Below are 57,671 nucleotides of genomic sequence, written 5' to 3'. Positions count from 1 at the left end.
CACCGCCTGCGGGCTCGGCCCGCGCCCGGTGCCGCCACCGGCGGGATCGAACAGGCGGATCTGGGACCGGTCGTCTCTACGGTCGCTCATCGGCGTCGGCGATCGGTGACTCGTCGGTGGACTCGCTGTGCACAGGGAAGATCTTCGCATTCTCGCGCTCCACCGCGGGGCGGCGGACCAGGGTGAGGTCGGGCTCGGCGCCGTGGTCGAAACGCCCCGCCATGTCGGGCTCGGCGGTCGGGAGGCCCTGAGTGACCCACGGCAGGGCGGTCAGCAGGGGGATCTGCTCGACGTGGGTCCAGTGGATCCTGCCCATGTCGTCCAGCAGCTCCGCCTCTCCCCAGTAGAGCTTCAGCAGGCTCGCCTGCGCGTTGGCGGCGTAGGCGACCGGGATGAGGCGGGTGTCGGCGGGAAGCTGCGCGAGCAGCGGGCGCGCCGCGGCCAGCTCGGCGAGCTGGGTCTCCTCGTCGTCGCTGGCCAGGGCCAGGTCCAGCACTTCCTGGTGGTAGGTGGTGGCGGGGGCGAAGCGGGTGAACAGCTCGCGGACGAGCGCGGAGACCCGGCCGTCGCTGACCCGCGCCTCGCTGATCGGCGTCGTGTCGTCCTCGGCGTACCGGAAGGGCAGGATGAGGTTGCCGTCGAGCACGACCAGGTGGTGGGGCGAGCCGTACGGCCGCACGACCTGGAACCCGGGGTCGTTCTTGAAGCCGTCGACCAGAGCCTCGTAGCGGCGCGCCATCAGCGTGGAGCCGTAGGCGTACCGCTTGTCGCTCCTGGACGATTTCTGGGCGTCCTGGGCGTTGCCGGCCGCCTCCAGGAGCGAGGCGGCGAGCTGGCCGCGCACCGAGGCGGCGCGCTCCCCGAAACGCTCGGTGGCCCAGCGCGAGATCCCCGGCTCCTCGACCATGGTGTGACCTCCCGTACTCGGCGGTGTGGTGCCCCGCGGCCGACGCCGCCACTTCAGTTCACCGCACGATACTCCCGCGTGCGCTCCATTTCCCGGCGTGACGCGCCGGGCACGGGAGTTCAGGCGAGGGCGGGACGCGGGGCCGGGAGTTCAGGCGGGGGCGGGGCGCAGGGCGGGGACGGGCTCGGGGAGGGGCAGGCCGCGCTGCGCCCACAGCTCGCGCATCCGGCCGGGGTAGTCGGTGACGATCCCGCCGACCCCGAGGTCGATCATCCGCGACGCCTCGGCGGTCTCGTTGACCGTCCACGCGACGACCGGCAGCCCGGCCCGCGCGGCGCGGCCCATGAGCGTCTCGTCGACCAGGGTGCGGTGGCACGACAGGGTGGTGGCCCCGATGGAGGCCGCCGCCGCGGCGATGTCGCCGCCGAAGTCCTCGTCGTGGCGCAGGCCGAGCCAGGCGGGCGTGAGCGTGTCCCGCTCGACCAGCGCGAACCGCCTGGACACCAGCCCTTCGGCGGCGCGCAGGACGCTCCAGTCGAAGCTGAGGATCGCCGAGCGGTCGAGCCGGTCGTGCTGGTCGAGCTCGGCGACCACCATTTCGGTGAGCATGCGGGGGTCGGGGGAGATGCCCGGCCGGGTCGGGTCGGTCTTCAGCTCGACGTCCAGCCGCACGCCGTCGGCCCCGTACGCGCCGACCAGGCCGAGGACGGCGCCGAGGGTGGGCATCCGGGTGCCGGGGATCGGGACCTGGGTGCGGGTGAAGCGGTCGGACCCCCCTGGCGGCCGGCGCACGCCGACGTCGAGGGTGCGCAACTGGGCCAGCGACAGGGAGCCGATGGGCTTGCCGACGTAGGGGAACGCCGGGTCGCCCGGCGTCGCGGGGACGGTGTCGGTGCTGGTCACCGATGAGACCGTCAGATCGTGGGTCAGCACGAGCTTGCGGTCGGCGGTCAGCGTGACGTCGAGCTCGATCGCGTGTACGCCGAGCTCCAGCGTGTAGGCCATGCCGGGGAGGGTGTTCTCCGGGCGCAGGCCCCGCGCCCCCCGGTGGCCGTGTATCTCCACCTGCACAATGGCGCACCCTATCGGTCAGGCGCCATGACCACGTTCAGGTGGGGCCGTTTCGCCCTGCCGGATCAGGCCACGTGCCCTTCGCCGGCCGGGGTCGCCGCCGGCGAAGGACACGGGCCCGCGCTCAGATGAGGGGCCGCAGGGACAGGGTCTGGGTGCGGCCGGGGCCGACGCCGATGGCGGAGATCGGGGCGCCGCTCAGCTCCTCCAGCGTCCGCACGTAGTTCTGGGCGTTCTTCGGCAGGTCGTCGAAGGTCTTGGCCTCGGTGATGTCCTCCTGCCAGCCGGGCAGCTCCTCGTAGATCGGCTTGGCGTGGTGGAAGTCGGTCTGGGTCATCGGGATCTCGTCGTACCGCGCCCCGTCCACCTCGTACGCGACGCACACCGGGATCCGCTCCAGGCCGGACAGCACGTCCAGCTTGGTGAGGAAGAAGTCGGTCACACCGTTGATCCGGGTGGCGTACCTGGCGATGATCGCGTCGAACCAGCCGCAGCGGCGGTCGCGGCCGGTCGTGACCCCGTACTCGCCGCCGGTCGTGCGCAGCCACTCGCCCATCTCGTCGGTGAGCTCGGTCGGGAACGGGCCCGAGCCGACGCGCGTGGTGTACGCCTTGAGGATACCGATCACCCGGGTGAGCCGCGTCGGCGGGATGCCCGAGCCGACGCACGCCCCGCCCGAGGTCGGGGAGGAGGAGGTCACGAAGGGGTAGGTGCCGTGGTCGATGTCGAGCAGGTTGCCCTGGCCGCCCTCCAGGAGCACGACCTTGTCCTGGTCGAGCGCCCGGTTGAGTATCAGGGACGTGTCGGCGATGTGCGGCTTGAGCCGCTCGGCGTAACCGAGGTACTCGTCCAGGACCTTGGCCGGGTCGATGCCCCTGCGGTTGTAGACCTTGGTCAGCACCTGGTTCTTCTCGTGCAGCGCGATCTCGATCTTCTTGCCCAGGATGCCGGGGTCGAGCAGGTCCTGCACCCGGATGCCCATCCGCGCGATCTTGTCGCCGTACGCGGGGCCGATGCCGCGTCCGGTGGTGCCGATGCGCGCCTTGCCGAGGTAGCGCTCGGTGACCTTGTCCAGCGCCTTGTGGTGGGGCATGATCAAATGCGCGCTGGCCGAGATCAGCAGCCGGTCGGAGGAGATGCCGCGCTCCTGCAACCCGTCGATCTCCGACAGGAGCACTCCGGGGTCGATGACCACACCGTTTCCGATCACCGGGACCACGTCCGGCGACAGCACGCCGGTGGGCAGCAGGTGCAGAGCGTACTTCTGGTCGCCGATGACCACGGTGTGGCCGGCGTTGTTGCCGCCCTGGTAGCGGACGACGTAGTCCACCTCGCCGCCGAGCAGGTCGGTGGCCTTACCCTTGCCCTCATCGCCCCACTGGGCGCCCACGAGAACGACAGCCGGCATGGTTTACTCCCGCACACAAAAACGAAACCCCTGGCGCAAGCGCGACAGGGGCTCTTGCGTTGAGAGACTACCCGAGCAGGCTGATGCCTCCCAAGCGCGGCTTACGGGGAGTTGAGGGCTTTTACCGCCACCGGACTGCTATCGCGGAGGAACTGGGCGCACCTCTCGGCCTCGTCCTTCTCGCCGATCGCCTGGGCGGCGCGGCTGAGGGCGTTGAGGCAGCGGAGGAACCCCCGGTTGGGCTCGTGCTCCCAGGGGATCGGCCCATGGCCCTTCCAGCCGGCCCGGCGAAGCTGGTCGAGCCCCCGATGGTATCCGGTGCGGGCGAAGGCGTAGGAGGTCACCGCGTGCCCGGCGGCGAAGTATTCGTCGGCGAGTGCCGCCCAGGCCGCGGGGAAGGCCGGGAAGCGCGCGGCGACGTCACTGGCCTTGGCTCCGGATTCCAGGGCCTCCCTGGCCTCCGGGTTGTCCGGAAGCTGGGTGGGCTGTGGCCCGGCGAGAAGGTTATCGTGCGTTTCCATGAGCACAGTCTTACCTGTGTTCCGGCCGTCTGGTCATACTCCCTTCTGCGATATGTGATGAAAGCCGAAAATTGTCCGATACGGTGACCCGGTTGCCCGTGCAAAGGACTCGCGAAGGGGCCGAGACCGTGACCCTCTCCGTCTCCCGGTACGCCGTGGTGACCCTGATGGCACTGCTCGCGCTCACGGCGTGCGGTGGCCAGGACGCGCAGCGTGACGGGAACGCTCCCGGCGTCGCGAACGACAGCCCGCCCGCCTTCCGGGGCGGGAACGCGCCGGGCATCACCAGGACCATCGTCGCCCTGACCTTCGACGACGCCTGGGCGACCCAGGTCATCGCGGGCGAGCTCCTGCGCGCGCACCACCTGGTTGGCACGTTCTACATCAACAGCGGCTTCCTCGGCCGGCCCAAACGGCTGACGAGGGCGCAGGTCGACACGCTGGCCGCCGCCGGCAACGAGATCGGCGGCCACACGCTGACCCACTCCCGCCTGCCCACGCTCTCCCTCGCCGCCAAGCGCAGGCAGATCTGCGGCGACCGGCGCGCCCTGATGGCCATGGGCTACCGGCCGAGATCCTTCGCCTACCCGTACGGCATGTTCGACGCCGCGACCGTGGCCGTCGTGCGCAGATGCGGCTACGACAGCGCCCGCAGGTCCGGCGGCCTCGCGCCGCCGAGCGACCCCTGCCCGCTCTGCGGCCGGTCCGAGGACCTCCGGGTCACCGACGCCTACCACCTGCGCACCATGCCGGCCGTCCGCCGGTCGGTCACGCTCGCCACCCTCAAGGACTACGTGCTGGAGGCCGAAAAGCGCGGCGGCGGCCTGGTGACCTACCAGTTCCACAACGTGTGCGACACCTGCGACGAGTTCGGCGTGCGGCCCAAGGTGCTGGACGCCTTCCTGGGCTGGGTCGCGGGAAGCGGCGCGCGCGTACGCCTCTTCGGCGACATCGTCGGTGGCGCCCTCCACCCCGTACCGAAAAGGCCCTAGACCCCGTACCGAAAGCCGGACGGCGTACGGCTCGGGCCGTACGCCGTCCGGCGTACGGCTGGGCCGGGCGGTCAGCGCAGGCGTCTGAGCAGGGCCTTCGGGCCTCCCGGGCGCGGTGACCGCGTCGCCGCGCCGTTCTCACGGCCGCCGCCGGCGGGCCGCTCCGGTGCCTCCGCCTCCAGGGCCGCGAGCCGGGCGGTCAGGCGGGCGTTCTCCTCGCGCAGCCGGGCCACCTCCCGCGCCATCGCCGGGTCCTCGCTCTTGCCGCGCTTCGGCGGCTCGGCGTCGGCCGCCGGGAGGAACCCCAGCGTCCTGCCGTCCAGCCAGTGCGTGCCGTGCACGTCGTGGACGGCGGCGTCCAGAGACTCGTCCGGCCCGCGCACCAGGGCGGCCCTGGCGAACGCCCCGGTGTGCTCCAGCCGGGCGGTGACCACGTCGTCGGCCTCGTCGAGCGCCACGCTGACCAGCCCGTGCCCGTCCTTGGCCGCGCGCTCCACCAGCCGCCGCAGCGTCTCGGGCCCGGGGACCCACCCGGCCGGGCAGCGCAGGCGGTACGGCGAGGGCGCCGCGGTGGCGGGGACGCTCCGCGCGAACCTGACCCGGGGCTCGGCGCGGTACAGCCCGCGTGCCAGCAGCAGGTCGAGCCGCGGGCTGTCCAGCGGGTTGCGCCGGTCCTCGGTGACGGTGTCCCACGGTCCCACGAGGGTGACCTGGATGTCGTTCAGCGAACTGGCGAGGACGCCGTCCACCGTCGCCCGTATGTCCTCGTAGGACGCGTCCCCGGCGTCGACCACGACCTCGACGTACGGCACGAGCCACTGACGGCGCGGGTGGGTGCGCAGCCACCGCATGTGCGGGATGTGGTCGGGCACGAACGCCCGGTTGTAGCGCAGGACCTGCTCCCCGTCGCGCATCATCATCGAGGTGCCGAGGTGGCGGCTGCGCGCCTCGGGGGCCAGCACGAACGCGGCGCCCTCCTGGGCGAGCCGGTAGCCCAGCTCGGTGTCCTCGCCGAGGACCAGGCCGGTGTCCAGCGGGCCGGCCGCGCGCAGCAGCCGGGTGTTCACCGACGCGGCGTTGGTCACGTGGACGCGGTACGCCGAGTCGCCGGCCGTGCGGAGCCCGTCGGTGCGCTCGGCCAGGTCGACGATCCAGGTGTGCGGCTCGCTGGCCTCCTCGTCGAACAGCTTCTCGGTCGCGCCGGCCGACACCGCGGCGTACACCTCCGCCGGGGTGGGCGAGCCCGGCCGGTGGTCGACGTAGCGCACATACCCCATGACCACCAGGTAGCCGGCCAGGTGGTGCCAGCGCATGTGCGCCTCCACCTCGTCGTGGAAGGTGACCATGTCGGCGTCCAGCCAGTGGACGACGTCGCCGCCGGCCACGGCGAGCCCGGCGTTGCGCGCGTCGGACCGGCCCCGCGCCCCCGGCTCGGTGGCGATCAGCCGGGTGTTGCCGGGCACGATCTCGGGGAGGCGCAGCGCGGGAACGGTCCCGTCGTCGACGACCACCACCTCCGTGAGGTGCGAGGGGTAGGTCTGGGCCGCGAGGGCGGCGAGCGTCAGGTCGAGCTTGTCCTGGTGCCCGTAGGCCGCGATCACCACGCTCACCGACAGGCTCGGGCGCCAGGTCCCGACGGCGGGCGGGTCCAGCGGGCCGTAGTCGTTGTGCCGGATCCTCGGCCCGGCCGGCCGCTCGCGCCCCTCCGGGACGTCCCGCTCCGGGTTCCCCTGCTGCGTCACTGTTCCCACTCCATCAGTCGGCTCGGCCGGAATCCCCGCCACTGTTCCTTGGCCCTGGCCAGGAAGTACCCGACCGGCTCCTGCCAGGTGTGCACGCCTCTAGCCGCCCTGCGCGCGACGAAACCCAGCCCGTGCGTCCGGTAGATCGCCCCGCCCGCCCTGAGCAGGTCCTGGAAGAACTGGACGTCCACCGAACGCGCCACCGGGCGGAAGCCGCCCAGCGCCTCGAAGGCGGACCGCGACACCACGAAGGTGCCGCCCGCCACGTGGTCGGACATCGTCTCGCTGGTCCAGTCGCGGCGGATGGTGACGTCGATCTGCTGCAGGTAGAAGAACTCCGAGGCGGCGCCCACCAGCTCGGCCCCCGAGTACGCCTGGGCGAGCATCATGTCGGCGAGGTGGTCGGGGCCGTACCAGTCGTCGTCGTCCCATTTGCTGAGGTAGGACCCGGTCGCCTGGGCGGCGGCCTGGTTGAGCACGCTGCCGAACGGCAGGCGGGAGTCGGCCTCCACGATCGTGATCGGGCGGCCGAAGGCCGCGACCGCCCCGGCCACCTCGGGGACGGCGGCGGACACCCCGTGCAGGGTGAGGAGGACCTCCAGGTCCACCCCGCGCTGCCGGGCGATCTGGCCGAGGGCGAAGGGCACCAGGTCCGCGCGGCGGGTGCACAGGACGACCGACAGGCTCGGCTCGGCCGGGGTGGCGACCCCGGCGAGCGCCGCGAGCGAGCGCCAGCGCGCCATGGTGCCGTGCCCGGCCAGCGCCAGCCGGCGCAACAGCACGCTGTGCTCCTCGCGTCGCAGCTCGTCGGCCAGTTCGTGCTCGGTCGCGGCGGACACCCGCGCGGACAGCTCGGGGCCGAGCGCCGACGCGGCCCACGCCGGGGGCGGGTCGGAGAGCAGCGGGATCCCGGCGGCGGCGAGCCCCGCGACGGCGTGGACGGCGGCGACCGGGCCGGTGTGGGCGGGGCTCCAGGCGACGCGGAGCCCGCGCAGGCGCCGCAAGCGGCCGATGTCGGCGTCGGTCACCCCGCCGGACGCGGCCAGGCGCACGAGCGTCCGGTCCTCGGCGCGGACCTCCCATCGCCCGTCGTGCTGGGTGAGGTCGGCGACCGGCTCGGACGGCGTCTTGAGGAAGCCGCGCGGGTTGACCGACCGTTCGTCGACCGGCGGCACCGAGCCGGGCTCGAGCGCCGAGGCGCGCAGCTCCCCGTACCCGCCGGGGGAGCCGAGACGCTCCCAGGTGACCTCCGCGGGCCGGTCGGCGGCCGGGACCCTCGGGTCGGCCCAGCCCTCGCCAGGCGGTACCGGGACGGCGCGCACGGCCAGGTCGGCGGTGGGCACGTCCGAGCGGTCGGGCGCGGGGCCACGCTCGTCGGCGAAGGTGACGTTGGGGTCGCCGGGCCGCCACACGGCGAGCCCGGGACCGGCCAGCCCGGCCATGGGGAGCGCGTACCCACTGAGGTGGTGCCCGCCGAAGCTCCTGGCCACCGCCGCCACGACCTCGCCGGCGGGACGGGGCTGCGAGAAGCGGACCTTGACCCGCCAGCCGCTCTTGTCGTACCGCGAAACGCTGACGTCGCGCAGGAACCGCCGGCCGAGGCCGGGCGACAGCGGGACGCCGGGGGCGTCGCACCACTGCGGCGTCTCCAGGACGACGACGCCGACCATGGTCGTGGCCGGGAACGATCCACTGACGGTCACCGCGCGGCGCAGGTCGGTGGAGGTCCTCGCGACCACGACGACGGCGGCGGGCTCTGCGGTGGCCCAGGGCGCGGTGCCCATGAGGTCCACGTCCGCGGCCTCGAAGGCCACACCGGGCAGCAGCGCGTCGAGTCCCGCGACCTCCACCCCGGCCACGGCGACGGCGATCTTCCCGCTCATCCTGGCCAGCTCGGAGGCCATGCCGACCGGGGCGAGCCGGGCGGCCATCACCCGTCTCCGCCGGTCATCGGGGGTTCCGCCGGAGCAGCATCGCGCCCTTCTCCGCCGAGAACGCCGAGCCGGTCAGCTCGGGGTACTCCCGCAGCCAGCGGTCGGCGACCTCGCGCTCGGCGGCCCTGTCGGTGTCGTCCATGACGAACCACGCGTCGTCCGCGCACCGCGGCAGCAGCACCGGCAGCGCCGGGTACCGCACGAGCGGGGCGGTGGCGCCGGGCGGCCCGTCCACGAAGACCAGGCCGATGCCGGTCAGGTCGTCCACCACCCGCGTGTCGTACCAGGGGATGGTCTCCTCACCGCGGGCCCAGGGGGTGAGCGGCGCGTGCCTGACCTCGACGACGTCCTGCAGCCCGTGGGCCAGCACGAGGTCGGCCGAGGCCTCGGCGAACCGCTCGTCGTGCTCCAGGGCGATGACCCGGCCGCCACCGAAACGTTCCAGCGCGTAACCGAGCCACACGCTGGAGGCGCCGCTGCCGCACTCGACGACGGTGCCGGCGCCGTCCACCGCGATCCGCTCGATGAGCAGGCGCAGGATGTCGGGGGAGGCCGCCCAGCCGCGTAGCCGGGGCAGCGGGGCGCGCGGGTGCAGCAGGGCCCGGATGTCGATGAGGGCCTCTAGCTGCGCGTAGGTCTGGCGCACGGTCCTCGCCAGGCCGGCTTGGCCGTCGCGCACGGTGCCGCTCAGGGTGTCCAGCCGCTCGGAGATCTCGCGCACGGCCTGGACGGCTGTGCCGGTGAGGCCGGTGAGCTGCTCGTGGTCGTGGCGGAGTTTACGCAGGTCGTCGAGGTCGGCGGCGCTCTGGCGCACGGTGGTGTCGATCCGGGCCACGGCGGAGGCGAGCTGGGAGATCCGGTCCGCCTGGGCGGTCAGTTCCATCCGGTCCTCGCCGAGCGCCGACAGGACGACGCGCGACTGGTGGCGGCCGGCCTCCTCCATGCGGCCGGCCAGCCCGTCGAGCGTGGCGGCGAGCGTGGCGACGCTCTGCTCGGTCCTTCCTAGGGCGGCCTCGTGGCGCTTGGTGCGCGCGTCGATCCGCTGGGCCTTGCCGTCGGTACGGCGCACGCTCGCCACGATCGCGGCCGCAAGGGCCAGGACCAGGATGGAGAGGCCGATCTGGACGGCCAGGGCGGGGGCCACGACTCCCGCGGCGGACAGGGGCACCAGTGTGATCACCGCGAGACCCGCGAGGGCCGCGCCGGCGATCAACAGGAGGCGTGGGGGTAATGTCCGCATTATTACCCTTTCTGACGTTTTGGGTGGTCGGGCGGTTCCAGGTTATTCCTCGTCAGGTCAAGGGTTCCCATGCCAGGCGAGAGCGGTATCGGGCCTGCCAGCGGGCCAGCATGCTCGCCCACTGCAGGACGTAGAGCGGCCCGGTCCACCGTGCCTGCCGCGCCCGTAGTTCCGGGTCGCCGAGCGCGGCCAGCAGGCGGGGGCCGAGCAGGGCCCGCACCTCCTCCGATCCGGCGATGTCCCCGGCGAGCGAGGCCAGCGCGGCCGGAGAGGTCGTCCGCCGAGGGCCCGCCTCGGGCTTGGCGCCGGGGTCGTTGGTCGAGGGCAGGGCGGCCACCTCGCCCGCGCCGTGCGCGAGCATCGCCAGGTAGTACGCGTGGTCCTTGCGCTCGGCCAGCGGTACGCGCAGGGAGCCCGCGATCACGTCCGGGTGGACGAACGGCAGCCAGACCTCCGCCTCGGGCCCGAGCAGCCACGCCGCCGAGGCGAAGACGCCCCGGTGGGAGACGAGCCTGGCCAGCACGGGCATGGCGTGGTGCCCCTCGACCGGCCGCATGACCTGGTGGAAGGCCGAAAGGCTCAGGTCGGCGAGCACGTCCACCACGCCCGGCGCCCAGATCTGCTCATGGCGCGGGGCGTGCCCGGTCATGACGTCCCAGGAGATCTTCCGTGCCTGCTCGTGGCTCGCCGCGAGCGGGACCTCCGCGTGGTCGCCCCGGCTGCGCAGCAGCGCGTCGCCGAGGCAGCCGTCGATCAGCGGCCCCCGCAGGCCGTGGACCGCCCGCGCGTACGGCATCGCCCAGCCGTGGTGCAGCGTCTGGTACTGGGTGCGGAGCCGCACCTCGCCGTGCTCCTCCAGCCACGACTCCGGCCCGGGCGTCACCAGGTGGTGGGGCAGGCCGAGCGTCTCGGCGACGGCACTCGCGCAGGTGATGTCGAGGTCCAGGCCGTCGTCGGTGCTGGTCGTCCACGCCGTGAGACGGCTCTCGGGGCGGCGGGACACCAACGAGGCCAGCAGCCGGGAGTCCCAGCCTCCGCTCAGCCCGATGGCGACCGGCCCCGCGCGGCGCGGGATCGCCGCCGCGACCAGCTCGACCATCTCCTCGGGGGACGGCGGGCGGTCCGGCTCGGCGGCGAGCCACGAGGGCTCGAAGCCCAGCCGCTCCAGCCGTCCGCCGGCGGCGCGCCAGGCGGTGGCCGGCTCCAGGTGCTTGATCTCGGAGAAGAGCGTCTGGTCGCCGATCGGCGTGGTCATCATGAGCAGGCTCGCCCAGGCCGGCCAGTCGACGTGGAGGGGGGAGCCGTCCAGTTCCACAAGCGGGTCCTGCCGGACCGAGAAGTACAGCGCGTCGCCGACGCGGCGGACGTCGAGCTCGTTCAGGCCGAGTGCGTCGGTGTGCAGCACGACGCCGTCGGGGTCGAGGACCAGTCCCGCCGCCAGGCGCCGCTCGGAGGACTCCTGCCACGAACGGGGCTGCGGCAGGCCGCCGGCGGCGGGCCACCACAGGTAGCCGGACCGCGATCCGTCCGACCAGCTCTCCGGCTCGCCCGACGACCACAGGACGGCGGAGGGGGAGCGGTGCACCTCGTCGAGGTCGCGCGGGGAGGCGGCCAGCAGCCGCTCCACCACGCGCGCATCCCACTTTCCGATGGCACCGCAGACATATGGCCGTGCTCGGTAGGAGATGGACATTTAGCTCATGCTAACGACGTATTTGTTACAACAGCCTCGCAATCATCTCTTTTCGCGATTTTTCTCAGGAAATTCACATGAAACGGGCGGTCTTCACAGACCACCCGTTCCACTACAAGTCAGAACATGTCGTGACTCATACATCTACCTGGTGATCCACCTGATGGCGGAGAAGATCAGGACATCCTCGTGCCGGTGGACAGCAGGTCCTGGCAGGCCTGCGAAACGCGGGCCGTCATCCCGGCCTCGGCCGCCTTGCCCCACGCGCGCGGGTCGTAGTCCTTCTTGTTGCCCACGTCGCCGTCGATCTTGAGAACGCCGTCGTACTTGCGGAACATGTGGTCGGCGACCGGGCGGGTGAAGGCGTACTGCGTGTCGGTGTCGATGTTCATCTTCACCACGCCGTAGGAGATCGCCTCGCGGATCTCCTCGAGCGAGGAGCCGGAGCCGCCGTGGAAGACGAGGTAGAAGGGCTTCTCGGTGCCGTACTTGCCGGCGACGGCGTCCTGGATGTCCTTCAGGACGCTCGGGCGGAGCTTGACGTGGCCCGGCTTGTACACGCCGTGCACGTTGCCGAAGGTGGCGGCCAGCAGGTAGCGGCCGTTGTCCCCCAGGCCGAGCGCCTCGGCGGTGGCCAGGGCGTCCTCGGGCGTGCTGTAGAGCTTCTCGTTCATCTCGCCGACGACGCCGTCCTCCTCGCCGCCCACGACGCCGATCTCGGCCTCCAGGACGACGTGCGCCCGGCTGGCCTTCTCCAGCAGCTCGCGGGCGATCTGGAGGTTCTCGTCGAGCGGGCAGGCGGAACCGTCCCACATGTGCGACTGGAACAGGGGGTCCTTGCCCTCGGCGACCCGGGCGAGCGAGATCTCAAGGAGCGGGCGCACGAAGCCGTCGAGCTTGTCCTTCGGGCAGTGGTCGGTGTGCAGCGCGATGTTCACGGGGTACTTGTCGGCGACGGCGCGCGCGTACTCCGCCAGGGCCACCGCACCGGTGACCATGTCCTTCACCGACGTGCCCGACAGGTACTCGGCGCCGCCGGTCGACACCTGGACGATGCCGTCGCTCTCGGCCTCGGCGAAGCCGCGGAGCGTGGCGTTCAACGTCTGCGAGGACGTCACGTTGATCGCCGGGTATGCGAAACCATTGGCCTTGGCCCGGTCGAGCATCTCGGCATAGACCTCTGGGGTCGCGATAGGCATCGGAGTCATCTCCCTGGTCGGAATGGTGGCGGGTGCGGGGCTCGGTCCTCCCCCGGGCAAGTATTGCGAAGGAGCGGCGGACGAGGAAGCAGGGGGTACCCTCATCCGTGATGGACCTCACAAATCTTCTGGACGCCCAATGGTGGATCGTCACCTTCGGGCTCATCGGCATTCTCGCGATCATTTTCGCCGAGACAGGGCTGCTCGTCGGCTTCTTCCTGCCCGGAGACTCGCTGCTGGTGGTCGCCGGGATGGGGGCGTCGGCGGCGGTCGCGTCCTCGGTCGGCCTGGACGCGCCGTTCCCCCTGGGCGTCCTGCTGGTGTGCGCGCCGATCTGCGCCATCGCCGGGGCCCAGCTCGGCCACCTCATCGGCGCCAAGTCCGGCCCCCGGCTGTTCTCGCGGCCCGACTCCCGGCTGTTCAAGATGGAGTACGTCCAGAAGGCCGAGCACTACTTCGCGAAGTTCGGGCCCTCCAAGGCCGTGGTGCTCGCCAGGTTCATCCCCATCGTCCGCACCTTCCTCAACCCGGTCGCCGGGATGCTCGGGATGCCCGCCGGGAAGTTCCTCGTGTGGAACATCGTCGGCGGCGTCCTGTGGACCGAGTCGATGCTCCTCATCGGCTACTTCGCGGGCAGCGTCATCCCGGACGTGGACCACTACATCATCCCCGGCGCCGTCGTGATCGTGCTGCTGTCGATCATCCCGATCGTGCGTGAGGTGCTGAAGAACCGCCGGGAGCCGAAGGACGGTCCGGCCGAGCCGCGTGGCCGTCATCACAGGGATCCCGCCTCCCCGATGTAGCGGCCAGGGCGCCGGTTTCGGGCCCCGAGCCATAAGAGTCCTGTTCGGAGCGGCCTTGGCGCCGCCACGCAGGCGCTACCCTCCGGTACATGGGACGCCATCGGTCTGACCCCATGGGCATCGCCCGTCTGCTCCTCGTAGGCGTGGCGATCCTCGTGGTGCTGGTGCTGATCGTCGTGGGCGCCCTCTCCCTCATCGGGTCGCTGAAGTCGGATGAGCCGGGGCCCTCCCCGGCCGGCTCGGCCCAGGTGCCGCAGGGCGGGCCCGCGTCGTCCGCGCCCCCGGTCTCGGTCTCCGCGGTGCGCACCGCCGCCGACACCGACATCCCCACCTTGTTCGTCGAGTGCCGGGCCGACCGGTGCCCGCTGTTCGTCCGCGCCAGCGGCGGTGACGTGGTCGAGGACCGCGAGCTCGGCAAGGGCCAGCAGGCGTCCTACTCCGAGGCCGGCCTCGAAGTGGTGCTCGACGACGCCTCCACCGTGTACGTCGAGGTGAACGGCAGGCCGCGCCCCCCAGGGGAGCCCGGGGAGCGCCAGAGCTTCACCGCCAAGCGCGCGACGCCCGGCTGACGCCCGCCCTGGGCACACCGGGCGTACGGCGGCTCAGGGCGGGCCGGGCGTACGGCCGGTGCTCAGCACGAGGCGTACGGCCGGTGCTCAGCACGAGGCGTACGGCCGGTGCTCAGCACGAGGCGTACGGCCGGTGCTCAGCCGAGGCCGAGGTCGGTCAGCGTGTAGGCGGTGCGGTAGGTGAAGCCCGCCTCCTCGATCTTCGCCGCGGCGCCCCGGTCGACGATCGTCGCGACGCCCACGATCTCGGCGCCCGCCTCCCGAAGGGCCTCCACCGCCGTGAGGACCGACCCTCCGGTGGTCGAGGTGTCCTCCACAGCCAGCACACGGCGGCCCGCGACGTCCGGGCCCTCGATGCGGCGCTGCAGCCCGTGCGCCTTGCCCGCTTTGCGCACGACGAACGCGTCGAGCCTGCGCCCGCGTGCCGCCGCCGCGTGGAGCATCGCGACGGCCACCGGGTCGGCGCCCAGGGTCAGCCCGCCCACGGCGTCGTAGCCGAGGTCCTCGGTGAGATCGAGCATCACCCGGCCGACCAGAGGGGCGGCGGCGCCGTCCAGCGTGATGCGCCTCAGATCCACGTACCAGTCGGCCTCGCGGCCGGAGGAGAGCACGACCCGGCCGTGCACCACTCCCTTTTTCTTGATCTCGTCCAGTAGGTTCGCATGGTCGCTCATGGGGCCAGCCTAGAGATGGGGATTCGGCCGGGCCGCTGCGCCACTCGTTTATCACCCCAGGTCAGTTAAAGAGGACAAACTGGTACGGTCTGCGTGGACGTCCCTGGATATGGTCATGCGGGTGCTGAATCGCCGGGATTCACTCTCGCACGATCAGTGGCTTCATTACCCTGGGATAGGGCCGGGCTTCGGCTGCCACCGGGCTTGGGCCAAGTAGGAAAGGGCGGTGTCACGTGGATCGCTGCGCGCTGTTCGTGGACGCGGGCTATCTGCTGGCGGACGGCGCCATGGCCGTTCATGGGACCCGCCATCGCGAGGCCGTCGCCTGGGACTACCCCGGTCTGCTCCAGCTCCTGTCCACCCTGTCCCGCGAACGCACCGACCTGCCGCTCCTGCGCTGCTACTGGTACGAGGCGACCGTCGAGGGCAGGCGCACCCCCGAGCACGACGCGCTGGCCGACATCCCCGGTCTCAAGCTGCGGCTCGCGCGCATCAGGCCCGGCCGCAGGGAGGGCGTCGACGCCCAGGTCCACCGCGACCTGATGACCCTGGCCCGCAACAACGCCATCTGCGACGCGGTGGTGGTCAGCGGCGACGAGGACCTCGCCCAGGTCGTGAGCGACGCCCAGGACCTCGGCATCCGGGTCACCGTCATCCACATCGCGGCCGACGGGAGCTGGGCGGTCTCCCGCACGCTCCAGCAGGAGTGCGACGACCTCATCGAGATCGGCGGCGGCCACCTCCGGCCGTACGTCAACCTGGTGACCGGCAACGTGATCGGCCCGCCCGACAACGGCGCGGGCAACGGCCTGCCGCAGCGGCTCAGCAACGGCCAGTCCCGTGACAACGGCCTGTCCCGCGAGGGCCTCACCCGAGGCAACGGGCTCACCCACACGCGGGACGGCGGCGCGCAGCCCCCCTCGACCGGGTCCATGGCCGCCGCAGGCCCCGGCGGGTCGGCCGTCACCGGGTCCGGGTCCCGCCCGGGCCACGGCTCGCATGCCCCGGGCGGCGCGCTCGGCGGCTCCTATGACTCCGGCACCCTGGGTGGGACGTCCGGCGCCCTCGGGTCCGGCACGCACACCTCTGGCACCTCTGGATCCGACCCGCAAGGCACGGGCTCCGCGGGCTCCGGTTCACACGGCTCCGGATCGCACGGCTCGGGTTCGGGCGGCGCCCTGACCGGCGGCTCCTCCGGCGGCCTCACCAGCGGTCCGACCTCCGGCGGTTCCCACGCGTCCGGTGGATCCGGCACGGGAGGCGTCTCGTCCGGTTCGCACGGCTCGCCGGGTCCGGGACCGGGCTCGCGCGGCTCCGGCTCGCACAGCCCGGGGGCGCTCGGCGCGCTCGGCGGGCTCGGGTCCAGCCCGCACGCGGCGAACGCCGGGTCCGGCTCGTCCGGTCAGGGCTCCTCGGGTCCCGGCTCACCGAACGCCTCGTCCCACGCGCCGGAGACCCTCGGCTCGGGCTCGCACGGCCCGGGTCAGGACCCGGGCGCGTACGGCCAGGGTCCCCGCCCCTCGTCCACCGAGCCGGGCATGTTCGAGTCCGGGCCGCACGGCACGTCCGCCGAGCCCGGCGGCTACGGCTCCTCCGCCGAGCCGGGCGGTTACGGCTCCTCGCCGGAGCCCGGCGGGTACGGGTCGCCGCCTGACGCGGGCGGGTACGGTTCGCCGTCCGCCGAGTCCGGAGGCTACGGATCCTCCGCCGAGCCCGGCGGCTACGGTTCGCCGGCCGCCGACCCCGGCGGCTACGGGTCCGAGCCGGGCGCCTACGGGTCCTCCGCGCCCGCCTCGTCCCCGGGTTCTGGCTCGCACGGGTCCCCCCCGGGCGCAGGCCCCCTCGGTCCCACGTCCTCCGGTTCGTCCTCGGGGTCGGGCGGGTCCGGTCCGGGTTCCTATGGTTCGTCCTCCGGGACCGGCGAATCCGGCTCCTATGACTATTCGCCGGGGACGGGCGGGTCGGGTTCGGGTTCGTACGGTTCGTCCTCGGGGTCGGGTGGGTCGGGTTCGGGTTCGTACGGTTCGTCCTCGGGGTCGGGTGGGTCGGGTTCGGGTTCGTACGGTTCGTCCTCGGGATCGGGCGGGTCAGGTTCGGGCTCCTACGGTTCGTCCTCCGGGACGGGCGGGTCAGGTTCGGGTACGCACGGGTCGTCGCCGGGGCAGAACGCGTTCGGGTCCGGCTCCCACGCCACGCCTGGCGGTAAGCCGCCCGCGTCGAGCCCGCCCGCGTCCGGTCCCCCGCCGTCCGGCGCGATGGGGTCCACGTTCGGCTCGGGGTCCCACGGCTCCTCGGGGGGTGCCGACGCCCCGGACCAGGGCTCGCACGGCTCCTTCGGCTCCGGCGCGCAGGACGCCGGCGGCCACGGCTCCCACGGGTCCGGCTCGCGCGGGCTCGGCACGCCTGGTTCGCCGGGCTCCGGTGCGCAGGGCCAGGGTTCCTACGGCGGGTCGCAGCAGGGGCCGGGCTCACACGGCTCCGGCTCGCGCGGGCTCCCCGCGCAGTCGCCGCCCCCGCCGCGCTCCTCCCAGCCCGCGCTCCCCCCGGCCTACTCCAGCTATTCGGCCGAGGCGCAGCAGGCCACCCACCAGCAGGCACCACCGCAGGCGCCCATGGCGGCGCCGGTCCCGCCGCAGTCCTCCTCGGTGCCGAGCCAGTACAACATGGGCGCGAGCGGCCCGCCGACCTACCCGCAGCTCGGCCCCTACACCGGCCCCCAGCCCGCCCCGGTGCCCTCGCACACCGCGCCCGGCACCACCACCCTGGCCGACGCGGTGAAGGCCGCGCACAAGGAGGGGCACGACTTCGGCGAGTCCGTCGCCAGGGACGCCCCCGCCCTGTGGCTGGAGGCCGTGCTCGCCCGCAAGCCGCGCATGCCGTCCGACCTGGAGGCCCGGTTGCTCCAGGGATCGTCGCTCCCGATCGACTTCCTGCTGCACGACGAGGTACGCCACGCGCTGCGCCGCGGCTTCTGGGACGCCCTGGAACGCGCTCGGCGCTAACGTTGGAGGATGCGGGCGCGCCGCGTCCCATGGCTCCCGGCGGTGGCGAGGGGGAACGATGGGTGACGAGCAGCCCCCGGGCCGTGCCGCCCGGGCTCTGAGAGACGTCACGTCGCGTGCCGAGCGTGCCGCGAACATGGCCGCCCTCGACCCCGTCCTGCGTGCCCACCGGGCCGGCTACCCGAAGTCCAGGCTCGCCCCGGTGCGCAAGGCGTACGAGGCCGCCGAGCTGGCCCACCGCGGTCAGCGCCGCAAGTCGGGCGAGCCGTACATCATCCACCCGATCGAGGTCACGCTGATCCTGGCCGAGCTCGGCCTGGACACCGCGACGCTCCAGGCGGCGCTGCTGCACGACACCATCGAGGACACCTCCTACACACTGGACGAGCTGCGCGCGGACTTCGGGGACGAGGTCGCCGTCCTGGTCGACGGGGTGACCAAGCTCGACGGGTCACGCTGGGGGGAGCGGGCGGAGGCCGAGACGTTCCGCAAGATGGTCCTGGCCGCCGCCGCCGACCTGCGCGTCCTGCTGATCAAGCTCGCCGACCGGCTGCACAACCTCCGCACCCTGGGCTTCCAGCCCGCGCACAAACGGCAGCGCATCGCCCGCCAGTCCCAGGAGCTCCTGATCCCCTTCGCCGAGCGGCTCGGCATGTACGAGCTCAAACGGGAGATGGACGATCTGTGCTTCTCGGTGTTACAGCCGGAGGCGCACGCCGCCATCGACACCGCGCTGGCCGCCAGGGAGGCCGGGGGGCGGCTGCTGCTGGACCCCGCCGTGCGGCGGCTGAGGGCCGCGCTGAAGGACCAGCGCCTGTCGGCGCAGGTCATCCTGCACCGCCGCCACCTGTGGGCGGTACACCTCGACGTGGGCGACCATCTCGACACCCTCCAGCCCGCCGACCTGTTCCGGCTGCTGGTGCTGGTCGACGGCGAGGACCGCGACTGCTACATCGCGCTGGGCGCCGTCCACACCAGCATGAGCCCGGTGCCCGGCCGGCTGAAGGACTTCATCTCGCTGCCGAGGTTCAACCTGTACCGCGCGCTGCACACCCGCGTCATCGCCGACGGCGGCAAGGTGATGGACGTCATCATCCGCACCCGCCAGATGCACCGCATGGCCGAGCGCGGGCTGGCCGCCCACATCCACGACGTCGCCAAGGGGCAGCGGGCGGACGTGGCGGGGCGCATCGACCTCGAATGGCTGCGCCGGCTGCTGGCCTGGCAGAACGACGCGACCTCGGCCGACTTCCTTGAGTCGCTGCGCGGCGACCTGCGGCCCGACCTCATCGCCGCGTTCACGACGGGCGGCGAGGTGATCCCGCTGCCGCCCGGCGCCACCCCGATCGACTTCGCGTACGCCCTCGGCCCGGAGATCGGCAACCACGCCATCGGCGCGCTGGTCAACGGGAAGCTGGCCCCGCTGCACGCGCGGCTCGACAACGGCGCGGTGGTGCACATCCTGACCGCCGACACGGCCCGCCCGTCGGCCGAGGGGCTGAACGCGGCCACGACGCCCACGGCCCGGCTGCTGATCCGGCGGCACCTCGCGGCCCAGCAGGAGGACGACGCGGCCGAGACGGGCCGGCGCATGGTGGCGGACGCCCTCGCCGCCGCCGGCATGGAGTTGCTGGACCTGGAGTGTCGTGGCGTGTCGGGCAGCGTGGCGGGCCGCCTGGGGTACCGCGAGCTGGACGACATGTACGCGGCCGTCGAGGCGGGCGCCGTGGACCTGGCGAGCCTGGTCGCCGAACTCACCACCGACCCTGCCTGACCACTATGAGCGGATGCGGTCGCGGGCGGGCGGCCGTGCGCGGCGGCGGGTCAGGACAGGGCGTCGAAGCCGGCGCGGAGGTGGACCACGCGCTCGGCCAGGTCGCCCAGCGGCCCGGTGATGGGCGCGCCGCCGTTGCCGGCCTTCTCCGCCAGCTCGGTCACCCGCGTCAGCTCGTCCTCCACGGCCGTCAGCCGCCGGGACAGCTCGGGGAGCACCTCGGCGCCCGCGCCGTCCGGCAGCTCGACGCTGAGCCGCTCGCGCAGCAGGGACGCCTGCTCGGTGAGCCGGCGGTTCATGGTGTACAGCTCGACGAAGACCGACACCTTGGCCCGGAGCACCCAGGGGTCGAACGGCTTGGTCAGGTAGTCGACCGCGCCGGCGGCGTACCCACGGAACGCGTAGTCGGGGGCGCTGTCGACCACGGTCAGGAAGATGATCGGGATGTTGCGGGTGCGCTCGCGCCGCTTGATGTGCGCCGCGGTCTCGAAGCCGTCCATGCCGGGCATGCGGACGTCGAGCAGGATGAGGGCGAACTCGATGCCGAGCAGCGCCTTCAGCGCCTCCTCACCGGACCGGGCGCGTACGGCGACCACGTCCAGGGAACTGAGGATGGCCTCGAGGGCGATGAGGTTCTCCTCGCGGTCGTCGACCAGGAGGATCCTCGCTCTGTCCGGCATCAGCCGCGTCCTTCCTTGGCGTCGCCGGAGCCGTTCCGGCCGCGCGTGAGCCAGCCACGCAGGCGTTCGAGCAGGCGGTCCACGTCCACCGGCTTCGGGACGTAGTCCGACGCGCCCGAGGCGATGCTCTTCTCCCGGTCGCCGTGCATCACCTTGGCCGTGAGCGCGATGATCGGCAGGTCGGCGAACTGCGGCATGCGGCGGATGGTGGAGGTGGTCGCCCAGCCGTCCATCTCGGGCATCATGATGTCCATCAGCACCAGGGCGACGTCCTCGTTGCGTTCGAGCTGCTCGATGCCCTCGCGGCCGTTCTCCGCGTAGACCACGGTCGAGCCGTGCCGCTCCAGCACGCTCGTCAGCGCGAACACGTTGCGGATGTCGTCGTCCACGATGAGGATCTTCGCATTGTTCAGCGGGTCGTCGCCCTGCCAGGTGCCGGTCTCGCCGGCCAGCGGGAGCTGCGGCATCTGCAGATCGGCGTACATGTCGGGCAGTTCCGGCAGCGCGTTGGCCACGTCCAGCTCCAGGGCGCGCTCGCGCTGGGCGCCGGAGAGCGAGACCGCCCCGCCGTCGACGCCCGCGAGCGGCCCCGCGTAGTTGATCGGCAGGTGCAGGGTGAACGTGCTGCCGTGGCCGGGCTCGCTCTCGGCGTGGATCTCCCCGCCGAGCAGCCGGGCGATCTCCCGGCAGATCGACAGGCCGAGGCCGGTGCCGCCGTACTTGCGGCTGGTCGTGCCGTCGGCCTGGCGGAACGCCTCGAAGATCACGTCGAGTTTCTCCGCCGCGATGCCGATGCCGGTGTCCACCACCGCGAACGACAGGATGTCGTCGCTGTCCTGGAGGGTCTCGTCGATGTAGGGGATCCCGCCGGCGGCGCGGGTGATGTTCAGCGACACCTCGCCCTTCGGCGTGAACTTGACCGCGTTGGACAGCAGGTTGCGCAGCACCTGCTGGAGGCGCTGCTCGTCGGTGAGCAGTTCCTCCGGCACCGAGGGGTCCACCTCGACGGTGAACGCCAGGCCCTTGTCCTGCGCGAGCGGGGCGAAGGTGGCCTCGACGAAGTCGACCAGCTTGGGCAGCGAGAGCTCCTGCGGATGGATGTCCATGCGACCGGCCTCGACCTTGGACAGATCGAGGATGTCGTTGATGAGCTGCAGCAGCGCCGAGCCGGCCCCGTAGATCGTCCTGGCGAACTCGACCTGCTTGGAGGTCAGGTTGCCGTCGCTGTTCTCGGTGAGGAGCTTGGCCAGCACCAGCAGGCTGTTCAGCGGGGTGCGCAGCTCGTGGGACATGTTGGCGACGAACTCCGACTTGTACCGCGAGGAGACCGCGAGCTGCTCGGCGCGCTCCTCCAGGGTGCGGCGGGCCTGCTCGATCTGGAAGTTCTGGATCTCGATGGCGCGGTTCTGCTTGGCGAGCAGCGCGGCCTTGTCCTCCAGCTCGGCGTTGGACCGGCGCAGCTCCTCCTGCTGGCGCTGCAGCTCGTCGGAACGCTCGCGCAGCTCGGTGGTGAGGCGCTGCGACTCGGTCAGCAGGCCTTCGGTGCGGGAGTTGGCGATGATCGTGTTCATCGTGACGCCGATGGTCTCGACGAGCTGGTTGAGGAAGGCCAGGTGGGTCTCCCCGAACCGGCTGAACGAGGCCAGCTCCAGCACGCCGAGCACCTGGTCCTCGAACAGGACCGGCAGGACCACGATCTGGGCCGGCGTGGACGTGCTCAGCCCCGAGTCGATCATGAGGTAGCCGGAGGGGACGTCGTCGAGCACGATCGGGCGGCCCTCGGCGGCGGCCTGCCCGACGATGCCCTGGCCGAACGCGAAGTCCTGCCGGGGGCTGCGGCCGGGCCGCACGCCGTACCCGGCGATCAGCCGCAGCTCGTTGTCGTGCGTGCTCGGGACCATGTAGAAGGCCCCGTAGCGGGCGGAGACCAGCGGGGTCAGCTCGCTCATGATGAGCTTGGCGACCTCCATGAGGTCGCGGTGGCCCTGCATGAGGCGGGAGACCCTGGCCAGGTTGCTCTTGAGCCAGTCCTGTTCCTGGTTGGCCTTGGTGGTGTCGACCAGGTTGGACACCATCGTGTTGATGTTGTCCTTCAGGTCGGCCAGCTCGCCCTGCGCCTCGACGCTGATCGAGCGGGTCAGGTCGCCGGTCGCGACCGCGCTGGTGACCTCGGCGATGGCGCGGACCTGGGTGGTGAGGTTGCCCGCGAGCTCGTTCACGCTCTCGGTCAGGCGCTTCCAGGTGCCCTCGACTCCCTCGACCCGGGCCTGGCCGCCGAGCCGGCCCTCGGAGGCGACCTCGCGGGCCACGCGGGTGACCTCGGAGGCGAACGAGGAGAGCTGGTCGACCATGCGGTTGATCGTGGTCTTCAGCACCAGGATCTCGCCCTGGGCGTCCACGTCGATCTTCTTCGACAGGTCGCCCTTGGCGACGGCGGTGGTGACCTCGCCGATGTTGCGCACCTGGTAGGTCAGGTTGGTGGCCATCAGGTTGACGTTGTCGGTGAGGTCCTTCCAGACGCCCGAGACGCCGCGTACGCGGGCCTGGCCGCCGAGCTGGCCCATGGTGCCGACCTCGCGTGCCACGCGGGTGACCTCGTCGGCGAACAGCGAGAGCTGGTCGACCATGGTGTTCACCGTGTCCTTGAGCTGCAGGATCTCGCCCTGCGCGTCCACGGTGATCTTCTTGGAGAGGTTGCCCTGGACCACGGCGGTGGAGACGGCCGCGATCTGGCGCACCTGGGAGGTCAGGTTGTTGGCCATGAAGTTGACGTTGTCGGTGAGGTCCTTCCAGACCCCCGACACGCCGCGCACCTGGGCCTGGCCGCCGAGCTGGCCCTCCGAGCCGACCTCGCGGGCGACGCGGCTCACCTCGGAGGCGACCGACGAGAGCTGGTCGACCATGGTGTTGATCGTGGACTTCAGCTCCAGGATCTCGCCCTGGGCGTCCACGTCGATCTTCTTGGACAGGTCGCCGCCGGCCACGGCCTTGGTCACCTGGCCGATGTTGCGCACCTGGTAGGTCAGGTTGGTGGCCATCGAGTTGACGTTGTCGGTGAGGTCCTTCCAGACCCCCGACACGCCCTTGACCTCGGCGCGCCCGCCGAGCTGGCCCTCGGTGCCGACCTCACGTGCCACGCGGGTGACCTCGTCGGCGAACAGCGAGAGCTGGTCGACCATGGTGTTCAGGGTCTCTTTGAGCTGGAGGATCTCGCCACGCGCGTCCGCGGTGATCTTCTTGGAGAGGTCGCCCTGGGCGACTGCGGTGGCCACGGTCGCGATGTTGCGCACCTGGCTCGTGAGGTTGCTCGCCATCACGTTGACGTTGTCGGTGAGGTCCTTCCAGACGCCCGACACGCCGCGCACCCGGGCCTGGCCGCCCAGTTCGCCCTCGGTGCCGACCTCGCGGGCCACGCGGGTGACCTCCTCGGCGAAGGCCGAGAGCTGGTCGACCATGGTGTTGACGGTGTTCTTGAGCTCCAGCATCTCGCCGACCGCGTCGACCGTGACCTTGCGGCTGAGGTCGCCGCGCGCCACGGCGGTGGTGACCACCGCGATGTCGCGGACCTGGGCGGACACCCGGCTGGACATGGTGTTGACGGCCTCGGTGAGGTCACGCCAGCTTCCGGACATGCCGCGCAGGTTGGCCCGGCCGCCGAGCTGGCCCTCCGACCCGACCTCGCGGGCGACCCTGGTCACCTCGGAGCTGAACAGGGAGAGCTGGTCGACCATGCCGTTGATCGCCTTGCCGAGGCGGCGTACCTCGCCCCGGGAGGTACGGTCCATGTCGATGCGGCGGGACAGGTCGCCCTGGGCGACCGCGTCCAGGACGTCGGCCGCGCTGCTCACCGGGCCCACCAGGGCGTCGATGAGGGCGTTCACCGAGTCGACGCTCTCGGCCCACGAGCCCACGCCGGGGCCGGGGGTCAGCCGGACGCCGAAGCGCCCTTCCTTGACCACCTCGCGGCGCACGCGCAGCAGTTCGTTGGCGAGATGCTCGCGGCGGTCGGCGACCTCGTTGACCAGCAGGCGGACCTCGCTGAGTATGCCCGGGGGCGCATGGGGCACCCGACGCCGGAAGTCGCCGTCACGCCAGGTGATGAGCGTCTCCAGGAGGGGCCGGAGCTCGGACTCGGTATAGGACCGCTCCGGAGTGGCCCCCGTGGTGGGGGTACCCTTCATGAAGCCTCCTTCACGCTGTTCGGGCGGGACACGGAGTACTGCCAGTCTGGCATGAAGGACGCTATGCGGTCGCCCGGTCGAATGACCGCACGTAAGACCCGACTGTGGTAAGCACGGTGCAATGACAAGTTCTTCCCGGGGTGTGCTGGCCGCTTCCTTCGCGCCCGGCAGAACGGCCCTACCCGACGCGAAGCGGTTCACTCATGAGGTCATGACCGCGTGGGCCGCTTCGTCGATCGGCATGGACGCCGAGCGGTTGACCGGAGAGCTGGTCTCCGAGATGGACGATGTCCCATTTGAGATTGTATGGGTACATCAGGGAGATTCTCTTCAGATCGAGGTCAGCCAGAAGGACAGCGACCGGGCCGCCGCGATCCCGCCGTCCGGGCCGGTCACGGTCTGGGGGGTGAGCTTCGCGGGCTCGACGCGCACCCGCTGGGCCCGTCTCGGCCTCCCCGGAGGCGGCGGCACCCGCACCGTCGACGACTGGGCCGGCCAGCGCGCCTCGCAGAGCCAGAGCTGGCTGGGCTTCCTCGCCGACGCCAGCGACCTGCTCGCCGGCACCCTGGACCCCGACATGGTGCCCGCGCTGATCGCCCAGATCGTGGTGCCCCGGCTCGCGACCTGGTGCGCGGTCTACACGGCCGACGCCGGCCACGGCCCGCTCGGCCTCGCCTATCTCTGGCACGCCGACGAGTCCCAGATCGACGCCCTGCGCGAGGAACTCGACCACGCCGCCATCCCCCAGGCGGAGAACCTGACCCCGCTGCCGGTCCAGCTCGCCGACTGGCAGTCGCTGGCCTTCCCCCTGCTGGCCCGGGGGCGCAGCCTCGGCATGATGTGCCTCGGGCGCGCGGGCCGCTTCCCCGACGACGTCGCCCAGCTCGCCGAGGATCTCGGGCGGCGGGCGGCGCTGGCCATGGACAACGCCCGGCTGTACGCCCAGCAGGCCGACGCCAACCGCGCCCTCCAGCGCAGCCTGCTGCCGCCCGGCACCCCCGCCGAGACCCCCGGCCTCGACTACTCCGTGGTGTACGAGCCGGCGGGCGAGACCAACGAGGTGGGCGGCGACTTCTACGACCTGTTCGCCACCGGTGAGGACTCCTGGCGGTTCGCGATCGGCGACGTCTGCGGCACCGGCCCGCAGGCCGCCGCGGTCACCGGCCTGGCCCGCCACACGATCCGCCTGCTCGCCCGCGAGGGGTACGACGTGGCCTCGGTCGTCTCGCGGCTCAACCAGGCGATCCTGGAGGAGGGTGAGCGGGCCAGGTTCCTCACCCTGCTGCACGGTGAGATCAGGCGCACCTCCGACGGCCTCGATCTGTCGCTGATCTCCGCCGGGCATCCCGAGGCCCTGCGGCTGCGGCCGACCGGGCAGGTCGAGGCGGTCGTGACGTCGCAGTCGCTGCTCGGGGTCTTCCCCGAGGCCGAGTTCACCGCCGACCACGTCCACCTGGCGCCCGGGGACGTCCTGCTGGGCGTCACCGACGGGGTCACCGAGCGCCGCGCCGGCGAACGCCTCCTCGACGACGACGGCGGGCTGTCCAGGCTCCTGGCGGAGTGCGCCGACCTGTCCGCGCGCGCGGTCGCCGAACGGATCCGGCGCGCCGTCGAGGAGTTCGCCGTCGAGCCGAGCGCCGACGACATGGCGATCCTCGTCCTGCGCGCCGACTAGCCCCGGCCGGAGGGCTGGGCCAGGCCGACGTGCTTGCGGGCGAAGTCGAGCTGGGCCGCCATCTGGCGGATCCGCTCCTCGATGACCAGGGTGCCGTGGCCTGCGGTGTAGCGGTACACCTCGACCTCGTGCTTGCGCTCGGCCAGCTTGTCCAGGTACTTCTCGATCTGGTTGATCGGCGAGCGCGGGTCGTTCTCGCCCGCCAGGACCAGCAGCGGCGCCTGGAGCGAGTCGAGGTAGGAGATCGGCGAGGAGGCCGCGTACAGCTCGGGCACCTCCTGCGGCGAGCCGCCGAACAGCGCGCGGTGGTAGGCGCGCAGCCCCTCGGTCTCGTCGCTGTAGGCCACGGCGTGGTCGGCGATCGGCACGGCGGCGATGCCCGCGACCCAGGCCTTCGGCTGGGTGCCGATGCCGAGCAGGGTGAGGTAGCCGCCCCACGACGCGCCCGCGAGCACCAGGCGCTCGGGGTCGGACATGCCCTGGCCGACGGCCCAGTCGCGGACCGCGGCCACGTCGGCCAGCTCGATGTGGCCCACGTCACCGCGCAGGGCGTCCCGCCAGGCCGAGCCGTATCCAGTGGAGCCCCGGTAGTTGACGCGGATCACGGCGAAGCCGGCGTCGACCCAGGCGGCCAGGTTCGGCAGGAAGGAGTCGTCGTCCTGCGCCGCGGGCCCGCCGTGCAGCAGGAAGACCGTCGGGGCCGGCGACGGGCCGCCCTCGGGCCGGGACACCAGGGCGTGGATCCGCCCGCCGGGGCCTTCGACGAAGATGTCCTCCAGCGGCACCGACGGCGGCGCCGAGGGGCCGGACTGGTTCATGACGACGTGACCCTCGCTGGACCTGACCACCGGCGGGTGCGCGGCGCTCGACCAGGAGTACTCGACCGTGCCGTCGGGGCGCGGCATCGCGTCGTGGATGACGCCGTGCGGGGTCTTGATCGGCGTGAGGCCGCCGCCACCGAGGTCGTACCGGAACAGCTCGGTCCTGGCGCGGTTGTTGTGGCCGATCAGCAGGGCGCGGCCGTCGTGGTACCAGTCGGCGGTGATCTCGCCGGGCACCCTGAGCCAGATCTCGCGCTGCTCGCCGGTCACCGGGTCCCAGACCAGCGGCTCGCGGCGGCCGCGCCGCTCGTGCAGGGCGAGGACGCGCCGGTCGGTCATGGTCGGGGCGAACCGCACCCCGGAGAAGCCCTTGCCCGGACCGTCGTGCAGGTCGCCGACGATCTGGCCGTTGGCCTTGATCACCCGCAGGGCGGGGTGGCGCGAGTCGCCGTGCTCGCTGTGGTTCAGGGCGATCAGCGTGCCGTCGAGCGACATGCCGGCGACCTGGACGAACTCGCGGGACTCGTAGATCACGGTGGGCTTCTCGTCGGAGCCGATCCGCGTGTGGAGCACCTGGAAGCCGTGGCGGCTGCTCCTGCCGACGGCGGCGGTGCCGGTGGCCGCGAGGGCCAGGCCCGTCGGGTGACCGGGGGCGAGGTCGGGATGGGCGGGCATCTCGGGGCCGCCGTTGAACGGCTGGCGCATCCAGATGCCGTACTCGTCGCCGTAGGTGTCGGAGAACCACCAGATCCACTGGCCGGTCGGATCGATGGCGGCGTGGGAGGTGCCTCGCGGACGGCTGGTGACCTGGCGCGTGGTGCCGGTCGACCGGTCCCAGGCGTGGATCTCCCAGATTCCGGAGATGTTGCAGCGGTACACGGCGCGGGCGGGTGCCAGCCGTGCCCAGATGGGCAGCGTCATACGTGCCGCGCGGAACCTGGCCTGCCAGCGTTCCTCGGCCTTCATGGGCGTGCCCCTCCCTCACGCTCTCCCGGAAAGGGATCGGCGGGTTGCCGTTAAGTATGTCGCTTCGAAACGGAGATGGCCTAAAAAGTCGGGGAAATTGGTAAATCTAGCGTGTCTAGGTGATCTTACGGAAGAGAGAGATCCGGCATGACATTTTCACGGCCATCGGGTCCGCAAGGTGTGAGATCTCCTTCCTGAGCGCGGCCGGATCGGTGTGCCAGGCGCTCGGTCCCATTCCGGCCACGGCCTCGACGGCCCGGTGGTCCAGCCGCATCTCCGCCTCCTCGATGAGGTGCCCGGTCCCGGCGAAATGGCCGCCGAGCGCCTCCTCGACCCGCCGGCCCTTGGACTCGTCCACCGACAGCAGGCCGAGCGCGCCGACCAGGGGGGCGAGGTGCGCCGGCGTCGGGGTCACCACGATGAGCGTGCCGCCGGGGCGCAGCACGCGGGCGAACTCCGGCCCGTTGCGCGGGGCGAAGACGTCCAGGAGCACGTCCACGCGGCCGTCCTTGACCGGCAGGGGCCGCCACACGTCCGTCACGACGGCGCCGACCCGGGGATGGGCGCGCGCGGCCCGCCTGAGGGCGTGCTTGGAGATGTCCAGGGCGATCCCCGTGTCGCCGGGGCCGAGGACCGCCGCCAGGTAGTGGCCGGTGCCCGCTCCGGCGTCCAGCACGACCTTGGCGCCCCCCGTGTCGCCGATCCCGGCGACCAGCTCGCGCAGGCGGCCGGAGAGCGGGGCGAAGTGCCCGGCGCCGAGGAACGCGTCCCGCGCGGCGACCATGGCCGGGGTGTCGGCCGTGCCGGGGACACCCGAGCCGGTGAGCAGGCTGAGGTACCCCTGCCTGGCCACGTCGAACGCGTGGCCCTGGGCGCACCGCGCCGCGCCGCCGCCGAGGACCAGGTCGCCGCGGCAGACCGGGCAGGCGAGGTGTTCGATGACGTCGGCCAGCACGCCGTCCATCATCGCCGACCCTGGCAGGCCAGAGAACTCACTGATTGATGAGATCGTGACCCGGGGGCCGCCGGCACGACGCGCGCATCGGAGTACCGTCATATTCACCATCCAGGGAATTCCTCCGCCTCCAGGGCGGAGCGTCGCGAATCGAGGGATGGCGATGCGCAAGCCCGCCGCCGCTGCCGGTAGTGCCGTGTTCTTCCTGGTCGCCCCCGGGACCGTGCTGGTCCTGATCCCGTGGTGGATCACCCACTGGCGGGTGGGCGAGCCCGCCCCCTGGCCGCCGCTTCGGGTGGCAGGGGCGGTCCTGCTCCTCGCCGCGGTGGCCGCGCTGGTGTGGACGTTCTCCCGGTTCGTCACCGAGGGACGCGGCACGCCCGCCCCGGTCGCCGCGCCCGAGCACCTGGTCGTGGGCGGCCTGTACAGATATGTGCGCAACCCCATGTACGTGGCGGTGCTGGCGGGCATCGTCGGCCAGGCCCTGATACTCGGGCGGCCCGTCCTGCTCCTCTACGCCGCCGCCGTATGGGTCGTGCCCGCCGCGTTCGTGCACTGGTACGAGGAACCCGAGCTGGCACGGCGGTTCGGCGCGGAGTACGAGGAGTACCGCCGCGCCGTCCCGGCCTGGCTGCCACGGCTGCGCCCATGGCGGCCGGGCGGGGACGGCGCGGACGCGCCGGGCCTCAGTCGGGAACGGAGGCCACGCCCGGCGCCAGGAAACGACGCCCGGTGACCTTCTCCGACACGCCCGTCCTGTCGAGGTAGGGCGTGATGCCGCCGGTGTGGAACGGCCAGCCGGCCCCGAGGATCATGCACAGGTCGATGTCCTCGGCGGCGGCGACCACGCCCTCGTCGAGCATCAGCCGCACCTCCTCGGCCAGCGCGCCGAGCGCCCGCTGGCGCACCTGCTCCGCGTCAGGCCCGGCGGTCCCGATCGTCTGGGACTCGAAGATCTCCCGCGCCTCGGGGTCGATCGTGAAGTCCGGCGCGTAGACGCCGGGCTTGCCGGCCTTGACGAGGTTCGCCAGGCTGGCCGACACCTTGTACCGGCCGGGGAAGGCCTCGTGCAGCGTCTCGGCGACGTGCAGCCCGACGGCGGGCCCGACGAGCTGGAGCAGCGTGAACGGCGTCATGGGCAGGCCCAGGCCGTCCAGGGCGTGGTCGGCGGTCTCGATCGGGGTGCCCTCGTCGACGGCGCCGATGACCTCGCCCATGAAGCGGGTGAGCAGCCGGTTCACCACGAACGCCGGGGCGTCCTTCACCAGCACGCCCGACTTGCGCAGCGCCTTGCCGACCGCGAACGCGGTGGCCAGCGAGGCGTCGTCGGTGCGCTCGCCCCGGACGACCTCCAGCAGCGGCAGGACGGCGACCGGGTTGAAGAAGTGCAGGCCGACGACCCGCTCGGGGTGCCGCAGCTCCGCCGCCATGGCCGTGACCGAGAGCGAGGAGGTGTTGGTGGCCAGCACGCACTCGGGGCGCACGACCGCCTCGACCTCGGACAGGACCTGCCTTTTGACCTTGAGGTCCTCGAACACCGCCTCGATGACGAGTTCGGCGTCGGCGAACGCGTCCTTGGTCAGCGACCCGGTCACCAGGCCCGTCAGCCGGTTGGCCGTGTCGGCGCCGATGCGTCCCTTGGCCAGCAGCCGGGCGATCTCGGCGTGCACGTAGGCCACGCCTTTGTCGAGGCGGGCCTGGTCGAGGTCGGTGAGGACCACCGGGACCTGGAGGCGGCGGGCGAACAGCAGCGCGAGCTGCGAGGCCATCAGCCCGGCGCCCACCACGCCCACCTTGGTGATCGTGCGGGCCAGCGCACGGTCCGGCGCCCCTGCGGGCCGCTTGGCCCTGCGCTGGACCAGGTCGAAGGAGTACAGCCCGGCCCGCAGCTCGTCGCCCGTCAGCAGGTCGGCCAGGGCCTGGGTCTCGGCCTCGAACCCCTGGTCACGGGGGGCCGTGCGCGCCAATTCCACCAACTCCAGCGCGCGGTACGGGGCCGGGGAGGCGCCGTGCAGCTTCATGTCCACCAGCGCACGCGCGCCCGCGACCGCCGCCTCCCAGGAGCCGGCGTCCTCGGTGAACGGCGGGCGGGGCACGGCCGCCTCGCCGGTCAGCACGCGCGAGGCCCAGCTCAGGGACTCCTCCAGGAAGTCGGCGGGCTCGAAGACCGCGTCGGCGACCCCGAGCTTGAACGCCTCGGTCCCCTTGATCATCTTGTTCTGGGACAGCGGGTTCTCGATGATCAGCTTGAGCGCGTTCGCCGGGCCGATCAGCCGGGGGAGCAGTTGCGTGCCGCCCCAGCCCGGCACCAGGCCGAGGAAGCACTCGGGCAGCGCCACCGCCGGGACGCCTGACGAGATCGTGCGGTACGTGCAGTGCAGGGCGATCTCCAGGCCGCCGCCCATCGCCGCGCCGTTGACGAACGCGAACGACGGCACCTCCAGCTCGCCGAGCCGGCGGAACACCTCGTGGCCCAGCCGGCCGATCTCCTCGGCCTGGGCGCGGGTGCGCACCCGCGCGGCGCCCGTCAGGTCGGCGCCGACGGCGAAGATGAAGGGCTTGCCGGTGACGCCGACCGCCGCGAGGTCCGAGCGTTCGCAGATGGCGTCGAGCGCCTCGTCCAGCTCGGTGAGGCCGCGCGGCCCGAAGGTGTTCGGCTTGGTGTGGTCGAAGCCGTTGTCCAGTGTGATCAGGGCCATGGTGCCCGCCTCGCCGGGGAGCGTGACGTCGCGGACGAGGGCGTGGGTCACGGCCTCGTCGTCATGGATGCCGGTGATTCCGCTCACTTGGCGCCCTCCCAGGCGGGGTTCTCCCAGACGACCGTTCCGCCCATGCCCATGCCGACGCACATCGTGGTGACGCCGTAGCGCACCTCGGGCCGTTCGCCGAACTGCCGGGCGAGCTGGGTCATCAGCCGCACGCCCGAGGAGGCGAGCGGGTGGCCGAACGCGATGGCGCCGCCGTACGGGTTGACCCGGGGGTCCTCGTCGTCGATGCCGAAGTGCGACAGGAACGCCAGGACCTGCACGGCGAAGGCCTCGTTGATCTCGAACAGGCCGATGTCGCCGATGGACAACCCGGCCAGGCGCAGCGCGCGCTCGGTGGAGGGGATGGGCCCGACGCCCATCACCTCGGGGTCGACGCCGGCGAAGGCGTAGGAGACGAGCCGCATCTTGGGCGTCAGCCCCAGCTCGGCCGCGGTGTCCGCGGCGGCGATGAGGCTGCCGGTGGCGCCGTCGTTGATGCCCGCCGAGTTCCCGGCGGTGACGTTGCCGTGCGGGCGGAACGGCGTCTTGAGCGCCGCCAGGCCCTCGGGGGTGGTGCCGGGGCGCGGGGGCTCGTCCTCGGTGGCGAGGCCCCAGCCCTCGGCCGCCTTGCGGGTCGCCATGGGCACCAGGTCGGGCTGGATCTTGCCGTCGGCGTAGGCCTTGGCCACCTTCTCCTGGGAGGCCACGGCGTAGGCGTCGGCGCGCCGCTTGGTGATGCCGGGGTAGCGGTCGTGCAGGTTCTCCGCCGTCATGCCCATGACCAGCGCTGAGCCGTCGACGAGGTTCTCGGACAGGAAACGCGGGTTGGGGTCGACGCCCTCGCCCATCGGATGGCGTCCCATGTGCTCCACGCCGCCGGCGATGGCGACGTCGTAGGCGCCGAAGGCGATGCCGCCGGCCACGGTGGTGACGGCCGTCATCGCGCCCGCGCACATGCGGTCGATGGCGTAGCCGGGCACCGACTTGGGCAGCCCGGCCAGCACCGCGGCGGAGCGGCCGATGGTCAGGCCCTGGTCGCCGATCTGGGTGGTGGCCGCGATGGCGACCTCGTCGACCCGCTCGGGCGGCAGGTGGGGGTTGCGCCGCATCAGTTCGCGGATGACACGGACGATCAGGTCGTCGGCGCGCGTCTCGGCGTACAGGCCCTTGGGGCCGGCCTTGCCGAAAGGCGTGCGTACGCCGTCGACGAACACGACGTCACGGGACGGAGGCACGGTTGGCTCCTCGCTGCTCGGTAGCTTCCGGCTAGTGCTACTCGTGAGTAACATGATGCCATGGCCCGGCGCCGGGAAAGCGCGGGGGTCCGGCCCGGAAACGCGGGGCCTGAGCCTTCGAGAGCGCGGGGGGTGCGGCCCTGTGATGAGCCTCAGCCGCCGGTCTCCCGAGGGGCCTCCCCGGTGAGCGGGTCGCGGGGCGAGGGCCACTTCTCGATCTCGGCCGTGGCCCACTCGGCCCACTCGCGATGCAGGTTGGTGAACCGCAGCCCCCACTCCAGGGCGAGCCTGCCGTAGACCGAGAGGTCGTCCTCCCCCTCGGACACGATGTCCACCAGACCCGCCAGGCTCTCGTGCCGGCCGGCCGCGAACTCCGCCTGCCGCCGCAGGTAGCCGGCGGCCTGCTCCCGGTCGAGCCGCCCGAGGAAGAAGACGCGAAGCAGCATGTCGCTGCGGTGGACGTGGGTGGGCTCGACCTCCGTCAGCCAGTGGCGCAGTTCGGCCAGCCCGGTGTCGTCGATGGCGTACTCCTTGCGGCCGCGCGGGCCCTCGGCCGCCACCTTGACCAGGCCGGCGTCGGCGAGCCGGGACAGCTCGCCGTAGACCTGGCTCTGCGTGGCCGGCCAGACGTTCGCCAGGGAGATGTCGAAGATCTTCATCAGGTCGTATCCGCTGGCGGGTCCCTGGGCGAGCAGGCCGAGCAGGGCGTGTCGAAGGCTCATGGCCGGATCCTACATTCCACTGTTGACAGGTCGCCAGCGGACGTTCTAGGTTCGACATGTCACAAGTGGAATGTCAATCAAGGAGCCCCCCATGATCCGCAGCCTCCTCGGCTTCCTCCCCTGGATCGCCTACGCCGTCCTCGCGACCAGCGACAACTGGAGGTACGGCGCCATGGTCGGCCTCGCGATAGCGCTCGTGCTCGTCGTCCTGGATCGCCGGTCGGGCAAACAGTGGGATCAGATGGTGATCGAATGCAGCGCGGTGGTGTTCCTCACCCTGGCCATCGTGATCTCCCTGGCCGCCCCCGGCGCCTCGTTCATGCGGTACGGACCCGCCCTGGTCGACGGCTGGCTCGCGCTCACCGCCTGGGGCTCCCTGGCCATCCGCAAGCCGTTCACCCTCGGCATCGCGCGGAGCATGGCGCCCCGGGAGGTGTGGGAGACGCCGGTGTTCTACCGGATCAACGCGGTCATCACCTCGGTGTGGGGCACCGCCTTCGTCGTCGCCGGCGTCGCGCTGGCCGTGCTGCTGTACAGCGCACCGCACGCCACCGCCGCCGTGATCGCCGTCAAGGTCATCGGCTTCGCGGCGCCCGCCGTCTTCACCGCCCGGTACCCCAAGATCGTCGCCGCCCGCTACGCCTGACTCCGGCCGCGCGCCCGTCCGCGCCCGCAAACGCCGCCCGCCGTACGCGCAAGCACCCGCACGTCCCGCAGAGTTCTCAGGAGACCAGCATGGACACCGCCCGCCCCACCTACCTGTCCGGTCACCTCGCCCCCGTCCCCGACGAGATCGGCGCCGTCGGCCTGCCGGTCACCGGCACCCTGCCCGCCGAGCTCACCGGCCGCTACTTCCGCAACGGCCCCAACCCGCTCCCCGGCCAGGACCCCGGCCACTGGTTCGCGGGCCCCGGCATGGTCCACGGCATCCGGCTCCGCGACGGCCGCGCCGACTGGTACCGCAACCGGTGGGTGCGCACGCGCGCCTTCACCGAGGGCGCCAAGTTCGTCGGCCCCGGCGGCTTCGACCGGACGGCCGTCTCCGCCAACACCCACGTGATCCACCACGCCGACAGGATCCTCGCCCTGGTCGAGGTCGGCCTGCCGTACGAGCTGACGCCCGAGCTGGAGACCGTCGGGCCGGTCGACTTCGGCGGCCGGCTGACCACCGGCATGACGGCGCACCCGAAGCAGGACCCGGTCACCGGTGAACTGCACTTCTTCGGGTACGGCTTCACCGCGCCCTACCTGACCTACCACCGCCTGTCCGCCCAGGGGGAGCTGGTGGAGAGCCGGGCGGTGGAGGTCCCCGGCCCGACGATGGTCCACGACTTCGCGATCACCGAGAACCACGTCGTGTGGCTGGACCTGCCGGTCGTCTTCGACATGGACCTCGCCGGCTCCGGCGGCATGGCCTTCCGGTGGGACGACTCCTACGGCGCCAGGCTCGGCGTGATGGACCGGGCGGGGAAGGTGACCTGGTTCGACATCGACCCCTGTTACGTGTTCCACGTCGGCAACGCCCGCGAGGACGCCTCGGGCCGGATCGTGCTGGACGCGGTCCGCTACTCCCGTGACTCCTTCGCCGAGCTCTGGCCCCGCCTCGGCGGCGTCGCCGGGCCGCCGGACGCGGCGGGCGGCGCCACGCTGCACCGCTGGGTGCTCGACCCCGCGAGCGGGATGGTGAAGGAGGAGCAGGCCGACGACCGCGACGTGGAGTTCCCCACGTTCAACGAGGACCGCCTCGGCCGGTCCAGCACCTACCTGTACGCGGTGACCGAGGGCGCGGTGGTGAAGTACGACACCGAGACCGGGGCCTCCCGCTTCTGTGACGTCGGCGGGCGTCCTGGAGAGGCGGTCTTCGTGCCCGCCGCCGGGGCGCGGTCCGAGGATGACGGCTGGCTGCTGTCCATCGTCGGCGACCACGCGGGCGAGGGCTCTGAACTGCTCGTGCTGGACGCCGGCGGGCTGGACTTCGTCGCCTCGGTGCGGCTCCCGCGCCGCGTCCCCGCCGGGTTCCACGGCTCGTGGATCCCCGACCCGTCGGTCACCGTCTCAAAATAGCGTCTCATAAAGCGTCTCAAAACACCGATGTGACGGCGGCCTCCCCGGCCGGCGTCACACCGGCAGGTGGCGGTAGAGGGTCGCGCGGGAGACGCCGACGGCGGCGGCGATCTCGGCCATGGTGTGCGCCCCGCTCGCGTGCATGCGGCGGGCGGCGCCGATCATCTCGGGGGTCATCGCGCCCGGCCGCCCGGCCCGCCGCCCCGGCGCCGCCTGGTCCGCGGCCTTCGGCGTGGTGTCCGGCGGTGTCTCCGGCGCTGGTTCCGGCGGGGCCTCAGGCACGGCCGCCTCCGACGGGGCCTCCGGCACGGACTCCGGAGGGGCCCCCGGCACGGTCTCCGGTGCTGTCTCCGGCGCGACGGCGTACAGGCGCCGCACCCCGTCCAGGACCGCCAGGCGGAGCGGCCCGGTCGGGGTCCGCGCCAGCAGGATGACCGGGTCGCTCAGCATCGCGATCGCCTGGGCGGCGCGCACCTGGTCGGCGAGGCCCGCGCTCGGCCCGGCGACCAGGTGGTTGGCCAGGGTCATCATGTCGACGAAGCGGTGGAAGACCGGCTCCTGTGTGAGCACCCTCATGTCCTGCATGACCATGTGCAGGACGTCGCGATGGGTGAGGTAGGTCTCCAGCAGGCCCTCGATGACCGACCAGCGCGTGCGGGGGTCGCCGGGCGCGGTCCCGACGTCCAGGGCCGCCTCCAGGTCGGCGATGATCGGGGTCGCCAGCGCGACGAGGATGTCCGCCTTGGTGGAGAAGTGGTAGAGGACCGCGGTCTTGGTCAGCCCCACCCGCTCGGCGATCTCCCGCACCGACGTGCGCTCGTAGCCGCGCCCGCCGAACAGTTCGAGCGCGGTGCGCAGGATTCTCGTCCTGGTGTCCTCGGCCGGTCTCTCGTTCACGGGCCCAGCCTACCGGCTTGCCTGACCGGCGGTCAGCGACCTACAGTGTCCTCACTGACCATTGGTCAGTTTCATCTGAGATGGGGGCACCATGACGACGCGGAACCGCGACGTGCTGATCTCCGGGGCCAGCGTGACCGGTCCCGTGCTGGCCTACTGGCTGGCCCGATACGGGTTCCGGCCCGTGGTCGTCGAACGGGCCAAGGCGCCGCGCGAGGGCGGGTACCCGATCGACGTCCGGGGCCAGGGCGTGGACGTGGCCGGCCGCATGGGCGTCCTGCCCGAGCTCAGGCGCGCGTCCGTGGAGATGGCGGCGCTGACCTTCGTCGACCGCGAGGGCCGCAGGTCGGGCGGCTTCGACGCGCGTGCGCTGCGCGAGGCCCTGCCCACGGGCGACATCGAGCTTCCCCGGGGCGACCTGGTCCGGATCCTCCACGAAGCCACTTGGGGCGACGTCGAGTATGTCTACGACGACTCGATCAAGACCCTCGACCAGGACGACGACGGCGTCACGGTCTCCTTCGAGCGCGGGGCCGCCAGGCGGTTCGACCTGGTGATCGGCGCCGACGGCCTGCACTCGATCGTCCGCAGGCTGGCCTTCGGCGAGGAGTCCCGGTTCATCCACCACCTCGGCTCCTACGTCGCCGCCGCCGACGTGCCGAAGGAGCTGGTGACTGGGCGGTACGGCGAGGACGACCAGGTCGTGCTGTACAACGAGCCGGGGCGGATGGCCGGGATCTACAGCTATCTCGACCGGGCCACCGGGATCTTCGTGTTCCGCCCGCCGGGCCCGGTGACCGGCGAGCGGGACGGCGACCGGCAGCGGCGGCTGCTCGCCGAGGCCTTCGCCGTCTCCGGGTGGCAGGTGCCCGAGCTGCTCGCGGCGGTGACGGCGGCCCCCGACTTCTACTTCGACTCGGTCAGCCAGATCCGGATGACGCCCTGGTCGCGCGGCCGGGTCGCGCTGGCGGGCGACGCCGCCCACTGCCCGGCCCTGCTGTCCGGCCAGGGCACGACGCTGGCGATGGTGGGGGCCTACGTCCTCGCGGGCGAGCTGCACGCCGCCGGGGGAGACCACCACCGCGCGTTCGCCCGCTACGAGGCCGAGCACCGCGCCGTCGTGGCCAAGGGCCAGGCGCGGGTCAAGGAGGGCGACAGCCGCCTCGTCCCCGCCACGGCGCGCCGCATCCGCACCCGCAACCGCCTCAGCCGCCTCGCGGGCCTCGCCGTCGCCGCAGCCCCCCTCCTCCGCCTCACCCACCGCCCCGCCCCACGCCTGAGGCATTACGACGACAAGAATCTGCCCATGACCGGGGTCTGAGTGGGCCTCGGTAATGATCGTTGCAGCCTTTGAAATTTCTCTTGAAGAACCTCTGCACCCTTTACGGCGGTGAGGGGAAGCAAGCCGATCGCGACGGATATGGAGTGCCCTTCCTAAGGTTCGGATCCACTCCGATCTTCGCAGAGTGCAGTGGTCGACTCCGCTTGCCAAGTATGGGATGACTCAAACTACGTTTACCCGACAGCCCATAGAGGACCAGGACGGACATAAATGATTAATGGCACAAAACGTCGACTTTCGGCCAAATGACCATGGATGGCCCATTGGCTCAGGAATCTCCTCATTGGCAATCTCCGAGGATCAAGGGTTCCGGCACCTTTGCGCCCGGCGCGACGATCGACAAGAGATAAGCGGACCGAACATCTGCAGCTTCTTACGCTAGAACCCCTGGCCGGCATTGTGGCCGGGCCATGCTCTGTGTAAATTACTGCTTGTCAGGGTTTCGCGGGACGGATGGCCAACTCATCGAAGTGTCGCAAGTGCACTAAGTGTCTCAGTGTAGGTTCATTTAGAGCAAAGAAACGGCGAACATGATCGAGGCGGATCAGCCAGGTGAAGTCAGGGCGGTTCTTTTAGGCCTCTATTCCAAGAATTATCCGGCAATAGGCGAAAGCCACGGGCTCTCTGTAGCGGCAGGGGGCCTGCTGGCCTCCATGCCAGGCAGTTTATTCAGCATGCATGTGCTGGACATGGTGGAGTGGGGTGAGGAGGACTGCGGGCGAGCGGTTGATCTGATACGTGCCGTCCGAGCCAACGTGTTGGCCATCGGACTGGCCTATGGGACGTTTAGCACCATTGAACGGCAGTATCACGCTCTGCGGTCCGCTCTTGATGGCCCCGATCCGCTTGTCGCCTTTGGTGGGCCTATCGCGACGTATCTCGGTGACCGACTTCTGGCGGACGTGGCTCCCGACGCGGTCCTCATCGTAGGTGAGGCGGATGAGGCACTCCCTCAGTTGGTCGAGATGTGGAGGCTTCGGCGCTCCTATGAGACGGTGCCCAACATCCACTACATCGGGCCTGATGGTAAAAGAGTAAGGACTCGCCGTCTGCTCGTCGACCTGCGCGCAGGAATACCTCCGTTCCGTGGACATGTCCGGGGCATCTATAAGAACGGTGGTCAAATCTTTACGGAGACAAGCCGAGGCTGCTCATGGGCGGCTTGTACGTTCTGCCTTCGGGGCCTTAATGATGTGGCAGGGCGAGCGCAGGAGTACCGGCGCAAGTCAGCAGAATTAGTGGCGAACGACCTGAACGGGCTCACCGAGCTTGGGGTTCACGATGTGACGATCGCGGATGAGGACTTCCTAGGAGGTTCGCTCGCCGATGCGGAACGTTTCGTTGAGGAGCTTGCGGAGAGGAAAATCGCCTTTCCTAAGATGGATGCAAGCCTTACAATTCATTCTGTTTACTCGCGAAGAGATTCCTCGGCAGAGGATTGTCGCCGAGCGAGGGTCGTTGAACATCTCGCCGACCTAGGACTCCAGAAAGTGTTCCTCGGAATAGAATCATGTTCCCCGGGTCAGCTTAAGCGTTATGCGAAAGGGCACACACGCGATGAGGCCGCCATGGCGGTCGAACGACTCCTAGCGCTGGGCATCCGGGTGGAGATCGGTGTCATCCTTTTCGATCCGTTATGTAGCTTAAGTGAGATTGAGGAAAGTCTTCGTTTTATGCGAGCTCATGGTTTGGCCGCCATGGCATCAGGCTTGAGTAGCAGCCTCAGGCTGCAGACGTCCTCGCATTACTTGAACATGCTGGAGAAGTACGAGCAGAGGTTCGGTGTGACACTGCACGAATCGACCATGGACCCGGACACGCTTTCCCACAGATATGTGTTCGCAGAAGCAGACGTCAATCGGTTCTTCAGAATGATCGAAAGCTGGAACCAGCGTCTGCATCCGCTGTATTATCCTGCGAAGAACTTGTCTCGTTCGGGATCAACGGGAATTTTCGGCACCGCAGTGCACCCCCTCCGTCAGGCCATAGTGGATTTTCGTAATGACCTATGTGATGCCATGTTGTCCGCTATCGGCTGTCTTGAGCAGGGGCAGGACCCTGAGTCAGAATTGCGAACGAGCCTCTCTGAAGCCGCTGGCGCGCTAGCCTCATGCGTGCAATACGCGATCAGCACCCTAAGATCAGGACTTGCGGACCACGCGGTGGTAAGACAGGCGTCTATTGCAGCTCACGATGTCGATCTGCTGACTAGCGCCCGATCTCCGGCGAGAGGAATATTGACCTGATGGACGCAGAACGGACTCTCGATAGCATGGCCGAGTTGCATGCATTGACGAAGCTACCACGGATCGGCTGGGTATTGGCAGGGGTCGCGAACCCGGAATCGGTATCTGACCACTGTTTTGAGACTGCCATCATCGCCTACATACTTGCTCAACAGATAGACGAGCCGGTCGAACTGGGAAAAGTTCTCACAATGGCTTTGTTTCATGAGGTCGGAGAGGTGAGATTGACTGATCTACCCCGCCGATCCAGTCCGTATGTAAGAGAGTTCAAGCGTAAGGCGGAACGCGAAGCGGCCGTCGACATTCTTGGCGATCTTGCTGGTGAAGTTCTGCCGTTGCTCGACGAGTTGCACGAACTCAAGACGCTTGAAGCGAGGCTTGTCGAGGCTGCGGAGGAACTTCAGATCATAGCAGCGGCAATGTACTACGCCAAGGAGAATCAGGGCGATATCTCCGAATACCGAAGAGACGTCGCGCGTTACGACGCACTGGGGATCGTCCCGGCTGCCCTGGTGGCTGAGGTTGTCGCCAGGAGGCTCGGTGAGTACCTCGGTGACCGCCCCTACTGGGAACTGGGATATCGGCGGGAGAACCAGCCGCCAGCGAAAGAATGAAATATGGCCTACGACGTCTTCTTGAGTCACAGCCTGCAGGACGCCGAATGGGCTGATCGCCTCTATAGGCGCCTTCGGCGGTTTCGGGTGAGCGGTAGGCCGCTTGAGATCTTCTTTGCGCCGGCGGCGATAGGAGCCGGCGAGTCCATCCCGCGCGGCCTGCGGGAGGCGCTGGGCTCTTGTCGGCACCTGGTAGCTGTGGTCACGCCTTCATGGCTGGAATCCGAGTGGTGCAGACTTGAGGAGGAAGTGGTCGTCTGGCGTGACTCGGCGGCCGTGGACAGGGTACTTCTTCCCCTACTCCTGCAGGACTGCGGCCTGCCCTCCGTGCTACACAGACTGAAGTACATCGATTTCAGACGCTCGGCTGACTATGAGCGATCTCTTCAGGAAATAGTCAGTGCCATAAGGGCTGGTATCAGACGCTCTGTCGACAGTGATGAGACCCAGCGTCAGAAGCGCGCGCTGCTCAACTCTCCGATCCTTCCTTGGTTGAACTTCAATGGACCGAGTTTTGATTTTGTGTGGCCAGAAATGATCATGGATCCTAGCATCAAACTGCACAAGCATCCAGGTCCGGAGACAAGGTTGTCGCGCTGGCTCGCACAACCTGAGCCTTTCAGGTCCTCATGCATCGCAGTAGTCGGTGATGCGGGATCGGGAAAGACGACCGCCCTGCGAACAATCCTCTTGTCGGGTGGTGGTGCATTTCCTGAACAGCGAGTCCTCCTCCAGGCTCGAGAAGTCGGCACTAAGATCGATTCGATCATCGCGAAGGTTGACAGGCAGAGCGCCCTGACTGTCCTGGTCGACGGTCTGGACGAGGCGAGCGAGAGCGTCATGGTGGATTTGGCGCGATCACTGAGCAGGCTATTGCAGCTGAACGCCGTTGTCATTGTCGCTTCTCGGACGGAGTTCTTTGAACGCCAGTACCCTGTACTTCACCCTCATGTGGGGGAACTGGCAGAGGTCGTGGAAATATGTAGCTGGCATGACGGCGATGTGCGGGAGTTTTCCCGACTTTACGCGGAGAGGGTCGACGACGACTCGATCTCGGCTGTCATCGAGCGCATCATGGAGGACTTCGCCGGCTCACGCAATCTAATCAGTAATCCGATGCGGCTCACACTGCTTCTCTATCTTCTGGCGGTGGGAACGCGATTGGATGTGGTCGATCTCAAAGAGCCCTATAGCCTGTATCGCCTCTTCTACGATGAGTGGATTAAGAAAGAGCGACATCGTGGTACTGGGGGTTTCGATGCCAAGGTCATCCGACGTGCGCATCTGCTCATTGCCCGATGGATTTATCGAAATAAGGGCGATGTGAGTCTTTTGCGGTTGATTGTCGGCGATGTGGTGGGGGTGAGCTTGCTGGACTCGCTGGATGACTCGGCGTTCTCCGAGCTCCTCACGATCGATCGGGACGAGTCGGGCGAGGCCCTGGTCAGAGGGTTCCGCCATGAGACTATCGGCGAGTTCCTTATTGCTCAGCACATTTTGACCTCCTTCCTGGAGGGTGGGGAGGAGATCGACGTCGCTCTCGACACAACCGTTGCCGACGACGTGAACGTGTTCGTGCGTAGTGGGATGCTGGAGGCCCCCCGCCGTTCCGTCGAGCGGTGCCTGGCAAACTTGACTGAACGGTACGAGTTGCTTGTATCAGTGGATGAGACCACCGTTCGGTCAACGGATCACCAGAATCAGGCGGACAGGGTCAGGGAACAGATTCTCTACTATATAGGGAGGCTACCGTTGAACGAGATCCCCCCTGTGCTGTCCTGGGCATTTGCGAACGAGAGACATCCCCTGCTTCGACGCTCAGCAGCATTGAGTGTCATTCTTCAAGGTGACTCTGAAATTGAGAAGAAATATCTTGCTCTGCTTGACGAGCCAGATGAAGCGAGGATGAACCGTTCAGTGCAGATGGTATATTTCGGAGACGTCCAGGCTGATCTACATACTTTTGTCGATGCTGGCCAAGACTGGTCCAGAACACGAGCAGCGATCTACCGGCGTTTGTCAGGGAATCTCCTCCGGGATCTGCGTCTGCGTTTTTGGGACCTTCGGACTCTCCGATCCTTCTATGAGAGTCGTACATACTCGGATCTTCTGTCTGAAGGCGAGCGACAGGTTCTTGTGCGACTGAACCTCATAGATCCCTCTTCGCAGGATCGGACTGCGGCTCTTAGCGCTGAATACCAGAAGCTAGCGTCACACCTGGACCTCTAGACATGCTGGATCGACCACTGGGCTCGCTTGGGATGTCGCGGGCATCGGCTGCGTGTGTATGTAAGGTCCTCCGCATTTGCGTCAGCGAGGGTCAGGCGATGCCGGTCAGGAGGGTGCGGGTCAGGCCGGTGGCGAAGTCGTCCAGGGTCGCGGGGGAGCCCTCTTCGCCCATGAAGTGCCGCAGGAAGGCGCGCTGGTAGCAGGCGCCGAGGAGCAGGGCCGCGGCCGGTCCGGGGTCGGCGTCCGCGCGGATGCGGCCGGCGGCGCGCAGGCCCTCGAGGAAGGCGGCGAGCGACTCCAGCGGCTTGTGCGGGCCGGCGTTCAGCGCGCGCAGCCCTTCGCGGTGGCGCGCGAGCAGGGCGGGCTCGGCGAACAGGGAGGAGCCGATGGGCATGCTCGCCTCGTAGAACAGCGTGGCGTTGCGTGCGATGTCGGTGAGGCTCTCCTCGGCGGTCCGCTCGCCGGGGTCCTCGGACAGCTCCGCGATCAACGGCCCCAGGGAGGGCAGCCGCTCGCGCAGGACGGCGACGAACAGCTCCTCCTTGCCCGAGAAGTGCCGGTAGAGGGCCGCCTCTGAGCACCCGGCGGCGCGGGCGATCTCCTTGGTGGTGACGTGGGCCAGGCCCACCGTGCGCATGAGGTGCTCGGCGGACGCGAGGATGCGCTGCCGGGTGCGGGCGCCGGAGGCGGTGCGCTGGTCGGGCATCGGGACGGTTCTTCCTTTCACCGGCCGGGGCTTTGCCCGGCCCCGCGGCGGGTACTCATCCTATGATGTGAGTGAGTACTCACCAACTTTGGGGGGAAGTCTCATGAAACTCACCGTCTTCGGAGCGACCGGCCGTACGGGAAGAGAAGTCGTCCGGCAGGCCCTGGACGCGGGACACCAGGTCACCGCCGTGGTACGCGATCCCGCGCGCCTGCCCGTCAGCCACTCCGCGCTGGAGGTCGTCACCGCCGAGGTGACCGGTCCCGAAGCGCTCCGCCCCGCGCTCGCCGGCCGGGAGGCCGTGATCTCCGCGCTCGGCCCGAACAACAGGAAGGAGGTGGGCATCGCCTCGATCGCCCTGCGGTCCATCCTGAGCGCGATCGACGGCACCGAGGTGCGCCGCCTCGTTGTCTTGAGCGCCGTGCCCGTCGGCCCCGTCCCCGAGGGGGAGCCCTTCTGGTACCGGAAGATCGCGCTGCCGCTGCTGCGCGGCCTCCTTCGCGAGGGGTACGCCGACCTCGCGGCGATGGAGGAGGAGGTGCGGCGCAGCGCCGTGGAGTGGACGATCGTCCGCCCGCCCCGGCTCACCGACAAGCCGCTCACAGGGGAGTACCGGCGGGTCATCGGGGGGAACGTGCCCGGCGGCCGCGCGATCTCGCGCGCCGACCTGGCGCACGCCATGCTCGCCACCGTCGACGACCCCGCGACGGTGAAGCAGGCGGTCGGGGTGGCCTACTGAGGGCCGGGCCCGTCAGGAAACGGTGACCTGCCGCAGGAAGGCCGCGTTCGAGGGGGTCTCCTTGAGGCGGTCAAGGAGCACGGTCAGCGCCTGCTCGCGCTCCAGCCCGGACAGCACCCTGCGGAGCTTCCAGATCGTCTCCCGCTCGGCGTCGGGGAGCAGCAGCTCCTCGCGCCGGGTGCTGGAGGCGCTCACGTCGACCGCCGGGTACAGCCGGTGCTCGGCCAGGGCCCGGCTCAGCCGCAGCTCCATGTTGCCGGTGCCCTTGAACTCCTCGAAGAAGTAGTCGTCCATGCGGGAGCCGGTCTCGGCGAGCGCGGTCGCGAGGATCGTCAGGGAGCCGCCCTCCCTGATCGCGCGTGCCGCGCCGAACAGGCGTTTCGGCAGGTGGACGGCCTGCGCGTCGATCCCGCCCGTGAGGGTCTTGCCGCCGTTCGGCGCGATGACGTTGTACGCGCGGCCGAGCCTGGTCAGCGAGTCCAGCAGGATCACGACGTCCTGGCCGCGCTCGACCAGCCGCTTGGCCCGCTCGACGGCCAGCTCGGCGATGGCCGTGTGGTCGCGCTCGGGCCGGTCGAACGTCGAGGCGATCACCTCGCCGTGGACGGACTCGCGGAAGTCGGTGACCTCCTCGGGCCGCTCGCCCACGAGCACGATCATGAGGTGGGTGGCCGGGTGGTTCCGGGTCACGGCGTCGGCGATCGCCTTGAGGACCATGGTCTTCCCGGCCTTGGGAGGCGCGACGATCAGGCCGCGCTGCCCCCTGCCGATGGGCGCGATCAGGTCGACCACCCGGGTGATGAGGGAGTCGGTCTCAAGGACCATGCGCCGGCGGGGGTGGATGGGCGTCAGCGCCGCGAAGTGCGGCCTGGCGTGCCCGGGGAGCTGGCCGTTGACCGACACCAGCGCGGCCAGCCGCTCGTACGGCCTGCGGGCGCTGCCCGTCACCAGGTCGCCGGGGCGCAGCCCGAACTCGGTGACCTGGGACAGCGGTACGCGGACGTCGTTCTCGCCGGGCAGGTAGCCGTTCGTCCTGATGAAGGCGGTCCGGTCGCGGACCTCCAGCAACCCGGAGACGTGCTCCAGGGGCTGGTCGGCGGCGGGCGTCCGCCTGCGCGGCTTGGCCGCGGTCGTGGTTTCTGGCACGACGTCGGCCGGAGGTGTCCGGGGAGTCGTGCGTGTTCTGGTGGTGCGTGGGGGTGCTTCGGTGGTCACGGTCATGGTCCGTCCTTGGGGATGGGCCGCGGGCCGGCTGAGGCGGCGGACGCCGGGCGCACCACGGAGACCGCCCGTGGCGGCCATGACGGCCTGCCGGAGCGACGGCGAGGTGGGCCCGCTCGGGGACCGGGGCCGCGGCCGGAAGGCCTGCGGCGGATCGGGCGCCGAACGGTGGGATGCCTGCCCCTCAGCGGGGCGGCGAGAGAAGAGAACGACTCTGAGATGTGCGCGAGGCCGAGCCGATCGCGCTGAAGAGCCACTTCAAAGATAACAGCAATGGGCGATCCCCGCGCAACCCCTGATCGCTAGTCTGTGCCGGAACACACCAGACGAAGGAGATCCATGTCGTACGCGCCCAGGTCCGTCGCCGGTGTCGAGGTGGTTCCGCTTTGCGACGCCGTGGGTCCGATGGGGGAGTCGCTCCGGCGCCCGGTGCGGGAGACGCTGTCCGGGGGGTCGCCCGAGGACTGGGCGGGGATGTCCGATGAGTGGGTGCTGCACTTCCGCTGCTACCTGCTGCGTCCCCGCACCGGCCGCCCGGTGCTGGTCGACACCGGGATCGGCGCCCCGGGCTCGCCCGCGTCGACCTGGGCGCCGGTGCCCGGCGGGTTGCTCGGCGAGCTGGCCGCGGCGGGCGTCGCGCCCGAGGACATCGGCACGGTGGTGCTCACCCACCTGCACTCCGACCACGCCAGCGGCGCCGTCACCGACGGCGTCCCGGCCTTCCCCAACGCCCGGCACGTGCTGCAGCGCGCCGAGGTCGACTGGATCGAGAACGCCGGCCCGAACCCCGTCCTTGACCGGATCCTGCGCCCGCTGACCGGCCTGGTCGACGTCGTGGACGGCGACGCCGCCGTCGCCCCCGGCGTCCGCGTCGCCCTGGCCCCCGGCCACACGCCGGGCCATCAGGTCGTCGAGATCGGGCCGCTGACGCTGACGGGCGACGTGGTGCTCCACCCCGTCCAGCTCGTCAACCCGGCCATCCGGTACGCCCACGACCTGGACCCTGAGGTGGCGGTGGCGACCCGGCTGGCCCTGCTGGACAGGGTGCGCGGCCAGGGCGGCATGATCGGCACCGCGCACTTCCCCGACTCCTTCACCGAGCTGTCCTGACCCGGCTCCTTCACCCGGGCCGTCCTGACCCGGAGCCGTACGCGTGTGTACGGCCCGCGCGAAGGCCTCCCTCCCTCAAGCGGGCCTCCTCCGGACGACCGTCTCCCCCGAGACGGCCTCCGCGCGCGAGCCGTACACGTTCTCGGCGGGCCTCCGGCGCGGTGCCGGAGGCCCGGGCCGGTCAGCCGACGGGGACCGGCAGCTTCTCCTGGGGGAGCGGTTCGAGGTCGTCATCGTCGTCGCCGTGCGAGAGCTGCGGCAGCCAGCCGAGCCAGCGCGGCAGGTACCAGTTCCAGTCGCCGAGCAGCTTCATCGTGGCCGGCAGCAGGACCGCCCTGACGATGGTGGCGTCGATCAGGATCGCCGCCGCCAGGCCGACGCCCATCTGCATGAACGTCAGCAGCGACAGGGTGGCGAAGGTGGAGAACACCGCGACCATGATGAGCGCGGCGCTGGTCACGACGCCCGCCGTGGACCTGATGCCGAAGCTGATCGCGTCCTCGGTGCGCATGCCCCGGTCGTAGGCCTCGCGCACCCGGCTGAGGATGAACACGTGGTAGTCCATCGAGAGGCCGAACAGGATCACGAACAGGAACAGTGGCAGCCAGTCGGTGATGTACCCGGTCGAGGTGAAGCCCAGCAGGCCCTCCCCGTACCCCTTCTGGAACACCAGGACCAGCACCCCGTACGCCGCCGCCACCGACAGCAGGTTGAGCAGGATCGCCTTGACCGCGACCACGAGCGAGCGGAACGACGTCAGCAGGAGCAGGAAGGCGAGCAGCAGCACGAACCCGAACACCAGCGGAATGGTCCTGGCGAGCTGGTCGTTGAAGTCCATCGAGCCCGCCGCGTTGCCCGTGACGTGGGCCTCGCCGGCGCCCGCGAGCGTCGCCGGGACGACCGTGTCACGCAGGGTGCGCACGGCGTGCTCGGTGGCCGCGACGTCGCCCTTGAGGCCGATGGAGATGCGCGCCACGTTCTTGCCGGGGTTGACCTCGACGCCGAACGGCTCGTTGGCCTCGCCCGTCGCGAACGCCTGTTGCTTGAACCGGTCGATGGCCGAGGTGACCGCCGGGGTCGTGACGTCCGCCGCCTTGAGCACGACGATCGCCGGCTCGTTGCCCCCGGGGAACGCCTTGTCGATGCGCTTGAACGTCTCGGCGATCGCGTAATTGCCCTGCAGGTCGTCGATGGTCTGCGTGCCCGTGCGCAGCGAGAACGCGGGGATCGCGAGCGCGACCAGGAGCCCGCCCGCCAGCACGGCGGAGACCAGCGGGCGGCGCAGCACCCCGTCGAGCACCTTGTTCCAGAACCGGCCCTCGCCGTTGCGCCCGCCGAGCTTGCGCGCCCAGGTGACCCGGCCCCGGGTCAGCACCCGCACGGTGCCGTGGATGAGCCGCGCGTCGACCTTGTCGCCGATCAGGGACAGCAGCGCGGGCAGCACGGTCAGCGAGCCGATCATGGCGGTCAGCACCACCAGGATCGTGCCCTCCGCGAAGCCCATGAAGGTGCCGTTGCCGGTGAGGAACATGCCGGCCATGGCGACGATCACCGTGATGCCGGAGATCAGCACGGCGCGCCCTGAGGTCGCCGCGGCGATCTCGATGGCGCGGCGCTTGTCGCGGCCCTTGGCCCGTTCCTCCCGTTCCCTGCGGATGTAGAACAGGCTGTAGTCCACGCCCACGGCGAGGCCGATGAGCAGCATCAGGTTCGGCGTGGCGTCGTCGACGTGGAGTAGATGGCTGGTGAGGCCGAGCAGGCCGGTGGCGCCGATGATCGCGGTCATCGCCAGGGCGAGCGGGACCAGCGCCGCGAGCAGCGCGCCGAACGCGGCCAGCAGGATGCCGAAGGTGATCGGGAGCGAGAGCTGCTCGGCCCGGACGAAGTCCTTGTCGATCGCCTCGCCGATCATCTTGCCCGCGCTGGCGCCGCCGGCCTCCTCCACGCGCAGCTCGGGGAAGCCCGCCTGCACGCCCGCGACGGCGGTGAGGACCGGCTGCACCCGCCCGTCCGCGGTCTTCCCCTCACCCTTCATGTTGAACTGGACGAGGGTGGCGTGCTTGTCGGGGGTGACCGGCGAGGGCTCCTTGTCGTACGGCGTGCGCACGCCCTCGACCTGGCCGGTGGCGGTCACCGCGTCCTTCACGCGGGTCACGGCCTCGCGGAACCGGGGGTCGCTCACCGACAGGGCGCCGTCCTTGGACTGGATCAGGACGACCTCGCCCGCGACGTCCTTGAAGTTCGCGCCGTCGAGGATCTGACCGGCTTTCCGGGAATCGCCGTTCTGGCTCTCGTAGTCCTTCATCTTGGCCGTGCCGACGGCGTTGCCCGCGATCGTGGCCACGGCCACGAAGGCGATCCAGATCACCAGTGCCGCCCAGCGGTGGCGTGCGCTCCACCCGCCGATCGAGGCGGCCAGATTCCTCCGGCGTCTCATCTCACGTCTCCCCCATCTGTGGTTTTACTCTGACGTTATGGGGGAGGACAGGTCGGTACATCGGCCGTGAAATGCAGATCCTGGGTAGTGCGGAAGGCTTAGGGCGAGGTCCCAGCGTCCATCTTCCGGCCTACGGGTGAGCCCCTAGGGGTCGCTGGGGCGTGGCACCGCTACGGTCGGTCCATGGCCTGGATCTCGCCGGACGACTTCTACGAAAAGATCAACAAGACCGTCGCAGCGGCGGGTGCCTTGATCACCGACCCTGCGGGCCGGGTGCTGCTGGTCAAGCCGAACTACCGCGACCACTGGGGCTGGCCCGGAGGGCACGTCGACGAGGGTGAGACCCCCGAGCGGGCCTGCGCCCGCGAGGTGACCGAGGAGCTCGGGCTGCGGCTGCGGGTCGGCAGGCTGCTCGGCGTGCACTGGGTCCCGCCGTTCCCCGACCGGCCGTTGCCCCTGGTGCATTTCCTGTTCGACTGCGGCACCGTGCCGGGGGCGGGGGACATCGTCCTGCAGGAGGAGGAGCTCGACGAGTGCGGCTTCTTCGACGAGGACCAGGCCCGCGACCTGATGCCGCCCTACCTCGTCCGGCGGCTCCACGAAGCCCTCGCCGTACGGCCCGGCGGCACGTACTACCTCACCTGAAGCGCGGCGGCCCCCCGAGCCGACGCGTGGCTCGGGGGGCCGCCGGTGGTCTACGGGGTGTAGACGTTCGGGAGCGGTGGGGTGGACATGCCGTTGCCGATGAAGAAGCTCGGGTGGGGCGGCTGGTTGTAGGCGGTGTTCTGCCAGGCGATGGCCGCGCGGTACTGCGTGTCGTGCATGAGGGTCACGATCCGGCGGTCGGTGAGGTTCGGCGTGGTGTAGACGCGCAGCGCCGTGTTGGCCGTGGTGGGCCAGACGACCTCCTCGCGCCAGTCGCCGAACAGGTCGCCCGACAGCGACGGCGTCGCCTTGGTGCCGTTGTTGGAGTGCACGTCGGACCCGGTGAGCAGCCGCGTCTCACCGCTGCCGTTGTACTTGTTGACATAGGTCTTGTCGAGCAGCTCGCGCACCGGGTCGGCGTCCCACCAGGCCAGGAAGTTCATCGAGGACGGCTTGGTGCCCACGCTGGCACCCTTGGGGTTGCGCAGGCCGTCGGCGGCGGCCGACCACGACTCGGCGCCCGCGCTGCCCGACCAGATGTCGGCGGAGACGCCGCGCCCGTTGTCGCCGTTCGCCGGGGTCGTCCACAGGACCTGTCCCGTGCGGGCGTCGGCCATCCACGAGCTGGGCTTGCTGGAGTCCTCGTCGACCTTGAACTCCTCCAGGCCGGCCCGCGAGGGGTCCAGGTCGCCGACGTGCATGGCGTCGCCGTGCCCGTGGCCGGTGTTCCACAGGCCCCGGCCGGTGTCGTCGACGCACATGGCGCCGTAGACGATCTCGTCTTTGCCGTCGCCGTCCACGTCGGCCACCGAGAGCTGGTGATTGCCCTGGCCGGCGTACGCGCTGTTCCCCGAGGAGTTGGAGTCGAAGGTCCACCGCTGGGTCAGTGCGCCGTTGCGGAAGTCCCAGGCCGCGATGACCGTGCGGGTGTAGTAGCCGCGCGCCATGATGAGGCTGGGCCTGGTGCCGTCCAGGTACGCCGTGCCGGCGAGGAAGCGGTCGACCCGGTTGCCGTAGGAGTCGCCCCAGGAGGACACGGTGCCGCGCGCGGGGTTGTAGTTCACCGTGGACATCGCGGCGCCGGTCTGGCCGTTGAACATGGTCAGGTACTCCGGGCCGGTCAGGACGTATCCGGAGGAGTTGCGGTAGTCGGCGCTGGAGCTGCCGATCACCGCGCCGGTGCCGTCCCTGGTGCCGTCGGCGGTCTTCATGGCCACCTCGGCCCTGCCGTCGCCGCTGTAGTCGTACACCTGGAACTGGGTGTAGTGCGCCCCGGCCCGGATGTTGCGCCCGAGGTCGATCCGCCACAGGCGTGTGCCGTTGAGCCGGTAGGCGTCCACGAAGACGTTGCCGGTGTAGCCGGACTGGGAGTTGTCCTTGGCGTTCGACGGGTCCCACTTCAGGACGAACTCGTACTGCCCGTCGCCGTCCAGGTCGCCCACGCTGGCGTCGTTGGCGCTGTAGGTGTACGAGACGCCGTCGGGTGTGGTGCCGCCGGACGGCGGCGAGATCGGCACGTCGAAGTAGGAGCCGCCGCCGAACCTCAGCGAGGACTCCGACGCCGCCTGCTCGGCCCCGTTGACGACGGGCCGCACGGTGTACGACGCGTCGGCGGCGGCACCGCTGTCCAGGTAGTTGGTCGACCCGGTGATGGGTGAGGCGTTCAGCTTCGCCGAGCCCCGGTAGACGTTGAAGGCCACGCCCGACGGGTCGGTGCCCAGCAGGCGCCAGGAGACGAGGTTGGCGCTGCCGGACCTGGAGCTGACGAGGCCGCGGTTGAGCCGCTCGACCTGCCGCGCGCCGGCCGCCGGGGTGACGGTCGGGGTCACCGTGGGCGTGGGCGTGACCGTGGGCGTCACGGTCGGGGTCACCGTCGGGGTCACGGTCGGCGTCGTCGTCGGCCCGGCCGAGCCGGTGCAGGTGACGCCGTTGAGCGCGAACGACGCCGGTACGGGGTTGCTGGAGTTGTTCCACGAGGCGTTGAACCCGAACGAGGCCGTGCCGCCGGTCGCGAGCGCCGCGTTGTAGCCGGCGTCGGCGGCGCTCACCTGGGCGCCGCTCTGGGTGACCGTGGAGCCCCACGCCTGCGAGACCTGCTGGCCCGCGGCGAAGGCCCACGTCAGGGTCCAGCCGTCCACCGGGTCGCCGAGGTTGGTGACCTTGACGTCGCCCGTGAAGCCCCCCGCCCACTGGGTGGCGACCGTGTAGGCGACCTGGCATCCCGCGGCGGCGGCGTGCGCGGTCAGCGAGGTCACCGTGGCGGCCAGCGCGAGCGCGGCCGCCGACCCCATGACCGCCAGCCGGCGTACCGGCGATTTCGCGATATGGCGCATGGCTCTCCCTTTCCGAGAGATTATCGAAGCGCTTCGATTCGGGGCGCGGGGCGAAACCGGGGAAGCGGGACGCCCGCGTCGATGAATCGTGCCCGGAACGTAGATGACGCCGCCCGATACCGCTATCGGGCCGGTCGGCGGCGGTCGCGCCGGGCGCGCGCCGGGCGCGCGGCACCCGCGTGCCCACCTGCGGGCATGGCCGTGAGATCACCGGGAGCCCGGATGATACGTGCTGAAACTTTCAACCCCCGCCCGGCGGTGTCAGGACGCCGGGCTGCTCGTTTCCAGCAGTTCCCGCTCGAACCACGCGATGGTCCGGCGCAGCCCCGCGGTCGCGTCGATCCTCGGCCGCCAGCCGAGCCGGCCGAGGGCCAGCGAGGTGTCCGGGCGGCGGACGGCCGGGTCGTCCACCGGCCGCTCGACGAACTCGATCGGCGACGACGAGCCCGTCAGGTCGCGGACCATCGTGGCGATCCGCAGCATGGACAGCTCCGACGGGTTGCCGATGTTCACCGGCCCCTCGAAGCGGGCCGAGGCCATGGCGAGCACCCCGTCCACGGTGTCGTCCACGTAGCAGATCGACCGCGTCTGGCTCCCGTCCCCGGTCACCGTGATCGGCTCCCCGTTGAGCGCCTGGCGGACGAACGTCGGGATGGCCCGCCCGTCGTGCGGCCGCATGCGCGGGCCGTAGGTGTTGAAGATCCGCACGATGGCCGTGTCCACGCCATGGGCGGAGCGGTAGGCCGTCGTCAGCGACTCGGCGAACCGCTTGGCCTCGTCGTACACGCTGCGCGGCCCGACCGGGTTGACGTTGCCCCAGTACGTCTCGCGCTGCGGGTGCTCCAGCGGGTCCCCGTACACCTCGCTCGTGGAGGCCAGCAGGAAACGGGCGCCCTTCTCGCGGGCCAGGCCGAGGGCGTGCAGCGTGCCGAGGCTGCCGACCTTCAGGGTCTCGATCGGATGGCGCAGGTAGTCGGCGGGCGACGCGGCCGAGGCGAAGTGCAGCACCAGGTCCACCTCGCCCGGCACGTGGACGAAGCCGGTGACGTCGCACTCGACCAGGCGGAACCTCGGCCGGCCGATCAGGTGGGCCACGTTGCCGGGCGAGCCGGTGAGGAAGTTGTCCATGCAGACCACGGAGGCGCCCTCGGCCACCAGCCGTTCGCACAGGTGCGATCCGAGGAACCCCGCCCCGCCGGTGACGACGACCCGCGCGTGCGTCATCGGGACTCCGCCGGCGCGAGGGTGGGCACCCGGCCGCCGGTCAGGCGGCGGTACACCTCGAAGGTCCGCTCGGCCACCCCCGCCCACCCGTACCTGGTTCGGGCGCGCCACATCCCGGACGTCGCCAGCGAGGCCCGGAGGTCCGGCCGGGCCAGCAGGTCGCGCAGCGTCTCGGCCAGGACCCTGGGCCGCCGGGGCGGCACCAGCACGCCGCAGCCCGCGACCGTGTCCAGGTGGCCGCCGACCGCCGAGGCGACCACCGTGACCCCGCAGGCCATGGCCTCCAGCGGCACCATGCCGAACGGCTCGTACCACGGCACGTTGACGACGACCTGCACCGACCGCAGGAGGGCGGGGACGTCCGCGCGCTCAACGCCGCCGATCAGCCGCACCCGGCCGTCCAGCCCGGCCGAGGTCGCCAGGTCGCGCAGCCGCGCCGACTCCCGGTCGCCGGGCTCGCCGCCCGCGATGACGAGGTCGGCGCCCGGCACCTGGGCCAGCGCCTCGATGATCGTGTCGAATCCCTTGCGGGGGACGAGCCTGCCCATGCCGAGGATCCGGACATGTCCGGTGTTCCCGGGGTGCCGTCTGATGGGCCCGTCCGGGCGGAAGGCGCCGAGGTCGACCCCGCACGGGACCACCGTGACGCGATCGGCGGGCACGCCCATCGCCGCGAGCTCCCGCACCTCGTCGGCGCAGGTGGCGATGACCGCGGCCGCCCGCTGCCCGATGTCGTACTCGATGGCGACCCGGCTCGGCGGGCTGGTGTCGGCGGCGCCCTGCCAGCGCCGTTTCACCGTCCCCAGCGCGTGGAAGGTCTGGACGACCGGGATGCCGAGGTCGCCGGCCGCCATGAGGGCGGCCCACCCGCTCATCCAGAAGTGGGCGTGCGCCACGTCGGGCCGCTCGGCCTCCCAGCGGCGGGCGAGGTGCGCGGCGAAGGCGGGCATGTGGGGGAGCAGCTCGTCCTTGGACAGCGGTCGCGGCGGGCCGGCGGGCACGTGCTCGATGGTCACGCCGCGCGCCATCCGGATCGTGCCGGGCCCCTCGGCGGCGGCGCGCCGGGTGTACACCGTGATGTCGTGGCCGAGGGTGGCGAGGGCGGCGGCCAGCTCGGCGACGTGGACGTTCTGCCCGCCCGCGTCGACCCCGCCGACGGGGGCCAGCGGGCTCGCGTGCTCCGATACCAGGGCGATCCTCATCGCGCTCCCTCCTTGACGCCGGTCACCGGCGCCTCCGTGGCCCGTCTCGGAGGCGGTGCGCGGGCCGCGACTGGATGATCACGCGAGGCCGTCCGAAGGATCTCCATCGGGGGTCGTCGCCGGCGCGTGGCACACGGCGTCGCTCCCGGTACCGCGTCGGCTCACCTCCGTAGGGTCGCATCGAGTCTGGTTACCGAGCGGAGTGAGGGTCAAACCCGGCTTTGCGCAGACGTCGAGGTTGAGAGGCGATAATCATGGATTATGTCACGCTAAGTAGCGAAAAATGTGTTTTGATGGGCTACGGGGTGGTCTGGTCGACGTCGCGCCCGGAGGGGGATTCGATCACTTTTGTCGATCTCTCTCGACGGGGTAATGGCTACGGAATACTGTATGACCATGGCAGGTGAAGTGAGTCGCACGCCGGTATCACCGACCTCTCCTGGATTCCTCAGCCGCTCCCGCACGGTCGCGCCCCCGGCCTGGAGCCGATGGCTGGTCCCCCCGGCGGCGCTCTCCGTCCACCTCGCGATCGGCCAGGCGTACGCCTGGAGCGTGTTCAAGCCGCCGCTGGAGTCGTCGCTCGGCCTGACGGGCACCGCCAGCGCGCTGCCGTTCCAGCTCGGCATCGTCATGCTCGGCCTGTCCGCCGCCTTCGGCGGCACGCTGGTCGAGCGCAAGGGCCCGCGCTGGGCGATGTTCGTCTCGATGACGTGCTTCTCGTCCGGCTTCCTGCTGTCCGCGCTCGGCGTCGCCACCCGCAACTACTGGCTGGTCGTGCTCGGGTACGGGCTCGTGGGCGGCATCGGCCTCGGCATCGGGTACATCTCGCCGGTCTCCACGCTGATCAAGTGGTTCCCCGACCGGCCCGGCATGGCGACGGGCATCGCCATCATGGGGTTCGGCGGCGGCGCCCTCATCGCCTCGCCGTGGTCCTCGCAGATGCTCGACGCATTCGGCACCGGCACCGACGGCATCGCCAAGGCCTTCCTCGTGCACGGCCTGGTGTACGCGGTCTTCATGTCGGTGGGCGTGCTCCTGGTCCGCGTACCGCCGGACGGCTGGCTCCCGCGCGGCTGGACGCCGGCCAAGGCCGCCGCGCGGCCGCTGATCACCACCGCCGACGTCTCGGCGCGCAACGCGATCAGGACGCCGCAGTTCTGGTGCCTGTGGATCGTGCTGTGCTTCAACGTCACGGCGGGCATCGGCATCCTGGAGAAGGCCGCGCCCATGATCCGCGACTTCTTCTCGGCGACCGCGACGCCGGTGGCGGCCGGGGCGGCGGCGGGCTTCGTGGCCCTGCTGTCGCTGGCCAACATGACCGGGCGCATCGTGTGGTCCTCCACCTCCGACCTGATCGGCCGCAAGAACATGTACCGCGTCTACCTGGGGGCCGGCGCCCTGTTCTACCTGGTCATCGCGCTCGCGGGGAACTCCTCCAAGCCGCTGTTCATCATCTGCGCGCTCGGCATCCTGTCCTTCTACGGCGGCGGGTTCGCCACCGTCCCCGCCTATCTGAAGGACCTGTTCGGGACCTACCAGGTGGGTGCCATCCACGGCCGGCTGCTGACCGCGTGGTCGATCGCCGGGGTGCTCGGCCCGCTGATCGTCAACGCCATCGCGGACGCGGGCAAGGCCGCCGGCCGTTCCGGGCCGACGCTCTACACCACCTCCCTCTACATCATGATCGGGCTGCTGGTCGTGGGCTTCCTGGCCAACGAGCTGATCCGGCCCGTCAACCCCGTCCACCACGAACGCCCGGCCGGGGCGCTCACGCGGCCCGAACCGCCGCTCGCCACCAGTCAGGGAGACGCGCGATGACCACCGACCGCGACCCGGCCCCGGCGGACTCGGGCCCTGGCCGTCCTTCGGCCCCCGGCGAGATCCCCTTGGCCCCCGGCGACGGCTCGGCCGGCGGCGGGTCTCCGGACACGGGCCGGTACACGACGTTGATGGTGCTGGCCTGGGCGTGGGTCGGCCTTCCGTTCGCCTACGGGGTCTACGAGCTGTTCCAGAAGCTCACCCAGCTCTTCGGCGGCTGAGCGTTTCTCGCGCGGGGCGCTGTGGGTTCGCCGCCGCGTTGGCACGATGCAAGATCATTTGATGCGGATCGCCCGAGGAACCCTTGAGGGCCGGGCGACGCGGCATGCGGCCGTCCTCCGCGCGCCGAATGGGATGAAATACGCGAAACGGGCCGTCATCTTCATGTGCCGACGAATTCGACCACCTTCCTCTGTAACGGAGCGCAGTTAACCGGTAACCTAACCACCTCTATATAGAGCTATATGCGCACTGATGGGGATTCGGGTTGTCCACTGGAACGGTTCATCCATGGGTCGTCACCCCTCAAGGCAGGGTCGCCGTGGCCCTGGGAATCGCGGTGGCGGCACTCCTGGCGACCGTCGTGGTCGTGGCGAACCGAGGCGGCACGCAGCGGGCCGCCTTACCGCGCGGCACCGGATCCGCGTCCCTGGTCAGCGTCGACGCCGCCGCCGAATGGCGGGCGAGCACCGCCGAGTGGGCCGTACGGGAACTCGACCGGAGCAGGACCGTCGCCTGCGACCAGCCGATGTGCCGGGAACTCGCCAGGAGGGGGACCCCCGCGGGGGCGCTCCTCCCGATCGGCGGCCCCGAGGCGATCCTGCAGAGCGACGTGGTGATCGTGACGGCCCAGGTGCGCGGCGCGCTCGGCGCCCAGCTCAAGCCGCTGCTCGCCCCCGACGTCCTCGCGCGGTTCGGCACCGGCGCGAGCCGCTTCGAGGTACGCGAGGTCGCGCCCGGCGGGACGGCCGTCTACAAGGCACGACAGGCGGCCGACCGGGCCGACCGCCGCTACGCCGGGCGCAAACTGCTCGGCAACGCGCGGCTCGGCGTCACCCCCGACGTCGCACGGGAACTGTCCGCCGGGCACGTCGACGGGCGCCTGCTCACGGTCATCGCGCTGCTCACCGCCCAGCACCGCCTCTACCTGCGGTCCTTCGGCGACGCCGGTCACACCCCCGGCGTACCGCTGCGAAGCGTGGACATCGCCACCCTGGACGGCCGGACGCCGGCGGCCGCTGCCGTCACCGGCGTCGACCTGCTGCTCCACGGCCAGGAGACCCTGTTCCGCCCCGCCGCGACCACGACCCCCCACCCCCCCGAAGGCGGCCCC

General features: G+C 70.7%; 44 protein-coding genes (1 of these 44 running past the window's edge). 19 read left to right on the top strand and 25 right to left on the bottom strand.

From position 1 onward, the window contains the following. The 5 genes from NYZ98_RS30600 to NYZ98_RS30580 all read right to left on the bottom strand — a co-directional run. Window positions 1-90, bottom strand: the start of a protein-coding gene (locus NYZ98_RS30600) for an XRE family transcriptional regulator (protein ID WP_262847051.1). Its footprint begins 1,107 nt before the window's first position; 90 of the gene's 1,197 nt are visible here — the first part of the coding sequence; the start codon lies at window positions 88-90; its stop codon lies beyond the left edge, outside the window. After that, window positions 77-907, bottom strand: coding sequence for a hypothetical protein (locus NYZ98_RS30595; protein ID WP_262847050.1), 831 nt, complete (start codon window positions 905-907; stop codon window positions 77-79). The genes NYZ98_RS30600 and NYZ98_RS30595 overlap by 14 nt, the downstream gene beginning before the upstream one ends. A 150-nt stretch (window positions 908-1,057) precedes the next feature. Continuing rightward, window positions 1,058-1,978: a glycerophosphodiester phosphodiesterase family protein gene (locus NYZ98_RS30590; protein WP_262847049.1), complete on the bottom strand. Its 921-nt coding sequence runs from the start codon at window positions 1,976-1,978 to the stop codon at window positions 1,058-1,060. Window positions 1,979-2,102: 124 nt separating this feature from the next. Then, a complete protein-coding gene (locus tag NYZ98_RS30585) occupies window positions 2,103-3,386 on the bottom strand; it encodes an adenylosuccinate synthase (RefSeq protein WP_262847048.1) in 1,284 nt (427 codons plus the stop codon). 101 nt (window positions 3,387-3,487) lie between these two features. Then, entirely contained in the window at window positions 3,488-3,907 is a 420-nt protein-coding gene (locus NYZ98_RS30580; RefSeq protein ID WP_262847047.1) for a DUF3151 domain-containing protein, read from the bottom strand. A 128-nt stretch (window positions 3,908-4,035) separates the two neighbouring features. Between NYZ98_RS30580 and NYZ98_RS30575 the strand changes: the two genes are divergently transcribed. Beyond that, complete coding sequence (locus tag NYZ98_RS30575) at window positions 4,036-4,899, top strand: polysaccharide deacetylase family protein (RefSeq protein WP_262847046.1); 864 nt, start codon at window positions 4,036-4,038, stop codon at window positions 4,897-4,899. Window positions 4,900-4,970: 71 nt separating this feature from the next. Here the strand turns inward: NYZ98_RS30575 and NYZ98_RS30570 are convergent, their stop codons facing one another. From NYZ98_RS30570 to fbaA, 5 genes are all read right to left on the bottom strand, one after another. Continuing rightward, window positions 4,971-6,641 (bottom strand): glycosyltransferase family 2 protein, encoded by a 1,671-nt coding sequence (locus NYZ98_RS30570; RefSeq protein WP_262847045.1) that lies wholly within the window; start codon window positions 6,639-6,641, stop codon window positions 4,971-4,973. After that, window positions 6,638-8,572, bottom strand: a complete 1,935-nt coding sequence (locus NYZ98_RS30565; RefSeq protein WP_262847044.1) for a glycosyltransferase family A protein — start codon at window positions 8,570-8,572, stop codon at window positions 6,638-6,640. Before NYZ98_RS30565 ends, NYZ98_RS30570 begins: the two co-directional genes overlap by 4 nt. A gap of 16 nt (window positions 8,573-8,588) precedes the next feature. Beyond that, the gene (locus NYZ98_RS30560; protein WP_262847043.1) at window positions 8,589-9,815 is read right to left on the bottom strand and encodes a class I SAM-dependent methyltransferase; all 1,227 of its coding nucleotides are present in this window, start codon (window positions 9,813-9,815) and stop codon (window positions 8,589-8,591) included. A gap of 52 nt (window positions 9,816-9,867) precedes the next feature. Then, entirely contained in the window at window positions 9,868-11,508 is a 1,641-nt protein-coding gene (locus tag NYZ98_RS30555) for an asparagine synthase-related protein (protein WP_262847042.1), read from the bottom strand. Between the two features lie 176 nt (window positions 11,509-11,684). Then, window positions 11,685-12,707 carry a class II fructose-bisphosphate aldolase gene (gene fbaA / locus NYZ98_RS30550; protein WP_262847041.1) on the bottom strand — a complete coding sequence of 341 codons (1,023 nt, stop codon included), beginning with the start codon at window positions 12,705-12,707 and terminating at the stop codon, window positions 11,685-11,687. 110 nt (window positions 12,708-12,817) lie between these two features. On the opposite strand from fbaA, the gene NYZ98_RS30545 reads away from it, so the two are divergent. Beyond that, on the top strand, window positions 12,818-13,510 hold the full coding sequence (locus NYZ98_RS30545; protein WP_262847040.1) for a DedA family protein: 693 nt from the start codon (window positions 12,818-12,820) through the stop codon (window positions 13,508-13,510). Window positions 13,511-13,599: 89 nt separating this feature from the next. Then, window positions 13,600-14,079 (top strand): DUF4115 domain-containing protein, encoded by a 480-nt coding sequence (locus tag NYZ98_RS30540; RefSeq protein ID WP_262847039.1) that lies wholly within the window; start codon window positions 13,600-13,602, stop codon window positions 14,077-14,079. 137 nt (window positions 14,080-14,216) lie between these two features. On the opposite strand, the gene pyrE is transcribed toward NYZ98_RS30540, so the two are convergent. Next, entirely contained in the window at window positions 14,217-14,753 is a 537-nt protein-coding gene (gene pyrE / locus NYZ98_RS30535) for an orotate phosphoribosyltransferase (protein ID WP_262847038.1), read from the bottom strand. A 233-nt stretch (window positions 14,754-14,986) separates the two neighbouring features. On the opposite strand from pyrE, the gene NYZ98_RS41605 reads away from it, so the two are divergent. Further along, window positions 14,987-17,755 carry an NYN domain-containing protein gene (locus tag NYZ98_RS41605; protein ID WP_262847037.1) on the top strand — a complete coding sequence of 923 codons (2,769 nt, stop codon included), beginning with the start codon at window positions 14,987-14,989 and terminating at the stop codon, window positions 17,753-17,755. 58 nt (window positions 17,756-17,813) lie between these two features. Further along, complete coding sequence (locus NYZ98_RS30525) at window positions 17,814-19,529, top strand: RelA/SpoT family protein (protein WP_262847036.1); 1,716 nt, start codon at window positions 17,814-17,816, stop codon at window positions 19,527-19,529. 50 nt (window positions 19,530-19,579) lie between these two features. Here the strand turns inward: NYZ98_RS30525 and NYZ98_RS30520 are convergent, their stop codons facing one another. Further along, complete coding sequence (locus NYZ98_RS30520; protein WP_262847035.1) at window positions 19,580-20,209, bottom strand: response regulator; 630 nt, start codon at window positions 20,207-20,209, stop codon at window positions 19,580-19,582. Continuing rightward, on the bottom strand, window positions 20,209-24,390 hold the full coding sequence (locus tag NYZ98_RS30515) for a HAMP domain-containing protein (protein ID WP_262847034.1): 4,182 nt from the start codon (window positions 24,388-24,390) through the stop codon (window positions 20,209-20,211). The genes NYZ98_RS30520 and NYZ98_RS30515 overlap by 1 nt, the downstream gene beginning before the upstream one ends. A gap of 211 nt (window positions 24,391-24,601) precedes the next feature. On the opposite strand from NYZ98_RS30515, the gene NYZ98_RS30510 reads away from it, so the two are divergent. Then, window positions 24,602-26,065, top strand: coding sequence for a PP2C family protein-serine/threonine phosphatase (locus NYZ98_RS30510; protein WP_262847033.1), 1,464 nt, complete (start codon window positions 24,602-24,604; stop codon window positions 26,063-26,065). Here NYZ98_RS30510 and NYZ98_RS30505 read toward each other — a convergent pair. Then, window positions 26,062-27,852, bottom strand: a complete 1,791-nt coding sequence (locus NYZ98_RS30505; RefSeq protein WP_262847032.1) for a S9 family peptidase — start codon at window positions 27,850-27,852, stop codon at window positions 26,062-26,064. The genes NYZ98_RS30510 and NYZ98_RS30505 overlap by 4 nt on opposite strands. 115 nt (window positions 27,853-27,967) lie before the next feature. Continuing rightward, window positions 27,968-28,816 (bottom strand): putative RNA methyltransferase, encoded by an 849-nt coding sequence (locus tag NYZ98_RS30500; protein WP_316249619.1) that lies wholly within the window; start codon window positions 28,814-28,816, stop codon window positions 27,968-27,970. Between the two features lie 148 nt (window positions 28,817-28,964). On the opposite strand from NYZ98_RS30500, the gene NYZ98_RS30495 reads away from it, so the two are divergent. Continuing rightward, the gene (locus tag NYZ98_RS30495) at window positions 28,965-29,543 is read left to right on the top strand and encodes a methyltransferase family protein (RefSeq protein WP_262847031.1); all 579 of its coding nucleotides are present in this window, start codon (window positions 28,965-28,967) and stop codon (window positions 29,541-29,543) included. On the opposite strand, the gene NYZ98_RS30490 is transcribed toward NYZ98_RS30495, so the two are convergent. The 3 genes from NYZ98_RS30490 to NYZ98_RS30480 all read right to left on the bottom strand — a co-directional run bounded on the left by NYZ98_RS30490 (window position 29,494) and on the right by NYZ98_RS30480 (window position 33,511). Beyond that, complete coding sequence (locus NYZ98_RS30490) at window positions 29,494-31,593, bottom strand: 3-hydroxyacyl-CoA dehydrogenase NAD-binding domain-containing protein (RefSeq protein ID WP_262847030.1); 2,100 nt, start codon at window positions 31,591-31,593, stop codon at window positions 29,494-29,496. The two genes, NYZ98_RS30495 and NYZ98_RS30490, sit on opposite strands and share 50 nt — an antisense overlap. Beyond that, on the bottom strand, window positions 31,590-32,768 hold the full coding sequence (locus NYZ98_RS30485) for a thiolase family protein (RefSeq protein WP_380708531.1): 1,179 nt from the start codon (window positions 32,766-32,768) through the stop codon (window positions 31,590-31,592). The genes NYZ98_RS30490 and NYZ98_RS30485 overlap by 4 nt, the downstream gene beginning before the upstream one ends. Window positions 32,769-32,941: 173 nt before the next feature. Continuing rightward, window positions 32,942-33,511 (bottom strand): PadR family transcriptional regulator, encoded by a 570-nt coding sequence (locus NYZ98_RS30480; RefSeq protein WP_262847028.1) that lies wholly within the window; start codon window positions 33,509-33,511, stop codon window positions 32,942-32,944. Window positions 33,512-33,602: 91 nt separating this feature from the next. Between NYZ98_RS30480 and NYZ98_RS30475 the strand changes: the two genes are divergently transcribed. Beyond that, entirely contained in the window at window positions 33,603-34,157 is a 555-nt protein-coding gene (locus NYZ98_RS30475) for a DUF3159 domain-containing protein (RefSeq protein ID WP_262847027.1), read from the top strand. An 89-nt stretch (window positions 34,158-34,246) separates the two neighbouring features. After that, entirely contained in the window at window positions 34,247-35,575 is a 1,329-nt protein-coding gene (locus tag NYZ98_RS30470; protein ID WP_262847026.1) for a carotenoid oxygenase family protein, read from the top strand. 54 nt (window positions 35,576-35,629) lie between these two features. Here NYZ98_RS30470 and NYZ98_RS30465 read toward each other — a convergent pair whose 3' ends face one another. Next, complete coding sequence (locus NYZ98_RS30465) at window positions 35,630-36,472, bottom strand: TetR family transcriptional regulator (RefSeq protein WP_262847025.1); 843 nt, start codon at window positions 36,470-36,472, stop codon at window positions 35,630-35,632. A gap of 91 nt (window positions 36,473-36,563) precedes the next feature. On the opposite strand from NYZ98_RS30465, the gene NYZ98_RS30460 reads away from it, so the two are divergent. The 4 genes from NYZ98_RS30460 (at window position 36,564) to NYZ98_RS30445 (ending at window position 42,903) form a co-directional block, all read left to right on the top strand. After that, window positions 36,564-37,793 (top strand): FAD-dependent monooxygenase, encoded by a 1,230-nt coding sequence (locus tag NYZ98_RS30460; protein ID WP_262847024.1) that lies wholly within the window; start codon window positions 36,564-36,566, stop codon window positions 37,791-37,793. A 551-nt stretch (window positions 37,794-38,344) separates the two neighbouring features. Further along, window positions 38,345-40,060, top strand: a complete 1,716-nt coding sequence (locus NYZ98_RS30455; RefSeq protein ID WP_262847023.1) for a B12-binding domain-containing radical SAM protein — start codon at window positions 38,345-38,347, stop codon at window positions 40,058-40,060. A 26-nt stretch (window positions 40,061-40,086) separates the two neighbouring features. After that, window positions 40,087-40,674: an HD domain-containing protein gene (locus tag NYZ98_RS30450; protein ID WP_262847022.1), complete on the top strand. Its 588-nt coding sequence runs from the start codon at window positions 40,087-40,089 to the stop codon at window positions 40,672-40,674. Window positions 40,675-40,677: 3 nt separating this feature from the next. Further along, window positions 40,678-42,903: a TIR domain-containing protein gene (locus NYZ98_RS30445; RefSeq protein WP_262847021.1), complete on the top strand. Its 2,226-nt coding sequence runs from the start codon at window positions 40,678-40,680 to the stop codon at window positions 42,901-42,903. Between the two features lie 91 nt (window positions 42,904-42,994). Here the strand turns inward: NYZ98_RS30445 and NYZ98_RS30440 are convergent, their stop codons facing one another. After that, window positions 42,995-43,609: a TetR/AcrR family transcriptional regulator gene (locus NYZ98_RS30440; protein ID WP_262847020.1), complete on the bottom strand. Its 615-nt coding sequence runs from the start codon at window positions 43,607-43,609 to the stop codon at window positions 42,995-42,997. Window positions 43,610-43,712: 103 nt separating this feature from the next. Here NYZ98_RS30440 and NYZ98_RS30435 point away from each other — a divergent pair, with 103 nt between their 5' ends. Then, entirely contained in the window at window positions 43,713-44,348 is a 636-nt protein-coding gene (locus NYZ98_RS30435) for an NAD(P)-dependent oxidoreductase (RefSeq protein WP_262847019.1), read from the top strand. Window positions 44,349-44,360: 12 nt separating this feature from the next. Here the strand turns inward: NYZ98_RS30435 and rho are convergent, their stop codons facing one another. After that, window positions 44,361-45,569, bottom strand: a complete 1,209-nt coding sequence (gene rho / locus NYZ98_RS30430) for a transcription termination factor Rho (RefSeq protein WP_262847018.1) — start codon at window positions 45,567-45,569, stop codon at window positions 44,361-44,363. A 405-nt stretch (window positions 45,570-45,974) separates the two neighbouring features. On the opposite strand from rho, the gene NYZ98_RS30425 reads away from it, so the two are divergent. Beyond that, a complete protein-coding gene (locus tag NYZ98_RS30425) occupies window positions 45,975-46,679 on the top strand; it encodes an MBL fold metallo-hydrolase (RefSeq protein WP_262847017.1) in 705 nt (234 codons plus the stop codon). Between the two features lie 181 nt (window positions 46,680-46,860). Here NYZ98_RS30425 and NYZ98_RS30420 read toward each other — a convergent pair whose 3' ends face one another. Continuing rightward, complete coding sequence (locus NYZ98_RS30420) at window positions 46,861-49,116, bottom strand: MMPL family transporter (RefSeq protein WP_262847016.1); 2,256 nt, start codon at window positions 49,114-49,116, stop codon at window positions 46,861-46,863. Window positions 49,117-49,299: 183 nt separating this feature from the next. On the opposite strand from NYZ98_RS30420, the gene NYZ98_RS30415 reads away from it, so the two are divergent. Next, window positions 49,300-49,761 carry an NUDIX domain-containing protein gene (locus tag NYZ98_RS30415; RefSeq protein WP_262847015.1) on the top strand — a complete coding sequence of 154 codons (462 nt, stop codon included), beginning with the start codon at window positions 49,300-49,302 and terminating at the stop codon, window positions 49,759-49,761. Between the two features lie 50 nt (window positions 49,762-49,811). Here NYZ98_RS30415 and NYZ98_RS30410 read toward each other — a convergent pair whose 3' ends face one another. From NYZ98_RS30410 to NYZ98_RS30395, 3 genes are all read right to left on the bottom strand, one after another. After that, on the bottom strand, window positions 49,812-52,094 hold the full coding sequence (locus NYZ98_RS30410) for a rhamnogalacturonan lyase family protein (protein ID WP_380708504.1): 2,283 nt from the start codon (window positions 52,092-52,094) through the stop codon (window positions 49,812-49,814). A 261-nt stretch (window positions 52,095-52,355) separates the two neighbouring features. Further along, a complete protein-coding gene (locus NYZ98_RS30400) occupies window positions 52,356-53,318 on the bottom strand; it encodes a UDP-glucuronic acid decarboxylase family protein (RefSeq protein ID WP_262847014.1) in 963 nt (320 codons plus the stop codon). Next, window positions 53,315-54,520, bottom strand: coding sequence for a glycosyltransferase (locus NYZ98_RS30395; protein WP_262847013.1), 1,206 nt, complete (start codon window positions 54,518-54,520; stop codon window positions 53,315-53,317). Before NYZ98_RS30395 ends, NYZ98_RS30400 begins: the two co-directional genes overlap by 4 nt. A gap of 396 nt (window positions 54,521-54,916) precedes the next feature. Here NYZ98_RS30395 and NYZ98_RS30390 point away from each other — a divergent pair, with 396 nt between their 5' ends. From NYZ98_RS30390 to NYZ98_RS30380, 3 genes are all read left to right on the top strand, one after another. Continuing rightward, window positions 54,917-56,338: an L-lactate MFS transporter gene (locus NYZ98_RS30390; RefSeq protein ID WP_262847012.1), complete on the top strand. Its 1,422-nt coding sequence runs from the start codon at window positions 54,917-54,919 to the stop codon at window positions 56,336-56,338. After that, window positions 56,335-56,559 carry an MFS transporter small subunit gene (locus NYZ98_RS30385; protein WP_262847011.1) on the top strand — a complete coding sequence of 75 codons (225 nt, stop codon included), beginning with the start codon at window positions 56,335-56,337 and terminating at the stop codon, window positions 56,557-56,559. The genes NYZ98_RS30390 and NYZ98_RS30385 overlap by 4 nt, the downstream gene beginning before the upstream one ends. Before the next feature lie 320 nt (window positions 56,560-56,879). Continuing rightward, a partial coding sequence (locus tag NYZ98_RS30380; RefSeq protein ID WP_262847010.1) for a hypothetical protein occupies window positions 56,880-57,671 on the top strand: 792 nt, incomplete at its 3' end.

Origin of the sequence: Sphaerisporangium corydalis (assembly GCF_025506355.1) — a bacterium.
GTDB lineage: Bacteria > Actinomycetota > Actinomycetes > Streptosporangiales > Streptosporangiaceae > Sphaerisporangium > Sphaerisporangium corydalis.
The sequence above is the reverse complement of the archived record's forward strand: the minus strand, read 5'-3'. Positions and strand labels throughout refer to the sequence as shown.

Excerpts from the sequence above, each read along its gene's own strand:
- NYZ98_RS30585 (WP_262847048.1), bottom strand. The coding sequence starts at position 3,386 with ATGCCGGCTGTCGTTCTCGTGGGCGCCCAGTGGGGCGATGAGGGCAAG.
- NYZ98_RS30435 (WP_262847019.1), top strand. The coding sequence starts at position 43,713 with ATGAAACTCACCGTCTTCGGAGCGACCGGCCGTACGGGAAGAGAAGTC.
- NYZ98_RS30540 (WP_262847039.1), top strand. The coding sequence starts at position 13,600 with ATGGGACGCCATCGGTCTGACCCCATGGGCATCGCCCGTCTGCTCCTC.
- NYZ98_RS30525 (WP_262847036.1), top strand. The coding sequence starts at position 17,814 with ATGGGTGACGAGCAGCCCCCGGGCCGTGCCGCCCGGGCTCTGAGAGAC.
- NYZ98_RS30515 (WP_262847034.1), bottom strand. The coding sequence starts at position 24,390 with ATGAAGGGTACCCCCACCACGGGGGCCACTCCGGAGCGGTCCTATACC.
- NYZ98_RS30580 (WP_262847047.1), bottom strand. The coding sequence starts at position 3,907 with ATGGAAACGCACGATAACCTTCTCGCCGGGCCACAGCCCACCCAGCTT.
- NYZ98_RS30520 (WP_262847035.1), bottom strand. The coding sequence starts at position 20,209 with ATGCCGGACAGAGCGAGGATCCTCCTGGTCGACGACCGCGAGGAGAAC.
- NYZ98_RS30445 (WP_262847021.1), top strand. The coding sequence starts at position 40,678 with ATGGCCTACGACGTCTTCTTGAGTCACAGCCTGCAGGACGCCGAATGG.
- NYZ98_RS30495 (WP_262847031.1), top strand. The coding sequence starts at position 28,965 with ATGGCGATGCGCAAGCCCGCCGCCGCTGCCGGTAGTGCCGTGTTCTTC.
- NYZ98_RS30415 (WP_262847015.1), top strand. The coding sequence starts at position 49,300 with ATGGCCTGGATCTCGCCGGACGACTTCTACGAAAAGATCAACAAGACC.
- NYZ98_RS30440 (WP_262847020.1), bottom strand. The coding sequence starts at position 43,609 with ATGCCCGACCAGCGCACCGCCTCCGGCGCCCGCACCCGGCAGCGCATC.
- fbaA (WP_262847041.1), bottom strand. The coding sequence starts at position 12,707 with ATGCCTATCGCGACCCCAGAGGTCTATGCCGAGATGCTCGACCGGGCC.
- NYZ98_RS30420 (WP_262847016.1), bottom strand. The coding sequence starts at position 49,116 with ATGAGACGCCGGAGGAATCTGGCCGCCTCGATCGGCGGGTGGAGCGCA.
- NYZ98_RS30505 (WP_262847032.1), bottom strand. The coding sequence starts at position 27,852 with ATGAAGGCCGAGGAACGCTGGCAGGCCAGGTTCCGCGCGGCACGTATG.
- rho (WP_262847018.1), bottom strand. The coding sequence starts at position 45,569 with ATGACCGTGACCACCGAAGCACCCCCACGCACCACCAGAACACGCACG.
- NYZ98_RS30425 (WP_262847017.1), top strand. The coding sequence starts at position 45,975 with ATGGGGGAGTCGCTCCGGCGCCCGGTGCGGGAGACGCTGTCCGGGGGG.
- NYZ98_RS30390 (WP_262847012.1), top strand. The coding sequence starts at position 54,917 with ATGGCAGGTGAAGTGAGTCGCACGCCGGTATCACCGACCTCTCCTGGA.
- NYZ98_RS30460 (WP_262847024.1), top strand. The coding sequence starts at position 36,564 with ATGACGACGCGGAACCGCGACGTGCTGATCTCCGGGGCCAGCGTGACC.
- NYZ98_RS30595 (WP_262847050.1), bottom strand. The coding sequence starts at position 907 with ATGGTCGAGGAGCCGGGGATCTCGCGCTGGGCCACCGAGCGTTTCGGG.
- NYZ98_RS30410 (WP_380708504.1), bottom strand. The coding sequence starts at position 52,094 with ATGCGCCATATCGCGAAATCGCCGGTACGCCGGCTGGCGGTCATGGGG.
- NYZ98_RS30500 (WP_316249619.1), bottom strand. The coding sequence starts at position 28,816 with ATGGACGGCGTGCTGGCCGACGTCATCGAACACCTCGCCTGCCCGGTC.
- NYZ98_RS30395 (WP_262847013.1), bottom strand. The coding sequence starts at position 54,520 with ATGAGGATCGCCCTGGTATCGGAGCACGCGAGCCCGCTGGCCCCCGTC.
- NYZ98_RS30455 (WP_262847023.1), top strand. The coding sequence starts at position 38,345 with ATGATCGAGGCGGATCAGCCAGGTGAAGTCAGGGCGGTTCTTTTAGGC.
- NYZ98_RS30400 (WP_262847014.1), bottom strand. The coding sequence starts at position 53,318 with ATGACGCACGCGCGGGTCGTCGTCACCGGCGGGGCGGGGTTCCTCGGA.
- NYZ98_RS30510 (WP_262847033.1), top strand. The coding sequence starts at position 24,602 with ATGACCGCGTGGGCCGCTTCGTCGATCGGCATGGACGCCGAGCGGTTG.
- NYZ98_RS30480 (WP_262847028.1), bottom strand. The coding sequence starts at position 33,511 with ATGAGCCTTCGACACGCCCTGCTCGGCCTGCTCGCCCAGGGACCCGCC.
- NYZ98_RS30565 (WP_262847044.1), bottom strand. The coding sequence starts at position 8,572 with ATGGCCGCCCGGCTCGCCCCGGTCGGCATGGCCTCCGAGCTGGCCAGG.
- NYZ98_RS30450 (WP_262847022.1), top strand. The coding sequence starts at position 40,087 with ATGGCCGAGTTGCATGCATTGACGAAGCTACCACGGATCGGCTGGGTA.
- NYZ98_RS30470 (WP_262847026.1), top strand. The coding sequence starts at position 34,247 with ATGGACACCGCCCGCCCCACCTACCTGTCCGGTCACCTCGCCCCCGTC.
- NYZ98_RS30475 (WP_262847027.1), top strand. The coding sequence starts at position 33,603 with ATGATCCGCAGCCTCCTCGGCTTCCTCCCCTGGATCGCCTACGCCGTC.
- pyrE (WP_262847038.1), bottom strand. The coding sequence starts at position 14,753 with ATGAGCGACCATGCGAACCTACTGGACGAGATCAAGAAAAAGGGAGTG.
- NYZ98_RS30545 (WP_262847040.1), top strand. The coding sequence starts at position 12,818 with ATGGACCTCACAAATCTTCTGGACGCCCAATGGTGGATCGTCACCTTC.
- NYZ98_RS30555 (WP_262847042.1), bottom strand. The coding sequence starts at position 11,508 with ATGTCCATCTCCTACCGAGCACGGCCATATGTCTGCGGTGCCATCGGA.
- NYZ98_RS30560 (WP_262847043.1), bottom strand. The coding sequence starts at position 9,815 with ATGCGGACATTACCCCCACGCCTCCTGTTGATCGCCGGCGCGGCCCTC.
- NYZ98_RS30385 (WP_262847011.1), top strand. The coding sequence starts at position 56,335 with ATGACCACCGACCGCGACCCGGCCCCGGCGGACTCGGGCCCTGGCCGT.